The 52944-nt window shown below is 72.6% G+C and carries 48 protein-coding genes and 1 tRNA gene (1 of these 49 cut by a window edge); 20 read left to right on the forward strand and 29 right to left on the reverse strand.

From position 1 onward, the window contains the following. From IF55_RS28055 to IF55_RS28075, 6 genes are all read right to left on the reverse strand, one after another. Positions 1-477, reverse strand: partial view of a sensor histidine kinase gene (locus IF55_RS28055; protein WP_048832607.1) — the 5' portion only. 639 nt of this gene lie to the left of the window's left edge; only the first 477 of its 1116 coding nucleotides appear in the window; the start codon lies at positions 475-477; its stop codon lies off the left edge, out of view. Between the two features lie 22 nt (positions 478-499). Beyond that, positions 500-1246 (reverse strand): ABC transporter permease, encoded by a 747-nt coding sequence (locus tag IF55_RS28060; protein WP_030891334.1) that lies wholly within the window; start codon positions 1244-1246, stop codon positions 500-502. After that, positions 1243-2157, reverse strand: a complete 915-nt coding sequence (locus tag IF55_RS28065; protein WP_048832608.1) for an ABC transporter ATP-binding protein — start codon at positions 2155-2157, stop codon at positions 1243-1245. The genes IF55_RS28060 and IF55_RS28065 overlap by 4 nt, the downstream gene beginning before the upstream one ends. Before the next feature lie 117 nt (positions 2158-2274). Continuing rightward, positions 2275-2625 (reverse strand): deoxyxylulose-5-phosphate synthase, encoded by a 351-nt coding sequence (locus IF55_RS40875; protein ID WP_078645346.1) that lies wholly within the window; start codon positions 2623-2625, stop codon positions 2275-2277. A gap of 393 nt (positions 2626-3018) precedes the next feature. Then, positions 3019-3091: transfer RNA gene (locus IF55_RS28070), tRNA-Arg, on the reverse strand. A gap of 100 nt (positions 3092-3191) precedes the next feature. Beyond that, positions 3192-4109 (reverse strand): LysR family transcriptional regulator, encoded by a 918-nt coding sequence (locus tag IF55_RS28075; RefSeq protein ID WP_030891327.1) that lies wholly within the window; start codon positions 4107-4109, stop codon positions 3192-3194. A 167-nt stretch (positions 4110-4276) separates the two neighbouring features. On the opposite strand from IF55_RS28075, the gene IF55_RS28080 reads away from it, so the two are divergent. Continuing rightward, on the forward strand, positions 4277-5197 hold the full coding sequence (locus IF55_RS28080; protein WP_037967056.1) for a DMT family transporter: 921 nt from the start codon (positions 4277-4279) through the stop codon (positions 5195-5197). Here IF55_RS28080 and IF55_RS28085 read toward each other — a convergent pair. Both IF55_RS28085 and IF55_RS28090 read right to left on the reverse strand, forming a co-directional pair. Then, positions 5169-6695, reverse strand: a complete 1527-nt coding sequence (locus tag IF55_RS28085; RefSeq protein ID WP_078645349.1) for an aldehyde dehydrogenase family protein — start codon at positions 6693-6695, stop codon at positions 5169-5171. The two genes, IF55_RS28080 and IF55_RS28085, sit on opposite strands and share 29 nt — an antisense overlap. A gap of 159 nt (positions 6696-6854) precedes the next feature. Then, complete coding sequence (locus tag IF55_RS28090; protein ID WP_063764054.1) at positions 6855-7916, reverse strand: AraC-like ligand-binding domain-containing protein; 1062 nt, start codon at positions 7914-7916, stop codon at positions 6855-6857. 207 nt (positions 7917-8123) lie between these two features. Between IF55_RS28090 and IF55_RS28095 the strand changes: the two genes are divergently transcribed. From IF55_RS28095 to hpaD, 4 genes are all read left to right on the forward strand, one after another. Continuing rightward, complete coding sequence (locus tag IF55_RS28095; protein WP_037967054.1) at positions 8124-9713, forward strand: fumarylacetoacetate hydrolase family protein; 1590 nt, start codon at positions 8124-8126, stop codon at positions 9711-9713. Continuing rightward, positions 9710-10627, forward strand: coding sequence for a 4-hydroxy-tetrahydrodipicolinate synthase (gene dapA / locus IF55_RS28100; protein ID WP_030891312.1), 918 nt, complete (start codon positions 9710-9712; stop codon positions 10625-10627). The genes IF55_RS28095 and dapA overlap by 4 nt, the downstream gene beginning before the upstream one ends. Before the next feature lie 101 nt (positions 10628-10728). Then, entirely contained in the window at positions 10729-12240 is a 1512-nt protein-coding gene (gene hpaE, locus IF55_RS28105) for a 5-carboxymethyl-2-hydroxymuconate semialdehyde dehydrogenase (protein ID WP_030891309.1), read from the forward strand. Then, complete coding sequence (gene hpaD / locus IF55_RS28110) at positions 12233-13327, forward strand: 3,4-dihydroxyphenylacetate 2,3-dioxygenase (protein WP_078645354.1); 1095 nt, start codon at positions 12233-12235, stop codon at positions 13325-13327. Before hpaE ends, hpaD begins: the two co-directional genes overlap by 8 nt. 83 nt (positions 13328-13410) lie before the next feature. On the opposite strand, the gene IF55_RS28115 is transcribed toward hpaD, so the two are convergent. Further along, positions 13411-14040 carry a GntR family transcriptional regulator gene (locus tag IF55_RS28115; protein ID WP_048832610.1) on the reverse strand — a complete coding sequence of 210 codons (630 nt, stop codon included), beginning with the start codon at positions 14038-14040 and terminating at the stop codon, positions 13411-13413. A 271-nt stretch (positions 14041-14311) separates the two neighbouring features. On the opposite strand from IF55_RS28115, the gene IF55_RS28120 reads away from it, so the two are divergent. Together IF55_RS28120 and lhpI are read left to right on the forward strand one after the other, a co-directional pair. Then, complete coding sequence (locus tag IF55_RS28120; RefSeq protein ID WP_030891726.1) at positions 14312-17743, forward strand: molybdopterin-dependent oxidoreductase; 3432 nt, start codon at positions 14312-14314, stop codon at positions 17741-17743. Between the two features lie 66 nt (positions 17744-17809). Continuing rightward, a complete protein-coding gene (gene lhpI, locus IF55_RS28125) occupies positions 17810-18760 on the forward strand; it encodes a bifunctional Delta(1)-pyrroline-2-carboxylate/Delta(1)-piperideine-2-carboxylate reductase (protein ID WP_048832612.1) in 951 nt (316 codons plus the stop codon). An 84-nt stretch (positions 18761-18844) separates the two neighbouring features. Here lhpI and IF55_RS28130 read toward each other — a convergent pair whose 3' ends face one another. Together IF55_RS28130 and IF55_RS39845 are read right to left on the reverse strand one after the other, a co-directional pair. Beyond that, on the reverse strand, positions 18845-19186 hold the full coding sequence (locus tag IF55_RS28130; protein ID WP_030891732.1) for a DUF4190 domain-containing protein: 342 nt from the start codon (positions 19184-19186) through the stop codon (positions 18845-18847). Between the two features lie 3 nt (positions 19187-19189). Next, a complete protein-coding gene (locus tag IF55_RS39845; protein WP_030891735.1) occupies positions 19190-19339 on the reverse strand; it encodes a hypothetical protein in 150 nt (49 codons plus the stop codon). Between the two features lie 121 nt (positions 19340-19460). Between IF55_RS39845 and IF55_RS28140 the strand changes: the two genes are divergently transcribed. Next, on the forward strand, positions 19461-20081 hold the full coding sequence (locus tag IF55_RS28140) for a TetR family transcriptional regulator (protein ID WP_030891738.1): 621 nt from the start codon (positions 19461-19463) through the stop codon (positions 20079-20081). A 70-nt stretch (positions 20082-20151) separates the two neighbouring features. On the opposite strand, the gene IF55_RS28145 is transcribed toward IF55_RS28140, so the two are convergent. Together IF55_RS28145 and IF55_RS28150 are read right to left on the reverse strand one after the other, a co-directional pair. Continuing rightward, entirely contained in the window at positions 20152-21084 is a 933-nt protein-coding gene (locus tag IF55_RS28145) for a universal stress protein (RefSeq protein ID WP_030891741.1), read from the reverse strand. Positions 21085-21288: 204 nt separating this feature from the next. After that, positions 21289-22173: an alpha/beta fold hydrolase gene (locus IF55_RS28150; protein WP_030891743.1), complete on the reverse strand. Its 885-nt coding sequence runs from the start codon at positions 22171-22173 to the stop codon at positions 21289-21291. A gap of 99 nt (positions 22174-22272) precedes the next feature. Here IF55_RS28150 and IF55_RS28155 point away from each other — a divergent pair, with 99 nt between their 5' ends. Next, on the forward strand, positions 22273-22770 hold the full coding sequence (locus tag IF55_RS28155; RefSeq protein ID WP_030891746.1) for a CGNR zinc finger domain-containing protein: 498 nt from the start codon (positions 22273-22275) through the stop codon (positions 22768-22770). Positions 22771-22813: 43 nt separating this feature from the next. Here the strand turns inward: IF55_RS28155 and IF55_RS28160 are convergent, their stop codons facing one another. Then, the gene (locus tag IF55_RS28160; RefSeq protein ID WP_030891749.1) at positions 22814-24148 is read right to left on the reverse strand and encodes a M6 family metalloprotease domain-containing protein; all 1335 of its coding nucleotides are present in this window, start codon (positions 24146-24148) and stop codon (positions 22814-22816) included. A gap of 142 nt (positions 24149-24290) precedes the next feature. Continuing rightward, positions 24291-25850 carry a M6 family metalloprotease domain-containing protein gene (locus IF55_RS40880; protein WP_245661467.1) on the reverse strand — a complete coding sequence of 520 codons (1560 nt, stop codon included), beginning with the start codon at positions 25848-25850 and terminating at the stop codon, positions 24291-24293. Between the two features lie 411 nt (positions 25851-26261). Between IF55_RS40880 and IF55_RS28170 the strand changes: the two genes are divergently transcribed. Both IF55_RS28170 and IF55_RS28175 read left to right on the forward strand, forming a co-directional pair. Continuing rightward, positions 26262-26918, forward strand: coding sequence for a TetR/AcrR family transcriptional regulator (locus IF55_RS28170; RefSeq protein WP_030891755.1), 657 nt, complete (start codon positions 26262-26264; stop codon positions 26916-26918). Positions 26919-27156: 238 nt separating this feature from the next. Then, the gene (locus IF55_RS28175) at positions 27157-28674 is read left to right on the forward strand and encodes an MFS transporter (protein WP_030891758.1); all 1518 of its coding nucleotides are present in this window, start codon (positions 27157-27159) and stop codon (positions 28672-28674) included. Positions 28675-29087: 413 nt separating this feature from the next. Here IF55_RS28175 and IF55_RS28180 read toward each other — a convergent pair whose 3' ends face one another. After that, entirely contained in the window at positions 29088-29585 is a 498-nt protein-coding gene (locus tag IF55_RS28180) for a MarR family winged helix-turn-helix transcriptional regulator (protein WP_037967137.1), read from the reverse strand. A 171-nt stretch (positions 29586-29756) separates the two neighbouring features. Between IF55_RS28180 and IF55_RS28185 the strand changes: the two genes are divergently transcribed. Then, a complete protein-coding gene (locus IF55_RS28185) occupies positions 29757-30524 on the forward strand; it encodes a dioxygenase family protein (RefSeq protein WP_030891763.1) in 768 nt (255 codons plus the stop codon). A gap of 21 nt (positions 30525-30545) precedes the next feature. Here the strand turns inward: IF55_RS28185 and IF55_RS28190 are convergent, their stop codons facing one another. The 3 genes from IF55_RS28190 to IF55_RS28200 form a co-directional block, all read right to left on the reverse strand. Then, on the reverse strand, positions 30546-31604 hold the full coding sequence (locus IF55_RS28190; protein WP_030891765.1) for a questin oxidase family protein: 1059 nt from the start codon (positions 31602-31604) through the stop codon (positions 30546-30548). A gap of 214 nt (positions 31605-31818) precedes the next feature. Continuing rightward, positions 31819-32244 (reverse strand): hypothetical protein, encoded by a 426-nt coding sequence (locus tag IF55_RS28195; protein ID WP_030891767.1) that lies wholly within the window; start codon positions 32242-32244, stop codon positions 31819-31821. Positions 32245-32449: 205 nt separating this feature from the next. Next, a complete protein-coding gene (locus IF55_RS28200; protein ID WP_048832615.1) occupies positions 32450-33004 on the reverse strand; it encodes a GNAT family N-acetyltransferase in 555 nt (184 codons plus the stop codon). Between the two features lie 162 nt (positions 33005-33166). Between IF55_RS28200 and IF55_RS28205 the strand changes: the two genes are divergently transcribed. Beyond that, the gene (locus IF55_RS28205; protein WP_030891773.1) at positions 33167-34168 is read left to right on the forward strand and encodes a sigma-70 family RNA polymerase sigma factor; all 1002 of its coding nucleotides are present in this window, start codon (positions 33167-33169) and stop codon (positions 34166-34168) included. Between the two features lie 185 nt (positions 34169-34353). Here the strand turns inward: IF55_RS28205 and IF55_RS28210 are convergent, their stop codons facing one another. Beyond that, positions 34354-35349: a helix-turn-helix transcriptional regulator gene (locus IF55_RS28210; RefSeq protein WP_211270046.1), complete on the reverse strand. Its 996-nt coding sequence runs from the start codon at positions 35347-35349 to the stop codon at positions 34354-34356. A 187-nt stretch (positions 35350-35536) separates the two neighbouring features. Then, positions 35537-36385: a vWA domain-containing protein gene (locus IF55_RS28215; RefSeq protein WP_078645356.1), complete on the reverse strand. Its 849-nt coding sequence runs from the start codon at positions 36383-36385 to the stop codon at positions 35537-35539. A gap of 189 nt (positions 36386-36574) precedes the next feature. Between IF55_RS28215 and IF55_RS28220 the strand changes: the two genes are divergently transcribed. The 5 genes from IF55_RS28220 to IF55_RS28240 all read left to right on the forward strand — a co-directional run bounded on the left by IF55_RS28220 (position 36575) and on the right by IF55_RS28240 (position 40421). After that, positions 36575-36913, forward strand: coding sequence for a hypothetical protein (locus IF55_RS28220; protein WP_030891780.1), 339 nt, complete (start codon positions 36575-36577; stop codon positions 36911-36913). Positions 36914-37167: 254 nt separating this feature from the next. After that, the gene (locus IF55_RS28225) at positions 37168-37671 is read left to right on the forward strand and encodes a GntR family transcriptional regulator (RefSeq protein ID WP_078645359.1); all 504 of its coding nucleotides are present in this window, start codon (positions 37168-37170) and stop codon (positions 37669-37671) included. Beyond that, a complete protein-coding gene (locus IF55_RS28230; protein ID WP_030891787.1) occupies positions 37668-38594 on the forward strand; it encodes an ATP-binding cassette domain-containing protein in 927 nt (308 codons plus the stop codon). Before IF55_RS28225 ends, IF55_RS28230 begins: the two co-directional genes overlap by 4 nt. After that, positions 38591-39541, forward strand: coding sequence for an ABC transporter permease (locus IF55_RS28235; RefSeq protein ID WP_030891791.1), 951 nt, complete (start codon positions 38591-38593; stop codon positions 39539-39541). Before IF55_RS28230 ends, IF55_RS28235 begins: the two co-directional genes overlap by 4 nt. 118 nt (positions 39542-39659) lie before the next feature. Then, positions 39660-40421 carry a class I SAM-dependent DNA methyltransferase gene (locus tag IF55_RS28240; protein ID WP_030891794.1) on the forward strand — a complete coding sequence of 254 codons (762 nt, stop codon included), beginning with the start codon at positions 39660-39662 and terminating at the stop codon, positions 40419-40421. 86 nt (positions 40422-40507) lie between these two features. On the opposite strand, the gene IF55_RS28245 is transcribed toward IF55_RS28240, so the two are convergent. After that, positions 40508-41593, reverse strand: coding sequence for a P1 family peptidase (locus IF55_RS28245; protein ID WP_037967129.1), 1086 nt, complete (start codon positions 41591-41593; stop codon positions 40508-40510). A 369-nt stretch (positions 41594-41962) separates the two neighbouring features. Continuing rightward, positions 41963-43189 carry a low temperature requirement protein A gene (locus IF55_RS28250; protein WP_106980493.1) on the reverse strand — a complete coding sequence of 409 codons (1227 nt, stop codon included), beginning with the start codon at positions 43187-43189 and terminating at the stop codon, positions 41963-41965. A 280-nt stretch (positions 43190-43469) separates the two neighbouring features. Between IF55_RS28250 and IF55_RS28255 the strand changes: the two genes are divergently transcribed. Further along, on the forward strand, positions 43470-43655 hold the full coding sequence (locus tag IF55_RS28255; RefSeq protein ID WP_030891803.1) for a hypothetical protein: 186 nt from the start codon (positions 43470-43472) through the stop codon (positions 43653-43655). A gap of 191 nt (positions 43656-43846) precedes the next feature. Here IF55_RS28255 and mscL read toward each other — a convergent pair whose 3' ends face one another. The 6 genes from mscL to IF55_RS28285 all read right to left on the reverse strand — a co-directional run bounded on the left by mscL (position 43847) and on the right by IF55_RS28285 (position 49512). After that, positions 43847-44356, reverse strand: coding sequence for a large conductance mechanosensitive channel protein MscL (gene mscL, locus IF55_RS28260; protein WP_030891805.1), 510 nt, complete (start codon positions 44354-44356; stop codon positions 43847-43849). Positions 44357-44550: 194 nt separating this feature from the next. Next, positions 44551-44805: a hypothetical protein gene (locus tag IF55_RS28265; RefSeq protein WP_051776241.1), complete on the reverse strand. Its 255-nt coding sequence runs from the start codon at positions 44803-44805 to the stop codon at positions 44551-44553. Positions 44806-45029: 224 nt separating this feature from the next. Continuing rightward, positions 45030-45863: an S-methyl-5'-thioadenosine phosphorylase gene (locus tag IF55_RS28270; RefSeq protein WP_030891811.1), complete on the reverse strand. Its 834-nt coding sequence runs from the start codon at positions 45861-45863 to the stop codon at positions 45030-45032. Positions 45864-45948: 85 nt separating this feature from the next. Further along, positions 45949-46320, reverse strand: a complete 372-nt coding sequence (locus tag IF55_RS37715) for an FmdB family zinc ribbon protein (RefSeq protein WP_030891814.1) — start codon at positions 46318-46320, stop codon at positions 45949-45951. A gap of 66 nt (positions 46321-46386) precedes the next feature. Further along, complete coding sequence (locus tag IF55_RS28280; protein ID WP_030891816.1) at positions 46387-47700, reverse strand: MFS transporter; 1314 nt, start codon at positions 47698-47700, stop codon at positions 46387-46389. A 180-nt stretch (positions 47701-47880) separates the two neighbouring features. Next, positions 47881-49512 carry a potassium/proton antiporter gene (locus IF55_RS28285; protein WP_398245632.1) on the reverse strand — a complete coding sequence of 544 codons (1632 nt, stop codon included), beginning with the start codon at positions 49510-49512 and terminating at the stop codon, positions 47881-47883. A 388-nt stretch (positions 49513-49900) separates the two neighbouring features. Between IF55_RS28285 and IF55_RS28290 the strand changes: the two genes are divergently transcribed. Next, positions 49901-52699, forward strand: a complete 2799-nt coding sequence (locus IF55_RS28290; RefSeq protein ID WP_030891820.1) for a penicillin acylase family protein — start codon at positions 49901-49903, stop codon at positions 52697-52699. Positions 52700-52944 lie beyond the last annotated feature (245 nt).

The raw sequence follows: 52944 nt of genomic DNA on the forward strand, positions 1-52944 counted from the left end.
CTGCCGCATTTCGAGCAGCCCGACCAGCCAGAGGAATATGGACGCCGAGATGAGGCCCCAGAGCCGGTAGGGCATCGGCACCCGCGACACCACCGTCGTGACGGTGTTCAGCACGGTCAGCCCCGCGAACCACAGCGATGCCGTGCGCGACGGCAGCGTCTTGCCGGCGACGGCCGCCGCGTAGATGAACAGCACGCTCGCGTGGGTGTTGAACGGTGTGGCCACCGCGCCGATCACGGTGAACGGCACGAGCGATGTCCAGGTCTGCCGCACGTAGTGGCCGCGCAGCAGCGTCCCGGCGAAGAGCAGGACCGTGGCCAGGCACACCGCGATCGCCAGCGGCCACTCCCACCAGGCTTGTTGCGGGGAGAAGTAGGGCTGGGCGAAGACGAAGAGCACGTAGCAGAGGGAGATCCAATCCCAGGTGAGCAGCCGCGCGGCTACGGACTTGGTGGCGTGAGCGTCATCGGTGTTCATATCCGAGACCCATATCGGAGACTCATATTCGGGCGCGACGATAGGACATGACGGCGACGGTACCGGCGACCACGGTGGTGATCACGAGGGCGAGTACGTGGAGCAGGGCGGACCCGTCGCCCAGTTGGGCGAGGCCGAGCTCCGCGAGGTGATAGGTGGGCAGGAACTCGGCTATGTGCTTCACCGCGGAGGGCAGAAACCGAATGGGTATCCACAGACCGGACAGCACCGCCAGCGGGAACAGCACCGCGTTGAGCATCGCGATCGTCGCGCCCGTCCGGAACCGCAGCCCGACGGCCACGCTGAACAGCGTGAACGGGACGGTGCCCAGCAGCAGCACGACCGCCACCCGCAGCAGCGCCCAGGGCGAGGCGTCCAGCGTGCCGAACGCCGCGGCCGCCACGCCCATCAGCAGCAGCACGCCCACTCCGTAGAGCAGCGCGGCGGTCGCCTTCGCGGCGAGGCTGATCCCGACGGGCACCGCGGAGACCCGCTTCATACGCAGCCAGCCCAGGTCACGGTCCTGCGCGACCCCGATCCCCGGCTGCAGCGCCGCCACCGTGATCACACCGTACGTACCGAACGTGGCCACCATCGCCGTACCGGCCGAGAGCCCCTGCGTGCTGCCGTGCCCGTACAGCAGGTTGAAGAGAATGAAGAAGCCCACCGGCATGAGAATGCTGAAGAACAACGAGGTCGGCTCCCGCACGATCGCCCGCAGCTCGTCCCGCAACTCCACCCGGAAGATCCGCACACCCAGCACACTCACGCCGCCACCTCTTCCGCCGTGCCGCCGTCTGTCAACGCGAAGACGGCCTCCTCCAGGCCGGCGTCCCGCACGCGCAGCTCCGACAGGTCCGGGTCACGGTCGAGCAGGACGCGCAGCAATTCCTCGGGTGCGCGCGTCTGGATCTTCACCAGGTGGTCGTGCTCGGGCGTCACGGACAGCACGCCCGGAAGCCGCTCCAGCTCGCCGCGACCGAGGCGGGTCCGGGCGGTCACCGTACGGTCGGGAAGCCGGGCGACCAGCTCCTCCGGCGGCGCGTCCGCCAGGACTCGGCCGTGGTCGAGCACCACGACGCGGTCGGCGACCTCCGCGGACTCCTCTATGAGGTGCGTGGTGACGAGCACCGCGGTCCCCTGCTCCCGACGCCGGGCGAGTATCTGCCAGAAGTGCCGCCGGGCAGAGGTGTCCAGCCCGGCCGTGGGCTCGTCGAGCACGAGCAGCGCCGGCTCGGTGACCAGGGCCATCGCGAGCTGCACCCGTTGCTTCTGGCCCCCGGAGAGCTTCGCGACCCGCCGCCGAGCCAAGTCCGTCAGCCCGAGCTCCGCCAGCACGGGCCCGGCCGCCGAGCCCCGCAGCCCGCCACGGATCGCGGCCCCGGTGACCAGCTCCTGCACCGTGAGGGTGTTGGGAAACCCGAGGGTCTGCTGCGCCACCCCCAGCCGCCGCCGCGTCGCCGCCCGCCGCGGATCGCCGTCCAGCACCCGCACGGCCCCTTCCTGCGCCGCACGCAACCCGACCACGATCGTCACCAACGTCGACTTACCGGCCCCGTTGGGCCCCAGCAGCGCCACACACTCCCCGGCCCCCACCTCCAAGTCCACCCCATCGAGCGCCACCGTCTCCCCGTACCGGTACCGCAACCCCTCAGCCGCCACCACCCGCGTCGTTCCCATACCCCTAAGCTGCCGCCCCACCGCCCCCACCGGTAGTGACCCCCCGTCACGCCCCCCAAATGACAATTGTCATCCCGGCCGCCCCTCGGCGCGGGGCAACGCCGCACAGGCGACGCGTCAGTTGGACCGTCGCTGAGGCAATTCGGGCCGGACCAACGCCTGGGCGAACGGCTCTCCGGTGGCTCGCGCGTAGTTCATTCGCTCCCGCACCTCCCTAAGAGTGCGAGGGCGATACCCGGGACCGCCACAGCAACTCTTGTGGAACCGCACTCCGGCGTGAAGCAGCACGGAGAGCGCCCGCCAGGCGGAGTCATCCCGCTTCTTGGGCGCCGCGAAGGCCGAACCAACGTGAATCAACGGCCCCGCGCAGCGCGGACAGACCCGGTCTTGGGTGTAGCGATCGGGGTACGACTGCTTGTACGACCCCCGACAGGGCAGGCAAACGTACGAGGTCTTTCCATGAGGCATCCGGCAAGGGTAAATCGACCGAAGACCGACCTCGACGAAATTTCGCTGACCTAGCCCCCTCCTCGCTCTTCCTCGCGCCTCGGAAAAGAACCAGATGACATACCTACCCCCGCTGTGGCCCGTCTCCGTGAAGGGCGTCGCCCTCGACGCCCATGACCGAGTCCTGCTCCTACGCAACGAGCGCGACGAATGGGAACTCCCCGGCGGCCGCCTAGAGATCGGCAACCCACCCGGCACAGCCCCCGCAGACATCAGCCCAGCTCCCCGTGATACCTGGGACGGCCCCACGAAGACAGCCCCGAAGTGGACCAGCGGCCCCCCCGCAGCGTTGCCACAAGACCGAGACCCCACCGCCCTCTCGGGCGGCAGGGTCTCTGACCTGCCTTTTCTCTGTGCCCCCGGCAGGATTCGAACCTGCGACACCCGCTTTAGGAGAGCGGTGCTCTATCCCCTGAGCTACGGAGGCGGGGTGGGCGGACGGTCCGGTGCGGGTGGTGGGCGCGTGGGGCCGTTTCGACCACTGACAGGGTAGCGGATGGGTTGGGCGGGGTTCGATGCTGTGGGGGTCAGGGGGTGGCTGCGGCTTGGTGGAGGAGGGTGGTGACGTGGCGGATGGCTGGGCGGTGGGTGGTGCCGGGGCGAGTGGTGATGAAGAGGGTGCGGGTCACGGGATGGGCCAGGGGGTGGAGGCTGAGGGGGGCGGTGGTCTCGGGGAGGGTGAGGCGGGGGAGGAGGGCCACGCCGGCGCCTGCCGCCGCCAGGGCCGTCAGGACGGAGAAGTCGCTGCTGCGGGCGCTGATGCGCGGTACGAAGCCGGCGGCGCCGCAGGTTCGCTGGATCATCTCGTAGCACGACGTGTCCGGGCTCGGCGTCAGCCAGGAGGCGTCCGCGAGCCGTGACAGGTCGGCGGCCTCGCCCGCCGCCAGCCCCAGGCGCGTCGCGTGGTCCGGGTGGAGGGCCAGCAGGACCGGGTCGTCCATCAGGCGTGAGTGGTCGCAGCCCGGCGGGAAGTCCCGAGGCAGGACCGTATAACCATGGACCACCGCCAGGTCCGTCTCCCGTCTGCGCAGGGACTCCAGCGCTTCCTCCGGTTCCTGTTCCGTCAGGTGCAGCGTCGGGGCGCGGCCTTCCGCGCTGTCCGTCATGGATGGCCAGATCGGCGGGAACAGCCTGCGCGCCGCCGACGCGAACGCCGCCACCCGCACCACCCCGTGCCCGCCCCCGCGCAGCGCCGCCAAATCCGACTCCGCTGCGGCCAAGTCGCCCAGCACCACCTCCGCGTGCGCCACCAGCAGTTCCCCCGCCGCCGTCAGTCGCAGGGTCCGGCCCCGCTTCTCCACGACCGGGACCCCCGCCTCCCGTTCCAGCACCGCCAAGTGCTGCGACACCGCCGGCGCCGTCAGATGCAGCGCCTCCGCCGTCGCCGCCACCGTCCCGTACATCGCCAGATGCTGAATGATCCGCAGCCTTCGCACATCGAGCATTCGGTCAGCTTAGGGAGTCGGGCCTTGCTGGCCCGTCCCGCGAGCCCTGTGGGTCCTGCGGGGCCTCAGCGCCCTGCCTCTATTAAGTCGCCTATTAAGTTTCGCTTATTTGTTTTCCTATTAAAGCTAACTGGAACTTTTCCGTCTTCCGCCCCACCCTTTTACCCGTGACCTCACCCTCCCCCCGCCTCCTCGCCCTCGCCGGCACCGTGCTCCTCTGGGCCTCCGCCTTCCCTGCCATCCGCGTCGGGGTCGATGAGCTGGGCGTCGCCGCGCTCTCCTTTCTGCGGCTCGCCGTGGCGGCGGTGGCGCTTGTGGTCGTGGCGCCGTTCGCGGGGGTGCGGCTGCCGGGGCGGGGGGATCTGCCGCTCATCGGGCTCTGCGGGGCCACGGGCATGACCGCCTACCAGACGCTGCTCAACTGGGGCGAGGTCCATGTCGAAGCCGGTACCGCAAGCCTGCTGATCAGTGCCGCGCCCGTCTTCAGCGTGCTGCTCGGCGCCGTCTTCCTCCCGGAATCCGAACCCCTCACCCGCTCCGTACTCGTCGGCAGCGTCGTCGCGATCGGCGGGTGCGCCCTCGTTGCGCTCGCGGGCGGGGCGACCGGGTTCAGCGCCGGGGCGCTGGTGGTGGTCGCCGCGGCGGTCGTCCAGGGGGTCTACCACTTCGCGACCAAGCCGCTGCTGCGCCGCTACACCGGGCTCGAAGTGGCCACGTACGCCATGGTCGCCGGTACGGTCCTCGGGCTGCCGCTCGCGCCCGGCGCCGTACGCGCCGCCGCGCACGCGCCCGCCGGCGCCCTCGCCCCCGCGGTCTTCCTGGGGCTGCTGCCCTCCGCCCTCGGCTTCGTGATCTGGGGATACGCCGTCGCCCGGCTGCCCCTCGCCGTCTCCACCGCCGCCCTCTACCTCGTGCCGCCCGTCGCGCTCGCCGTCTCCTTCGTCTGGCTCTCCGAGGCGCCCCACCCGGTCGAACTCCTCGGCGGCGCCGTCACCGTACTCGGGGTCCTCCTCATCAACCGCGGTCGCCGGCCGGCGACGGGCGCCCCAGGCGCGGACCTCAGCCCAAGTGCATCCACACGCCCTTGACCTCCGTATACGCCTCCAGCGCGTACTTGCCCATCTCCCGCCCCCAGCCGCTCGCCTTGTAGCCGCCCCAAGGGGCCGCGCTGTCCGGGACCGGAGGCATGTTGACGAAGACCGCGCCGGCCCGGATGTCCGCGGCCAGGCGGTGGGCGGTCGTGAGATCCCTGGTCCACACCGCCGCGGCCAGGCCGTATTCGGTGTCGTTGGCGCGCGGACCCAGTTCCTCCGGGTCGTCGTAGGCCAGTACGGGCAGGACCGGGCCGAAGAGTTCGTCCCGTACGACCGACATGTCGTCGCGGACCCCCGCGAAGACCGTCGGGCGGTAGAAGTGGCCCTCCTCCAGCGCCCCGGCCGCGCGGGCGCCCCCGGTGACCACCTCCGCGCCCTCCGCGACGCCGCATCTGACGCCCGCGTCGACCTTGGCCAGGTGTTCCGCGCTGACCAGCGGGCCGATCTCGGTGGCCGGGTCCAGACCGGGGCCGAGCCGCAGGGCGGACGCGGCCGCGGCCAGCTTGGCCGTGAACTCGTCGACCCGTCGCCGGTCGACATAGAAGCGCGTGTACGCGGCGCAGACCTGGCCCGAGTTGAGCAGCGCGCCCCGCAGGTTGCCCTCGACCGCCGCGTCGATGTCGGCGTCCGCCGCGATGATGCTCGGGGCCTTGCCGCCCAGTTCCAGCGTGGGGCGCTTGAGGTTGTCGGCGCAGGCCCGCACGATCTCCCGGCCGACGGCCGTGGAACCCGTGAACGAGACCTTGTCCACGCCCGCGTGCGCCACCAGCGCCCGGCCCGGCCCCGGGCCGCCCGTCAGCAGGTTCACCACGCCGGCCGGTACGCCCGCCCGCTCGATCAGCTCCACCAGCCGCACCGTGGTCAGCGGGGTCTGCTCGGCCGGCTTGACGATCACCGTGTTGCCGCAGGCCAGCGCGGGCGCGATCTTCCAGGCGGCGATCATCAGCGGGAAGTTCCACGGCGTGATCAGCGCGCAGACCCCCACCGGCTCGCGCCGCGTGTAGTGCACCGTGTCCGGGAAGTTCACCGGCGCCACCGCGCCCTCGATCTTGGTGCACCACCCCGCGTAGTAGCGGAAGTGCTCCGCCGCCCCCGCGACGCTCACGCCCCGCGCCACGCCGATCGGCTGGCCCTGGTCGCGCGTCTCCAGCTCCGCCAGCTCCTGCGCGTGTTCCTCGATCAGCTCGGCCGTCCGCCACAGCAGCCGCGCCCGCTCCGCCGCCGAGATCCCCGCCCACGCCGGATCGGTCAGCGCCACCCGCGCCGCCGTCACCGCCGCGTCCACATCCGCCTCACCCGCCTCGGCCACCCACCCGGTCACCGCCCCGCTCGCCGGGTCATGGCTCGCGAACCCCGCCCCGTCCGCCGCCTCCGTCCACCTGCCCCCTATCAGCAGGCGGGGCCGTATCTCTGCCTCAGCCAGCTTGATTTCCTTTTTCGCCTTCGCCGCCGCACCCGTCTTGGCCGCCTTCGTCGCCTTCTCTGTCCGCATCTGGCTCCTTCCGTCTTCGGGTACGGGCCGCAGCGGTACGGGCCCGTCCCCAAGCCCCCGCCCCGGCCCCGGACCGTCGGCCCCGGCCCCCACCGCCAGCCTCCCGGCCAACGGCGCGCGGCACTTGACCGTGAGCGAACAGTCCTTGTCCACCGCCGCTCACACCCCGCGCGGCGGCCACCCCGCGCTGACCTCACCGACGACCGCGCCGACCTCACCGACGACCGCTCCGGTCTCGCCGGCCTCCCCCGCCCCGCCCGCCGCCAGCCGGAATTCGCGGGGGCTCGCCCCGTACGCCGCCCGGAACGACCGGCTGAAGTGCGCCGCGTCCGCGAAGCCCCAGCGGGACGCGATCGCGCCCACCGGCCGGTGCGCCTGCAGCGGGTCGCGCAGATCGCGGCGGCAGTGCTCCAGGCGGCGCGCGCGGACCCAGGAGGAGACGGTCGTCCCCTGTGCCCGGAACAGCTTGTGCAGATAGCGCGTGGAGACGAAGTGCGCTGCGGCGATCGCGTCGGGGCCCAGGTCCGGTTCGCCCAAGTGCTGTTCGATGAACGTGGTGATGCGCGCCAGCAGCGCCCGCCGCCCGGACGCGGGGTCGGAGCCGGCGCGGGCACCGCCCGGCTGGTGATCCCCCAACTGGTCCGCGACCAGCGTGGCCAGCAGGTCCACGATGTTGTCCGCGAGCCGTACGCCGCCGGTCCGCTCGTACTCCTCCAGATGCCCGGCCAGCCGCAGCAGCAGTGCGGAGACCAGTGCGCCCATGCCCTGCCGCCCGGAGACGCGTACGGCCGTGAGCCGGGCCACGTCCCGCGGCGGGATGCGCAGCAGCGGGCGGGGGAGCATCAGCACCAGTTGGCGGTAGCTGTCGTCGAAGGCGAGCGTGTACGGGCGGGTGGTGTCGTACACCGCGAAGTCGCCGGGCGCGAGCGGGGCTTCGCGGCCGTCCTGGGTGAGCACGCAGTCGCCGCGCAGTTGGAGGCCGAGCTTGAAGTAGTCCTCCGTGGAGGCGGCGATGGCGCGCGGTGTGCGGTGCACCGCGTGCGCGGTGGCGGCGATCTCGGTGACCTGGAGTTCGCCCAGCCGTACGCCGTGCAGCTCGCCCTGGAAGGGGCCCGCGCCCGGGTCCGCCCGCAGCGGCACGAACGCGTCGCAGATGACGCTGCGCCAGTAGTCGAAGCGCTCGGCCGCCGACAGGCCGGCCGTGCGCAGGGTCAGTGACACGGCGCCTCCCACCAGGAGCGTGCATGCCCCGGCCATGCTGCCGCCAGGTGTCGCCGTTGCCAAGAGCGAGTGGCCGGGCGGCGTTCGCTGCCGGGCAAAGGGTGTGCGTTCTCGGACAAGAAGCCTCCGGCCGCCTCCCGCAGACTCGGGACCGTACGCCCCCGTCTTCGGCCTTCCCACGGTGCCTCGACATACCGGAGCCGCCCCATGCCCCACCCGCTCGGGTCCGCCCCCGGCAAGATCGTCGCCGTTCACCTCAACTACCGCTCCCGCGCCGCCGAACGCGACCGCCACCCCCGCTTCCCCTCCTACTTCCTCAAGCCCCCCACCTCGCTCGCCGGCAGCGGCGACCCGCTGACCCGGCCCCAGGGGTGCGGCCTGATGGTCTTCGAGGGCGAGATCGCGCTGGTGCTCGGCGAGCGGGTACGGCAGGCGGCCCCGGAGTCGGCCTGGTCGTACGTCCGGTGGGTGACCGCCGCCAACGACGCGGGCGTGTACGACCTGCGCCACGCCGACGGCGGCTCCAACCTGCGCAGCAAGGGAGCCGACGGCTACACCCCCATCGGCCCCCGGCTGCTCGACGCCCGCGCCCTGGACCCGGCCGCGCTGCGCCTGCGCACCTGGGTCAACGGGGCGCCCGTACAGGACGACACCAGCGGCGATCTGCTCTTCCCCTTCGCCCAACTGATCGCCGACCTCTCCCGCACCATCACCCTGGAACCCGGCGACGTCCTCCTCACCGGCACCCCGAGCGGCGCGAGCGTCGTCACGCCGGGCGACCTGGTGGCGGTGGAAGTCACCAGCGCCGACGGGCAGTCCACCGGCCGTCTCGCCAACCGCGTCGTAGCGGCGGACGCCCCCCTGGCCGACTTCGGCGCGCTGCCGAACCCGCGGCCGGAGGACCGGACCGCTGCTTACGGGCGTACGAGCGCGTACGGACGTAAGGGTGGCGCGTACGGGCGTAAGGGCGGCGCGTACGGAGGCGGGAGCGGGGGCGCGTACGGAGGCGGGAGCGGGGACGCGTACGAGAGCGATGGCGCGGGCCCGTACGCCGCCCGCCCCTTCACCCTCCCCGCCCCCCAACGCGCCGCCCTGGAGTCCCTCTCCGTCGCCACGCTCGCCTCCCAACTGCGCAAACGCGGCTACGACGGCTTCTTCGTGGACGGGGTGCGGCCCACCCGCCCCGAGCTGAAGCTGGTCGGGGTGGCCCGTACGCTCCGGTTCCTGCCGCTGCGCGAGGATCTGGCGCCGGAGCGCGGCGGGGGCATGAACGCGCAGAAGCGTGCCGTGGAGTCCGTACGCCCCGGAGAGGTGCTGGTCGTGGACGCGCGGCGGGAGGCGGACGCGGGGACGCTCGGGGACATCCTGGCGCTGCGCGCGCTCCGGCGCGGGGCCGCGGGCATCGTCACGGACGGCGGGCTGCGGGACAGCGCCGCGGTGGCCGCGCTGGACATCCCGGTGTACCGCGGTTCCGTGCACCCGGCGGTGCTGGGCCGGCGCCACATCCCCTGGGACACGGACACGCCGATCGCCTGCGGCAACGCCCTCGTACGGCCGGGCGACGTGCTGGTCGGCGACGCCGACGGGGTGGTCGTGCTGCCGCCGCGCCTGCTGCCCGAACTGATCGCCGACGCGCGGGAGCAGGAGCTTCAGGAGGAGTTCATCACCGAACGCGTCGCCGCGGGCGCCGGCGTCGAAGGGCTCTATCCGCTGGGCCCCGACTGGCATGCTGAGTACGAGCGTTGGCGCGCCCGGCGGCGTCGGAGCGGCGAACGGTCGAAGGAGGCGGCACAGTGAGGTTCCGCAGCGATCCGCGGCGCGTGCGGGGGTCCATCGCCCCCGTCGTCACCCCCTTCGGGGAGGACGGCGCGCTCGACCTCGACGGGCTGCGCGCCCTCGTGAACTGGCAGCTCGACTCCGGCTCCCACGCCATCTCGGTGGGCGGCTCCACCGGCGAGCCCGGCGCCCTGCGCACCGCCGAACGCGTCGCGGTCATGGAGGCCGCGGCCGAGGCCGTCGCCGACCGGGCGCCGTTCGTGCCCGGCACGGGCTCGGCGCGCCTCGACGAGACCATGGAGCTGACCGCCGCCGCCCGCGACCTGGGGGCGGACGCGGCGCTGGTGATCACCCCGTACTACGCGCGGCCGACGCAGGAGGCCCTTTACCGCTGGTACGCGGCCATCGCGAAGGAGTTCCCCGACCTGCCGCTGATCGTCTACAACGTGCCCTCGCGCACCGCCGTCGACATCGCGCCGGAGACCGTGGCCCGGCTGTTCTTCGACTTCGAGAACGTCGTCGGCGTCAAGGAGACCACCAAGGACTTCGAGCACTTCTCCCGCACGTACCGCGCCTGCGGCCGCGAACTGCTGATGTGGTCCGGCATCGAACTGCTCTGCCTGCCGCTCCTCGCGCTCGGCGGCGCGGGCTTCGTCTCCGCCCTCGCCAACATCGCGCCCGCGCCCGTGGCCCGGATGTACGAGCTGTGGGAGGCGGGCGACCACGAGGGCGCGCGCGAACTGCACTACCGGTTGCACCCGCTGGTCGATCTGCTCTTCGTGGAGACCAATCCGGCTCCCGCCAAGTGGGTGCTGGCCGACGCCGGGCTGCTGGCGTCGGCCCATGTCCGTACGCCGCTGATCCAGCCGACCGAGGCCGGCGTGGCCCGCATCCGGGAACTGCGCGCGGCCGGCGCCGACCTGCTCTCTTTCTGATGCCGCTCGGTGCCGGTCGCCCCAGCCGTCCCCGCTGCCCCAGCCGCCCCGCCGTACCTCTCGTCCCCACCGTCCCCATCACGCCTACGGGAGTGACCGTCATGACCGCCGCCGCCCCTCGTACCCCGGCCGACCTGCCCAAGCTCATCCGCCACTACATCGCCGGCGTCCATGTCGAGTCCGCCGACGGGCGTACGTTCGCCAACGCCGACCCGGCGACCAACCGCCCGTACTGCGAGGTCGCCGCAGGCGGGCGCCGCGATGTCGAGGCGGCGGTGGCGGCGGCCGGGGAGGCGTTCGCGCGCGGGCCGTGGCCCCGGATGAGCGCGCGCGAGCGCGGCCGGGTGCTGTGCCGGATCGCGGAGGGCATCGAGGCGCGCGAGGAGCGGCTGGCCGAGCTGGAGTCCTTCGACACGGGGCTGCCCATCACGCAGGCGCGCGGGCAGGCGCGCCGGGCCGCCGAGAACTTCCGCTACTTCGCGGACGTGATCAACGCGCTGCACGAGGCCGCTTTCCGTACATCCGCGCAGGTCGGCTACGTCATCCGGAAGCCGGTGGGGGTGGCCGGGCTGATCACGCCGTGGAACACCCCGTTCATGCTGGAGAGCTGGAAACTCGCGCCCGCTCTGGCCGCGGGCTGCGCCGTCGTGCTCAAGCCCGCCGAGTTCACCCCGCTCTCCGCCTCCATGTGGCCGCGGATCATGGCGGAGGCCGGGCTGCCCGCCGGGGTCTTCAACATGGTGCACGGCCTGGGGGAGACGGCGGGCGCGGCCCTCGTCGAGCACCCGGACGTACCGCTGATCTCCTTCACCGGCGAGACCGCCACCGGGCGGGGGATCATGCGCGCGGCGGCCGAGGGGCTCAAGGGGCTGTCGATGGAGCTGGGCGGCAAGTCGCCGTGCGTGGTCTTCGCCGACGCCGATCTGGGGGCGGCCGTGGACGGCGCGCTGTTCGGGGTCTACTCCCTCAACGGCGAGCGCTGTACCGCGGGTTCGCGGATTCTGGTGGAGGAGTCGGTCTATCCGGAGTTCGTCGCCCGGTTCGCGGAGCGCGCCGACCGTACGCGCGTCGGGCGCCCCGACGACCCGGCCACCGAGATCGGCGCGCTCGTACACCCCGAGCACTACGAGCGGGTCCTCGGGTACGTGGCCGCGGGCCGCAAGCAGGGCGCGCGCCTGGTCGCGGGCGGCGAACGCCCCGCCCACCTGCCGGACGGCAACTACCTGGCCGCCACCGCCTTCGCCGACGTCACTCCGGACATGCGGATCTGGCGGGAGGAGATCTTCGGCCCGATCGCCGCGATCGCCCCCTTCCGGGACGAGGAGGACGCCGTGCGGCTGGCCAACGACACGCCGTACGGGCTGGCCGGCTACGTATGGACCACCGACCTGGCGCGCGGCCACCGGGTGGCCCAGGCCATCGACGCCGGGATGGTCTGGCTCAACTCCCACAACGTCCGCGACCTGCGCACACCGTTCGGCGGCGGCAAGGCGTCCGGGGTGGGCCGGGAGGGCGGCGAGAGCAGCATCGACTTCTATACGGAGCGGCAGCTCGTGTCGGTGGCGCTGGGCGATACGAAGGTGCCGCGCTTCGGGAGCGCGGACGATGACTGACGGTACGGGGGCGGGGGCGGGGGCGGGGAGCGACCGTTCGGGCGCGGGGGCGGGGCCTCGGGCGACCGAGGAGGCCGCCGGCCGTGAACTCCCGCCCCCACCCGACGTGGTGCGCTCCGGCTACGCCGAACTCGTCGTCACCGACCTCGACCGGGCCCGCTGGTTCTGGGCCGACGTGCTGGGCCTGTACGTCCAGTACGAGGACGACGACCGCCTCTGCCTGCGCGGTACGGACGAGCTGACGCACCACTGCCTGGTGCTGCGCGCGGGCGCGGCGGCGGCCCTGGACCACCTCGCGTACCGGGTGCGGACCGAGGCCGACGTGGAGCGGGCGGCCGCGTACTTCACGGCGCTCGGCAGGCCCGTGCGCCGGGTGCCGCAGGGGGAGGGGACGCGCGGGGTGGGTGACGCCGTGCGGGTCCTCGACCCGCTGGGGTTCCCCGTGGAGTTCTTCCACGGCATCGAGCGCGGCGAGCGGCTGATCCAGCGCTACGACCTGCGGCGCGGCGCGGAGATCGCCCGCCTCGACCACTTCAACATCTGCACCCCGGACGTCCCGGCGGCCTACGCGCACTACACCGCGCTCGGCTTCGGCTGCTCCGAGACCATCGAGGGCGACGCGCACGAGCTGTACGCGGCCTGGATGTACCGCAAGCAGACCGTCCACGACATCGCCTTCACCGGCGGTGCCGGCCCCCGCCTGCACCACCTGGGCCTCGCCACCCACGAATCCCACCAGGTGCTGCGCACCGCCGACCTGCTCGGCGCGCTGCGCCAGGAACACCACATCGAACGCGGCCCCGGCCGGCACGGCGTCTCCAACGCCTTCTACCTCTACCTCCGCGACCCCGACGGCCACCGCGTCGAGATCTACACCTCCGACTACTACACCGGCGACCCCGACCACGAGACCTACCGCTGGAGCGTCCACGACGACCGCCGCCGCGACTTCTGGGGCAACGCCGTCATCGAGTCCTGGTACAAGGAGGCCACCCCCGTCCTCGACCTCGACGGCCACACCCAGCCCATCGGCCAAACCCTGCTGGACGAGTCCGCGGCAAGAGTGGGAGCCGACGGCCTGGGCTGAGCGGCCCAGCCGTCGAAGCGTCTCCCCACGGCCGGGCCCTCCTTTCGAGCGGGCGGTCGTCGGCTGCCTGAACTGTGCGGCTGTTACGGCCCGCCCGGCTGGGGCCGTTCCGTTGTTTCCCGTTCGCCGCGTACGTGGCGCAGGTGGTGGCGGATGAGGGGTTCGATGGGGGATTCGTCGCTGGTGGAGGGGCCGGTGGAGAGGGTGGTGGAGATGGCGGCGAGGAGTTCGCGGTGTTCGTGGGCCCAGGCGGGAAGGAGGCCGCGTTCGGCGAGGGTTTCGAGGCCGTAGAGGCGGGTCTGGTCGCGGAGGTTGGCGATGGTTTCGGTGAGGCGTCGGTTGCCGTTGAGGGCGAGGAGGGTGAGGTGGAAGCGGCGGTCGGCGTCGAGGAAGGCGGGGACGTCGCCGTCGTGGGCGGCGGTCTCGATCTCGGTGGCGAGGGCGGAGAGTTCGGCGAGGTCTGCGGGGCGGGCGCGGCGGGCGGCTCGTACGGTGGCGGGGACCTCCAGGAGGAGGCGCATGTCGTAGATCTCGTCGAGGTCTTCGTCGCTCATCGCCACGACGCGGAAGCCGCGGTTGCGTACGGGCTCCAGCAGCCCCTGGTTGACCAGGGTCAGCATCGCCTCGCGGACCGGGCTGCTCGACACGCCGAGCTTGGCGGCGAGCGCCGACGCCGAGTAGATGTCGCCCGAGCGGATCTCGCCGGACACCATGGCCTGCCGGATAACGGCGAGGCACTGTTCGCGCAGGCTGACATGGCGCAGCCGCGCGGGCTCCGGGCGGGCCGGCGGCCGTGGCCGGGCGGGTTTCGACGGCTCCGACGGCTCCGACGGCGCCGGCGGCTCCGACGCCGGTTCTGATGCCCTCAACGGTTCCCCGCCCATGTCCATTTCCCTGCCTCCCCTTGACAAGCCCGTCGTAAGGGTCGCAGCCTACCTGCGAGCCATCATCGGTCACCGGTAACCGACTACCGAAGGGTAATTTATGGGCGCGCAGCCCGACAGCACCCACCAGGTACGGGGGTACTGCACGCTGTGCCGCTCCCGCTGCGGTGCCGTCTACACGGTCCGCGACGGCGCCCTCCTCGATGTCCAGCCCGACCCCGAGCACCCCACCGGCGCCGCCCTCTGCCCCAAGGGCCGCGCCGCGCCCGAGATCGTGCGCAGCCCCCGCAGGCTCACCCGGCCCCTGCGCCGTACGACGCCGAAGTCCGACCCCGACCCGCGCTGGCGCCCCGTCGGCTGGGAGGAAGCGCTGGCCGAGACGGCGGAGCGGCTTGGCCGCATCCGCGCCGTGAGCGGGCCCGAGGCCGTCGCGTTCGCGGTGGCCTCGCCCAGCGGCTCGCCGCTGTCCGACTCCATCGACTGGATCGAACGGTTCGTGCGGCTCTTCGGCAGCCCGAACATCTGCTACTCCACCGAGATCTGCAACTGGCACAAGGACTACGCCCACGCCTTCACCTTCGGCTGCGGCCTGCCCATGCCCGACTACGAGTCCGCCGAACTCTCCATCCTGTGGGGCCACAACCCCGCCAAGACCTGGCTCGCCCAGTCCACCGCCCTCGGCCGGGCGCGGGCGCGCGGCGCGGCGCTGGCCGTCATCGACCCCCGCCGCTCCACCAGCGCCCTCCAGGCCGACCACTGGCTGCGCGTGCTCCCCGGCACCGACGCCGCCCTCGCCCTCGGCCTCGCCAACCTCCTCATGGAGCGCGGCACGCACGACACCGGCTTCCTGCGCGCCTGGAGCAACGGCCCCCTGCTGGTACGCGTCGACACCGGCCGCTTCCTGCGCGCCGAGGACATCGACCCGGCCGCCACCGGCTACGTCGCCTGGGACGAGACCGAGCGGGCGCCGCGCGTCGTCGACACGGCGTACGCGACGCCGCACCCCGAGCGGCTCGCGCTGACCGGCCGGCGGCGCGTCCCCACGCGCGACGGGCCGGTGGAGTGCCTGCCCGCCTTCGAGCGGTACGCGCAGGCCGCCGCCGCCTGGCCCCTCGCCCGTACCAGCGAGGTGACGACGGTTCCGGAGCGGCAGCTCGACGAGTTCGCCGACGTGCTCGGGCGGGCCGAGTCGGTGACGTACCACGCCTGGACCGGCGTCGGGCAGCACACCAACGCCACCCAGACCGACCGGGCCATCGCCACCCTCTACGCGCTCACCGGCTGCTTCGACGCCCCCGGCGGCAACGTCATCCTGCCGGCCCAGCCCGCCAACGCCCCCACCGACTTCGCGCAGCTCGCCCCCGCCCAGCGGGCCAAGGCGCTCGGGCTGCGCGAGCACCCGCTGGGCCCGCCCGCGCACGGCTGGGTGAACGCCCGCGACCTGTGCACGGCCATCACCACCGGCGAGCCCTACCGCGTCGAGGCCATGGTCGCCTTCGGCGCCAACCTCCTGATGTCCCAGCCCGACCCGCGGCGCACCGCCGAAGCCCTGCGCGCCCTGGACTTCGCCGTCCACCTCGACCTGTTCCCCACCCCGACCGCCGACCTCGCCGACCTCGTACTCCCCGTCAACAGCCCCTGGGAGCACGAAGGGATCAGGATCGGGTTCGGTACCAGTCAACGCGCCCAGGAACACGTCCAGTTGCGGACCCGCATGGCCGAACCCGTCGGCGATACCCGGTCCGACAGCGAGATCGTCTTCGACCTCGCCGGGCGGCTCGGCATGGGCGAGGAGTTCTTCGGCGGCGACATCGAAGCGGCCTGGGACCACCAACTGGCCCCGCTCGGGCTCACCACCGCCGAACTGCGCAAACACCCCGGCGGCGTACGGCTGCCGCTGCGCACCCGGCACCGCAAGTACGCGGAGCGGGCGGCGGACTCCGAAAGCCCCGCCCACGTCACCGTCACCGGCTTCGACACCCCCACCCGCCGCGTCGAGCTGTACTCCCAACTCCTCGCCGACCACGGCTACTCGCCCGTCCCCGTCCACACCGAGCCCCCCGCCGCCCCCGACGGCCGCTACCCGCTGACGCTCACCTGCGCCAAGAACGGCTACTTCTGCCACAGCCAGCACCGCTCCCTCACCTCCCTGCGCCGCCGCGCCCCCGACCCCACCGTGGACCTGGCGCCGCGGGCCGCCGCCGAGCGCGGCATCCGGGACGGCCAGTGGGTGCGGCTCACCACCCGCAACGCCACCATCCGCATGCGCGCCCGTATCGACGACAGCCTGCACCCCTCGGTCGCGGTCGCCGAGTACGGCTGGTGGCAGTCGGCGCCCGACCTCGGGCTGCCCGGGTACGACGCGCTCGCGGGCGGCGGGGAAGAGGGCACGAGCGCCAACTACAACCTGCTCATCGACGACGAGTTCACCGACCCCGTCAGCGGCTCCGTCCCGATGCGCTCGGCCGCCTGCGAGATCCGGCCCGCCCACGACGCGGGGGACCCCGCCGGACGCCGGGAGTTCCGGGTCGCGGCGCTGGAACGCGAGTCGCCGGACGTCCTGACCGTACGGCTGGAGCCGCTGGACGGGCGGCCGCTGCCCGGCCACCGGGCCGGGGCGCACCTCACGCTGCACCACCCCGACGCGGCGGACCGCAGCTACTCCCTCACCGGACCCGCGCGCCGCACCGCGGGCGGGGACGCGCCGGACGGCTACCGCGTCGCCATCCGGCACGTGCCCGGCGGCAGCTTCTCCGGGCTCGTGCACGAGCGGCTGCGCGTCGGCGACCGGGTCGCCGCCACCGGACCCGACGGCAACTTCGCCATCCCCACCGACCTCGAACTCCCCGTCGTGCTGATGGCCACCGGAGTCGGCATCACGCCCTTCCTCGGCTACCTGGAGACGCTGGCCGCCGTCGGCGGTACGGTCCCCGAGGTCGTCCTGCACTACGGCAATCGCAACTCCGAGGGCCACGCCTTCGCCGGGCGCATCGCCGAACTGGCCGCCCGCCTGCCCGCCCTCCGCGTCGTCAACCACTACAGCCGCCCGCTGAGCGGCGACCGGCACGGCCGTACGTACGACCGGCCGGGCCGGATGAGCGCCGAGGACGTCTCCGCGGACCTCATCGAACGCCGCGCCCGCTTCTACCTCTGCGGGACCGAGGAGATGCTCGCGGACCTGACGGACGGGCTGCTGGCGCGGGGCGTGCCGCGCTTCGAGATCTTCTCCGAGAAGTTCCACGCCGCCGCGCGCGAGATCCCCGTCGCCGACGACGCCCGGCACACCGTGCGCTTCGCCCGCTCGGACCGGGAGATCGTCTGGCGCGGTACGGACGGCACCCTGCTGGACGTCGCGGAGCGCGAAGGGCTCGCCCTGCCCAGCGGCTGCCGTGTCGGACAGTGCGAGAGCTGCGCCGTGACCGTACTCTCCGGCGAGGTCGCCCACCGCGTCGAACCCAGCGACGGCCTGCCCGACCGTACGTGCCTGACCTGCCAAGCCATCCCCCGCACCGACCTCGAACTCGACGCCTGACCGGCCGCACGCCGGCGGGCCGACCCACCCCGACCCGGGCGCCGCACCGCGCCCCTGGGAGACCGCATGCTCAACATCTCCGCCGAACAGACCGCGCGGCACCTGGCGTTCGACGCCCTCATCCCCGCCCTGCGGGCCGGCTTCGCCCGCGGCGCGCACGCGCCCGACCGCCACCACCACGCCGTCGACGGCGCCCCGGGGGCCACGCTGCTGCTCATGCCCGCCTGGTCCGAGGGCGGCTACCTCGGGGTGAAGCTCGTCGACGTGTTCCCCGCCAACTCCGAGCTCGGCAGGCCGGCGCTGTCCTCCGCGTACGTCCTGGCCGACGCGGCGACCGGCGAACACCTGGCGCTCGTCGACGGGAACGAACTCACCCGGCGGCGCACGGTGGCCACCTCCGCGCTGGCCGCGAGCTACCTCGCGCGCCCCGACAGCGAGGTCCACCTGGTCGTCGGCACCGGACACATCGGCAGCCTCGCCGCCGCCGCGCACCGCAGCGCGGTCGGCACCTCGCAGGTCCTCGTCTACGACCGGCGGCCGGAGCGGGCGGAGGCCCTGGTGGCGGCGGTGCGGACGGACGGCATGGAGGCGCGGGCGGTCACCGACCTCGCGGCGGCGGCGGGCGAGGCCGACCTCATCACCTGCGCCACGCTCGCGGAGGAACCGCTGATCCGGGGGGAGTGGCTGCGGCCCGGCACCCACCTCGACCTCATCGGCAGCTTCCGGCCGTCCATGCGGGAGGCGGACGACGAGTGCGTACGCCGCGGGACCGTGTTCGTCGACACCCCGACCGCGCTGCGCGAGTCGGGCGATCTGCTCCAGCCGATGGCCTCCGGCGCGCTGCGGGCCGAGGACATCGCGGGCACGCTCCCCGAGCTGTGCCGGGGCGAGGTGAAGGGGCGCCGGAACGCCGCCGAGATCACGGTGTTCAAGTCCGTCGGCGGCGCGGTGGCCGACCTGGCCGCGGCGGCGCTCGTGTACGAGCGGGTGGCCGCGGAGAGCGCGCCGTCGGACTGAGGGGGCGTCAGGGGGCCGTGCCGTCAGCGGAGTCGGCAGGCGTCGAGCGGGGGTCACATAGGCGCTGAGCGCCTTCAGGCGGCATCAGCCGCCGACGCTCCACGAGACCGTGCCGTCGGCCGTGACCAGGGCCGCGAGGACGATCAGATCGGCGGCGCCGAGGGCGAGGCCCAGCCAGGCTCGGCCGCGCCGCCCGGTGGATCGGGCCAGCGCGAGGGTGCCGAGCACCAGGGCGCAGGGGCCGAGGACGAGGTTGAAGACCAGCAGGCCGACGAGGCCGAGGACGAAGGAGGCCACCGCCATGCTGTCGGCGTCGTTGCGGCGCGGGCGGCGGCGGTCGGCCGGCTCGGCGGGTGCGGCGGTCGCGGAGTCGGCGGGGGCCGTGGTGTCCGGGTGTGTGGTGCGTACCGGTGCGGAGACGGTCATGGGTCAGCGCTCCTTTGTACGTTCGCGGACGGTGAAGACGAGAAGCCAGACGGCGATGAGGGCCGCGGCGGGGATCAGGAAGTGGAGGGGGGTGTGCGCCGCGGCGCCCACGAGGACCCCCAGCAGGAGAAGCGCGGCGACGAGGAAGATCATGTCGGTCCTTTCCGAGTAGGGGCCGTGATCCGTTGTCAGTGAACAACTGGAATGACAACTGTTCACTGACTTCCACAGTCTAGCGTTGCCCAATCCGGAGAACGGTTGTTTACTGAATGATATGAGTCACACGCCCGGGGTCCGGCAGGCCCAGAAGCAGAAGACCCGCCAGGCGCTCCTCGACGCGGGCCTGCGCCTCCTGGAGGACCAGAGCCTCAGCAGCCTCGGGCTGCGCGAGGTCACCCGCGTCGTCGGCGTCGCCCCGGCCGCCTTCTACCGGCACTTCCGGGACATGGCCGACCTCGGCGTCGCGCTGGTCGAGGAGGCGCTCGGCAGCCTGCACGCGATGATCCGCACGGTCCTCGCCGAGCAGGACGGCGCCCAGGAGCGCATCGACCGCACGGTCGAGGTGGTCGCCGCGCACGTCCGCGCGCACCCCGCCCACGTCCGCTTCGTCGCGCGCGAGCGGCACGGCGGCGTACGGGCCGTGCGCGAGGCGATAGGCGAACAGCTCGCGCTGTTCGCCGACGAGGTCGCCGAGGTGCTGCCCGGCCAGTCGGAGCTGACGGGCTGGAGCGAGCGGGACGCGCACATGCTGGCCGCGCTCTACGTCGACCACCTGGTGATGACGGCCTCCGCGTTCCTGGAGGCGACGCCCGAGGAGGCCGAACGGATCGCCGGCCGGGCGCGGCAGCAGCTCAGGCTGATCAACCTCGGCTGCCGCCACTGGCTCGACGAGTAGGCGGCGCGGGGCTGGGGGAACGGGAACCACGGGGCCCTCGGGCTCGCGCTTGTACGCGCGCCCCTCGGCCTCAGTCCGAGTCCGGCACCACCGCCACCGGGCACGCCGAGTGCAGCAGCACCGCGTGCGCCACCGAGCCCAGATGGTGACCGATCGTCAGCCGCCGGCGGCGCCGGGCGACCACGACGAGATCGGCCGCCTGCGAGGCGTCCACGAGCTGCCCCGCCGCGTCGCCCGGCTCCGCGCGCACCTCCACCTCGACCTCGGGGTGGCGCTCGCGGTGCGGGGCGAGGTGCGCGCTCACCTCGTGCTTGAGCGACGCGGCGAACTCCGCCGTCTCGCGCTCGTACGGCAGCACGAACTCGTACGCGCTCGCCAGCGTCACCGGCTCCGGGTAGCCCGAGACGACCTGGAGCACCGCGCCCGACCGCGCGGCCGCCTCGAAGGCGTAGCCGGTCGCCGCGTTCGCCTCGGGGGAGGGCGCGAGGCCGAGCGCGATCCGCCCGTACGGGCGGCCGTCGCCCCCTGCCCCTTCCGCCCGTTCTTCCGCCGCCTCGTCCGTCTCGTCCGCCGGGCGCGGCACGACGACCACCGGGCTCGCGGCGCGCGCCGCGCAGGCCAGGCCGTTGGAGCCGAGCAGCAGGCTGGCGAACCCGCCGCGCCCGCGCGAGCCGAGGACCAGCAGCGCGGCCTGTGCTCCCAGCTCCGGCAGGTCGTGGCCGGGGTCGCCGCCGATGGTGCGCCGCCGCAGCTCGGGCGGGCCGTCGGGGAGCGATTCGAGGAGCTGCCGGGCCGCGTTCAGGACCGGGTCCTCGTCCTCCGTCGGCACGGAGACCGGCACGACGGCGTCCGGCGTCACGGGCTGCATCTTGGTGACGTACGGCCAGATGTGCACGACCTCCAGCGGTACGCCCCGCCGCCCGGCCTCACCCGCCGCCCAGCGCAGGGCCCGGTCGCTGTCGGGGGAGCCGTCCACGGCCGCGATCACCGGCAAGGTGCTCATCCGCGTCTCCAGTTCAGTCAGTTTCGGTTAGTTTCAGTCGGTGTCAGTCGGTTCAGTCTTGATCGATCACTCCGTCTTCGGCACCCCTGCCCACTGCCGAGAGGGGTAAAAGGGGCGAAAGTCCCCAGTAGGTCGGATATGACCGCCCGACCGCGCTACGACGCGCTCGGCCGTTATCGGGGGCAGCCGCCGACCGGCACCGCGTCAGTCGTCGGCCGGCGCCGCGCCGACGACGCGCGGGCGGAACGCGAGGATGGCGGCGGCGACCTCGTCGAGGTGGCTCTCCAGGAGGAAATGGCCGCCGTCGAGCAGGACGATCTCCGCGTCCGGGGCGTCGCGCCGGAACGCCTCCGCGCCGGCCGGCCCGAAGATCTCGTCGTTGCGGCCCCAGATCGCGAGGACGGGTACGCGGTGCGAGCGCAGCCATTCGTGCACCGCCGGGTACCGGTCGCGGTTGCTCGCGTAGTCGCCGAACAGGGCGAGCTGGGCCCGGTCGACGCCGGGGCGGGCGAGCAGCGCGAGGTCGTGCTCCCAGGCGTCGGGGTCGATCAGGCTGGGGTCGGGGACGCCGTGCGTGTACTGCCACTCGACCGCTTCCCGGCTCAGGGCGGGGCGCAGCAGCGCCTCGTTCTCCGGGCTCCGGTGCCCCCCGTAGGCCCAGATGGGCGCCCAGAAGTCCGGTACGAAGCCGGCCTCGTAGGCGTTGCCGTTCTGCGAGACGACGGCGAGGACCGCTGCCGGGTCGGCCAGGGCGAGCCGCCAGCCGATCGGTGCGCCGTAGTCCTGGACGTAGATCGCGTAGCGGCGTACGCCGACGGCGGCCAGGAAGCCGCGGGTCACCTCGGCGAGGGCGTCGAAGGTGTAGTCGAACTCCGACACGTCCGGCGCCGACGAGCGGCCGAAGCCGATGTGGTCGGGCGCGATCACCCGATAGGGCCCGGCCAGCGCGGGGATCAGGTGGCGGAACATGTGGGAGCTCGTCGGATAGCCGTGCAGCAGCAGGAGGACGGGGGCGTCCGCGGGGCCCGCCTCCCGGTAGAAGACGGTCAGGCCGTCGACGTCCGCGGTCCGGTGGTGAACAGCGACCACGTTAACCCCTTAAATCGATTTAACTGGTTAGGTTAGTCTGATCCTGCACGGGGCCGTATGGCGTGTCAAGACGAGTCGAGAGCCGAGAAGGGGCGAGCCGTGGTCGAGGACGAGGACTTGCTGTTGTCCGTCATCAACAGCGCACCGGTGCTCGACGGGCGCCCCACGGACGCCCTGGCCGGGGCCGGGGCGGCGGAGCGGGTACGGGCGCTGGGCGGGCGCGGCACGGACGCGGAGCGCGAGCGGCTGCGGCGGGTGCGGGACGCGCTGCACCAGCTCATCCGGGGGACGTCCACGGACGTCGGCGACCTGGCCGCCCTCCTCGAACGGGCGCGGCTCCGCCCCGCCGTCACCCCCGCGGGCGTCGCGTGGGAACTGGAGGCCGCGCCCGACGACGAGCTGGCCGTCCGCACCGTCCTCGCGTGGTCGCGCGTCATCACGGAGCTGCCGGGGCGGCTGCGGGCCTGCGCCAACGACGAATGCAACCTGTTCCTCGTCGATCACAGCCGCCCCGGCACCGCCCGGTGGTGCTCCATGGCGGTCTGCGGCAACCGGATGAAGGCGCGCACCCACGCCCGTAAGCGGCAGCTCGGGTAGGGACCGGCGCCCTGCGGCCCCAGCCCCTCAGCCCCCCGCCCCCTCAGCGGCGGACGACCCGCACCCGATAGCTCCCGCCCTTGTTCTTGCCCTCGCTTCCGCCCTCCGCCGGGACCTCGATCCGGATTCCGTGGCGCCGGTCGGTGAACGCCTGGCCGGGCGTGAAGGCCGCGTCCGACAGCTCCGCGTCGACATTGGGATGGCGGCTGCACCCGCCGCTGTGCGGCGTGGAGTCGACGACCGTGACGGGCCCGCCGCCCGTGTCGACCGAGGTGTCCACCCAGGAGAGAAGCACCCCCGGCCGGCACACCGACTCGTCGTTGCCCTCGCGGCGGCGCACCTCCACCGCGTACCCGCTGTGGCGGTTCACCGGCACGAACACCATCCGCACGCCGCCGCTGGGCGCGTGCGCGTTCAGCGGAGTGAGCCGCTCGGTGCGCGCGCCGGGCCCGGTGACGCAGCGGACCTGCCGCCGGGCGAGCCAGCCGAGCTTCCACTTGTGCCAGGCCATGACGTCGTTGCCCGGTCCCCAGTCCTCCGACATCAGGTCCCAGTGCCCGGCCAGGCTGCCGCCCCCGGCGTCCGTATAGAGGTCGGGGAGGCCGAAGACATGGCCGTTCTCGTGGCTCAGGACGCGGAAGGCGCTCGGGCCGGTCTGCCGCCCGTAGATGAAGGAGACATTGGCGAGCGGCACGCCGCCGGCGCTGGGCGCGTCCGGGTTGCCGCTGAAGGTGACGGACAGCACGGTGTCGGTCGCCGGCGGCCCGGCGTTCGGCGTGACCAGGACGTTCACCAGGTCGTACGGGCGGAAGTCCACGGCCGGGCGGGCCGCGGCGGCGGCGCGGGCGAGGTCGCGCAGCAGCCGCCGGTACCCCGGCTCGAAGGTGGAGCCGCGCTCGATGCCGTACGAGCGGAACGGGCGCGGCATCCGCAGCCAGCGCTTCAGGGGCAGCGCGGGGCGGTAGTCGAGCCGCCCGTACGAGGCGGCCTCGAACCACTGCCGCACCCGCGGGAAGAACTCCGCGTACCGCTGCCGCGCCGTGCCGCGCCCCGGGGCGTCCGGGAAGTCGATCGCGAGGGTGAGCGCCCGGACCGTGCCCGTGCCGCGCACATAGCCGGGGGCGGTGGGCAGCCCCTCGGACATCTGCGTCCCGGCGCCCGGGGCCGGCGCGCACGCCCCGCCCCCGGACGGCCCGTCGGCGCGGGGCCGGGGGTCGGTCCCCAGCCGCCGTCCCGCGGCGGGCCCGCCCGGCGCGGCGGTGGCCGGGTCCGTGGGGGAGGAGCCCGCGGCGGTCACGGCGACGGCGGCCAGGAGCGCGGTCGCGGCGAGGGCGCTGCCGCGGCGCGGCGTGCGTATCGGGGGGCGGCTGGGGTCCATGACGGTTCCCTTCCGGTCCGAGGGGAGGCGGGGGCCTGGGGGCGGGGAGCGCCCGGCGTACGGAGGCGCGTGGGGGAGTGGAGGCGCGCGGGCCCGGCGGACGGTGCGGGCGGCAGGGGCGCGGCCCGCACCCCCCGCCCGCTCAGCGCTTCGCGGTGACGCGTACGCGCCAGCGGCCTGCGTCGTCCTGGCCGAGGACCTCGACGGTGACGCCGTCGGCGGCGAACGTCTGGCCCGCCCGGTAGGTGGCGTCGCTCAGCGCCGGGTTCACGTTCCGTTCCCCGGCGGCGCACCCCGCGCTGCCGGGCGTGGCGTCCGAGACGCGGACCGGGCCGGTGCCGGTGGCCGCGGCGGCGTCGACCGTGGCGACGAGCACTCCGGGGCGGCAGACGGCCGGGTCGAGGGGGCCGCGGTCGCGAGCCTCGACGGTGATGGCGCGGGTGGCGGAGAGCGGGACGACGACGAGCTTGGTGCCGTCGGCGGACGTGGTGGGGGTCAGCGTGTGGGTGCTGGTACCGGTGCTGGTGCTCGTACGGGTGTCGGTGTGGGTGTTCGTACCGGCGTCGTCGCGGGTGCTCGTACGGGCGTCGGTGCCGGTGCCGGGGTTCGTACGGGCGCCGGCACCGGGTCCCGTGGCCGGCCCGGCGTCGGCGGCGACCGGCGGCACGCAGTGCACCTGTCCGGCGCGCAGCCACCCCAGCTTCCACTTGTGCCAGGCCAGGAAGTCGTTGGCCGGCCCCCAGTCCTCGTCCATGGGGTCCCAGTGGCCGACGGGCGAGGGCCGCCGGTTCCCGCCCGTGTAGTACAGGTCCGGGAGGCCGAAGGAGTGCGCGACCTCGTGGTCGAGGACCCGGAAGGCGCTGTCGCCGGTCTGCCGGCTCCAGATGAAGGAGGCGTTGGTGAAGGGGACGCCGTCGTCGGTGTCGAGCCCCAGCGGGCCGCCGCCGAAGGTGACGGACAGCACGGTCTCGGTGGCGGGCGGCCCGGCGTCCGGGGCGGCCAGCACGTTGATCACGTCGTACCGGCGGAAGTCGATGTCGCGGTCGACGGCGGCGAGTATCTCCTTGGACAGCGCGTGGTAGCCGCTGCCGGACGCGGGGTCGAAGGGCGTGCCGCGACCGATGCCGTACGCGGCGAACGGCTTGGACATCCGTATCCAGCGGGCGTACGCCGTGGGGCGGTAGTCCAGCCGCCCGTACGACGCCGCCCGGAAGTAGTCGGCGGCCCGCGGGAAGAACTCCCCGTAGCGCTCGCCCACGCTGCCGGCGGCGGGCGCGTCGGGGAAGTCGATGAAGAGGGTGATGGCGCGCACCGTCCCGCTGGACCTCGCGTACCCGGGCGGTGTGCGCGCGACCTCGGAGACGTGGTCCCGTATCCCGGTGAGCGCGCACGGGCCGTACGGGCGGCCGGGACCGTTCGGGCGGTCGGAGCCGTAGGGGCGGTCAGGACCGTACGGGCGGTCAGGGCCGTACGGGCGTCCGGGGCCGTGGCGGTGGCCGGGGCCGTACGGGCGGAGGGCGGCGTACGCGTGGCCGGGGGAGTACGGGCGGGCGGCCGAGGCCGTGGGGGCCGCCGCCGGCGGGGCCGGGCGGTCGGCGGCCCGGCGTGCGGCGGGCGCGGGCGCGGTGAGGGGCAGGGCGAGCGGGAGGGCGAGCGCGGTCGTCACCGTCGTGGCCACGAGCGCGGTGGCTATGTGGGACATGCCGATCACCTCGGTCCAGCGGAGCGGACGCCCGAGCGCGGACGCCCTCTGTGTTCACCCTGTTCCGGAGCGTGTCCGGGCGCTCTCTCGGTTACGGCGGACGGGTGACGGGTGGCCGGTGCGCGCACCAGGGGCGACACGCGGTATTCCGGGGCCGGACGCGGCGCGTGATGCCCGATTTGCCGGACGTGTCGCAGGTCACAGCCGCCCGGTGAAATATCCGGGGAGCCGTTCCCCGTTTACAGGTACGTCTCGCACAAGCGGGGAGTCAGTCCCCGGTTGCGAGGGGCAAAGTTACGGATACGTACGGAAATCCCCGTACCCACCGGCCCGGACCGGGTCCGCGGGCCAACCCGCGGATCGACGGCGGGGGCCCGCAGTGAGATCAACTGAAGTGAGAGGAGTGCACCGATGGCAGCCACCGCCGCCGTCCCCGCCGCGAAGCCCGCGCACCACCGGCTCCGCGCCGACGCCCTGCGCAATCGCGAGCGGATCGTCGCGGCGGCCCGCGAGATGCTCGTCGAATACGGGGTCGATGTCCCCCTCGATGAAATCGCTCGACGGGCCGGGGTCGGCAATGCCACTCTGTACCGGCACTTCGCGGACCGGTGCGAACTGGTCCACCACGTCAGCCTGTCGGTCATGTCCCGCATCGCGGAACAGGCCGAGCGCGCACGAGCTGAGGAGCCCGATGCTTTCCTGGCGCTGAGGCGCTTCGTCCACGCCGCGGCGGACGAGCGCATCGGAGCCCTGTGTCCCCTGCTCGCCGAGAGCGTCGCGCGCAGGCACCCCGATCTCGCCGAGGCGCGCGACCGCCTGGAGGCGACGACCGAGGAGCTGATGGCGGCGGCCCGCGACGAGGGTCTGCTCCGCTCCGACATCGCCGCGGGCGATCTGATGGTGGCCCTCACGCAGCTCACGCGTCCGCTGCCCGGCAGCGGCTGTGCGAACTTCGACCAATTCGTCCACCGGCACCTCCAACTGTTCCTGGACGGCCTGATGACTCCGGCCCGTTCCGAGCTCAGCGGTGCCGCCGTGACCCTGGAGGACCTGCGCCGCACGCCGTGATCCGGCTTCCGCCTCCTGTCCGACCGATCCGTCCCGACCCCGTTGTCAGACCCCTGCGCAACAATCGACATCCATAGCGTTCAGTCTTCAGGCTTCAGCCCTTCAAGGTCCCGACGTGCGTCGCACGTCCTGTCTCGTTTCCTGTCCGGCGTCCGACGTTGTAACGTCCGGCCCCCGGCGCGCGTCGTGTCCTGTGTCCCGTTTTTTCCACCCTCCGCACCGCTAGGCGGCTACACCCATGCCAGATTCCGTCCGTCAACTCGATCCCCGGCGCTGGAAAGCGCTCATATTCATCGCGCTGGCCCAGCTCATGGTGGTCCTCGACGCCACCATCGTGAACATCGCGCTGCCCTCCGCCCAGGCCGACCTCGGCATCTCGGACGGCAACCGGCAGTGGGTCATCACCGCCTACGCCCTCGCCTTCGGCGGTCTGCTGCTCTTCGGCGGCCGCGTCGCCGACCTGTGGGGCCGCAAGCGGGCCTTCCTGATCGGCCTCGTCGGCTTCGCCGTCGCCTCCGCCCTCGGCGGCATCGCCAACAACACCGGAATGCTGCTCGGCGCCCGCGCGCTCCAGGGCATCTTCGGCGCCCTGCTCGCGCCCGCCGCGCTCTCCCTGCTCGCGGTGCTGTTCACGGAGGCCAAGGAGCGCGCGAAGGCGTTCGGCATCTTCGGCGCCATCGCCGGTGGCGGCGCGGCCATCGGCCTCTTCCTCGGCGGCGTGCTCACCGAGTACCTGAACTGGCGCTGGACGTTCTTCGTGAACATCCCGTTCGCCGCCGTCGCCGCGGCCGGCGCGGTCTTCGTCGTCCGTGAGCCCGCGGGCAGCCGCAACCCGTCCAAGCTCGACATCCCCGGCGTCATCCTGGCCAGCCTCGGTCTGGTCTCGCTGGTCTACGGCTTCACCCGCGCCGAGTCCGACGGCTGGAGCGCCGGCATCACCATCGGCCTGTTCGTCGGCGCCGTCGTGCTGCTCGCCGCCTTCGCGGCCGTCGAGTCGCGCGTGAAGAGCCCGCTGCTGCCGCTGCGGGTCGTGCTCGACCGCAACCGCGGCGGTGTCTACCTCGCGCTCGGTCTCGCCGTCATCGGCATGTTCGGCCTGTTCCTCTTCCTGACCTACTACATGCAGGTCGTCAAGGGCTACACCCCGGTCACCACCGGCCTGGCCTTCCTCCCGATGGTCGCGGGCATGACCATTGGCTCGACGCAGATCGGCGCCCGGCTGATGACCCGCGTCCCGGCGCGGCTGCTGATGGGCCCGGGCTTCCTGGTCGCCGCCATCGGCCTGCTGATCCTGACCCAGCTCAGCGCGGGCAGCTCCTACTCGGGGCTGATCCTGCCCGGCCTGGCCCTGATGGGCCTCGGCATGGGCACGGCCTTCATGCCGGCCATGAGCCTGGCCACGCACGGCGTCCAGCCGCGCGACGCCGGTGTCGCCTCCGCGATGGTCAACACCTCGCAGCAGGTCGGCGGCGCGATCGGCACCGCGCTCCTGAACACCGTGGCGGCCAGCGCCACCACCGCGTACGCGACGTCGCACGTGGCCTCCGCCACGACGCCCGCGGCCCAGCAGGCGCTCAAGCTCAACGCCTTGATGCACGGCACCTCCACCGCCATCTGGTGGGCCTTCGGCATCCTCCTGGTCTCCTCGGCGATCGCCTTCCTGTTCGTCAACGCCGGTCGCCAGGGCGGCGCCCAGTCCGGCTCCGGCGAGGGCGAGGCCGCGCTGGAGGACGCCATCCCGGTGATGGTGCACTGACCGCACCGGTACGGGGGCGAAGCACGCTCGTACACACGTGAAAGGCCCCTGCTGCCCAGCAGGGGCCTTCCGCGTGAGCGGGCACGGCGCGCGGCTCCGGCGCGTACGACCCGGACCCGCCGTCACGTACGTACGCCCGGGGTACGGGCGCGTGGCGGTGCCGTTCCGCACGTACGCCCGGGGTGCGGCGCACGGCGGTGTTACGGACGTACGCCGGGGGTACGGGCGCGTGGCGGTGCCGTTACGGACGTACGCCGAGGGTGCGGCGTACAGCGGCGTTCCGGACGTACGCCGGGGTACGGGCGTACGGCGGCGTTACGGGCATGCGGGGGTGTCACGCCCGTACGGACCGCGCCGCGCGGCGGCGGTATGCGGCCCCGGTGCCGGGCCCGGGCTCCGGTCACGGCTGCGCGCTAGCGCAGCCACGGCAGGTCGGCGCCCTCCGGTTGGAGGCCCTCGGCCATCACCCGGCAGATCTCGCCGAGCGACCTGGCCTGCTCCGGTGTGAGCCGGTCGAAGATGGCCGCGCGTACCGTCTCCACATGGCCCGGCGCGGACTCCTTGAGGACCTCGAACCCCTCGTCGGTGAGGACGGCGAGCTGGCCGCGCCGGTCCTCGGGGGAGTTCTCGCGCCGTACCCAGCCCTTCTTCTCCAGCCGGGAGACGGCGTGCGAGAGACGGGACCGGGTGATCTTGGCGTTCTGGGCGAGATCGGTCATGCGCATCCGGCGCCGCGGCGCGTCGGAGAGCAGGACGAGGAGGCCGTAGTAGATGTGCGGCATCCCGGCGTCGCGCTGTAGCTGACGGTCGAGGTGGTCTTCGAGGAGGGTCCAGGCGTGGTGGTACGCGCGCCAGATGCTCTGCTCCTCGTCGTTGAGCCAGCGAGTCTCTGCCGCGGGTGGGTTCGTCATGGCGTCCACTGTTTCATTCGAAGCTGGATTCTTGAAGCTTAAACATTTTCGGGTTAGGGTGCGCTTACTAGCTTGAGAGTTCAAGTACCCGGAATCTTGGAGAGGCACGTGTCCGCCACCGTCCCCGCATCCGAGGCCGCCGCCGCGCTCGCGCCGGCGACCGACGGGCGCATGCCCGCCCTCTACCTCTCGCACGGTGCGCCGCCGCTCGCCGACGACGCGCTGTGGCCCGGCCAGCTCGCCGCTTGGTCCGCCGCGCTGCCCCGGCCCACCGCGATACTGATGATCTCAGCGCACTGGGAGGAAGCGCCGCTCGCCCTCGGCGCCACCGAGACCGTGCCGCTGGTCCACGACTTCTGGGGCTTCCCCGAGCACTACTACCGGGTGCGCTACGCCGCCCCGGGCGCGCCGGAACTCGCGGAGCGGGTGCGCGCCACGCTCCGCGCGCCGGGCACGCCCGTACAGGACATCCCCGACCGGGGCCTGGACCACGGCGCGTACGTCCCGCTCGTCGAGATGTACCCGGACGCCGACATCCCCGTGCTCCAGGTCTCCATGCCCTCCCTCGACCCGCGCCGGCTCATGGAGATCGGCCGGCGGCTCGCGCCGCTGCGCGACGAGGGCGTGCTGATCGTCGGCAGCGGCTTCTTCACCCACAACCTCGCCGCGCTGCGGCACGCGGGGCCGACGCCGCCCGGATGGTCGGCGGAGTTCGACGACTGGGGGCGCCGGGCCCTGGCGGCGGGGGACGTGGACGCCCTCCTGGACTTCGAGCACAAGGCGCCGGCGGGCCACCTGGCGCATCCGCGCACCGAGCACTTCGCCCCGCTGTTCGTCACCCTCGGCGCCGCCGACGCGGCCGGCGACCTCGACGGGGCGCGCAGCGTCATCGACGGATTCTGGATGGGGCTGGCGAAGCGGTCGCTCCAGTTCGGGTGAGAAGGGCTGCTGCCGAGACCGTCAGTCGTCGTCGGGGTCGATCAGCCGAATGGCGTTCAGGGCCGCCGACAGGGCGCGGGTGTCGCCGTCCTCCGACGCGGCCGCCACGTCCAGCGCGGTGTCCGCGAACTTGATCACGTGCTCGTCGCCGTGCGCGACCGCCCGTTCGAAGACCTCCTCGGGCGTGAGCGAGGACGCGTCGGGCGCGGGGCGCGGGGTGTCGGCGGCGTAGATGGCGGTGACCGCCGCCGTCGCGGCCCAGGCCGTCGCGAGCGAGGCGCCCCACAGCTCCTCGGGGAGCGCGGGCAGGGTGCGCAGCACGGCGTTCGGCGCGGTGGCGGAGTGCACCAGCATGATCTCTTCGCCGTGCCCGTAGTCGGCGTAGTTGAGGGTGGCGGCCCGTACGAGCGCGGTGAGCTGCTCGCGGACCGCCTCGGGGTCCTCGGGGACGCGCAGCGAATCGACGGCCGGCAGCCAGCCGGAGGTGGCGGGAAGCTGCGCGTAGCCGGCCAGGACGCCCACCTGCTGGTCGGCGACGCGGGGGAGCGCGGCCAGGGCCGCGGCGGGCGACGCGCCGCCCGAGGGGCGCACGGCGACGGGCAGCGTCAGATGCCGGGCGGCCCAGTAGCCGATGGCGTGCGCCAGCTCCGCGCGGCGCGGGGCGTCCTCGCCCTCCGTCAGCAGGGTGCGTACGGCGTGGCCCACCCGGATCACCGGATGGGTGGCGGCGCCCGCGATGCCGGGCAGCAGTCGCGGCCACCACTCGGCCAGCACCTCGCGCCAGGGGCGCTCGGCGAGCTGCTCGCCGATGTACGCGCTCCAGTCGGCGACCCGGCCGATGTCGCCCAGCGCCTCGCGCCAGTCGGCGTCGGTGATGCGGGCCCGCGGGCCGGGCACCTCGTCGAGCTTCGTCTCGTACGCGTCGAGCCAGCGGTGCACGGCGGCGGACCGGCCGTGCCGCGCCATCGCCTCGACGGCCATCGGGCCGTGGTTGCTCAGATACCCGTTGAACTCCGGGCCCGAGGCGTGCAGCCGCTCAAGCGCCTCGTCGAGTGTGCCGTTCCCGCGCGTGGTCTCCATGGGCGTCTCCATGCGCCGAGGCTAGGTCGGCGCCCATCGCGCCCGTAACGGTCCGCGGCCCTACCGCCGGGCCGTCCGCCGCCCTAGGCCCATGGTCGGACGGAGGCGGCCGCGAGGGATCTCCCGGGGGCCGGGGCCGGGGCCGGGCCGGGGCCGGGGCCGAGGCCGGTGCTGGGTGCGGGGGGAGAGGCCGGGGCGGGTCGTCGGCGTGGGCTCAGCGCGTCACGTGTGGTTCGTGGGCGCGGAAGACGTACAGGGCGACCAGGGCCATCGCGCCGCCGAGCACGAGCCCCATCACGACGGACCGCAGTACGGACGGGCCCGTCAGGCTGTAGAGGAACCCCATGGCGCAGCCGAAGAGCACGCCGAACGCGAGCCCTCGCGCCTCGGTGGGCAGGGCCGCGCGGTGGCGGACCAGCGCCAGCCCGAGTACGCCGCTGACCACGGCCGCCACCAGCGCCAGGAGCGCGGCGCGGCCCCAGGAACTGCCCGTGCTGTGGTCGAGGAAGAGGACGTACAGGCCGTAGACGACGGCAGCGGTGACCGGCAGGGCCACGCCGGGCGAGACGTGCGGCCGGTGCTGCGCCCCGTGGCGCGGGCGGGCCGCGGTGGCGCCGGGGTGGTGAGCGGGTGTCTGCATGGCGGGCTCCTTTCCCAGGCCCCTCCTCGCGTCCGTCCCTCCAGGACGAATGTCCTTCAGGTGCTCAGGTGCTCGGGTGCTCGGGTGCTCAGGTGCTCGGGTGTTCAGGTGCTCAAGCGCTCATCTCCAGGGCACACCCGCCCGGGGGACCCGTCAACTGGATCAGGGGCGCAGATCAGATCTGATCAGAGCCGGTCGGGCCCGGTCAGAGGGGGCCCTCGGACAGGCCCCGTCCGTCCGCGGAGAGGTCCTTCTCGTACCAGGCCACGTCCCAGTAGCGGCCGAATTTCCGGCCCACCTCGTGGTACGTGCCGAGCGGCTCGAAGCCGAAGCGCCGGTGCAGCCGGTGCGAGGCCTCGTTCGGCTGGGTGATCCCCGCGTAGGCGCGGTGCACGTCCTCCCCGGCCAGGGCCTCGAAGAGCGCCTTGTAGAGCAGCGTCCCGACCCCGCGCCCGTCCGCGTCGGCGGCGCAGTAGACGGTGGTCTCGACGGAGGTCGCGTACGCGGCCTTGGCGCGGAGGGGGCTGCTGGTGGCGTAGCCCAGGATTCGGCCGCCCGGCGACTCCTGCGCAACCAGAAGGCGGTATGGGCCGTCTTCAGGATGGGAGAGCAGCCAAGGACGGCGCCCCTCCGGTGTGAACGGGGCGGTGTCGAACGTGATCGGCGTCTCACGGACGTAGTGGTTGTAGAGGTCGGTGAGCGCGTCGAGGTCTGTGACGACGCCCGGTCTGACCTGCACTTCCTGTGGTTCCGACAGCATGGGAACCCTCCCTGTGGCGGCACAGGGTACTGCATGATCACAAAAATATGAGCGCGGCTTGGGAATTCTGTCCGGATTCCAGTCGTTCTTTCCATCGGACGGGGCACCCGGCAGGGAGTTCCGCACCCCATCCCGCGACCGACTCATCGCAAGGGAGCACGCATGGCAACCCGTGCCGTCGCCCGTCGTCAGACCGCTAGCAATGGTGCTGACGGGGTAAGCAGTGTTCGCGCTGTAGGCGGAGAGATCGCCGACCGCGACCTGGTCGGCATGTACCTCGACGAGATAGCGCGTACGCCCCTGCTCGACGCCGCAAAGGAAGTCGAGCTGTCCCAGACCATCGAGGCGGGCGTCTACGCCCAGCAGATCCTGGACGGCCAGATCGAAGAGGACAGCGCCGTCAAGGCGGAGCGCGCCGAGCTTGAGGCCATCGCCGCCGAGGGCGCCCGCGCCAAGGACGTCTTCATCAAGTCCAACCTGCGCCTCGTCGTCGCCGTCGCCCGCCGGTATCCGCGCAGCGGCCTGCCCCTGCTGGACCTGATCCAGGAGGGCAACGCCGGCCTGGTCCGCGCGGTCGAGAAGTTCGACTACGCGAAGGGCTTCAAGTTCTCCACGTACGCGACGTGGTGGATCCGCCAGGCCATCACGCGGTCCATCGCCGACCAGTCCCGTACGATCCGGCTGCCCGTGCACCTCGTCGAGGAGCTGGGCCGGATCCGGCGCGTACAGCGCGAGTTCAACCGGGAGAACGGCCGCGACCCCGAGCACGCGGAGATCGCCGCCGAGCTCGGCACGAAGCCGGAGCGCGTCTCGGACGTGCTCGACTGGGCCCGCGACCCGGTCAGCCTGAACATGTCGGTGGACGACGAGGGCGAGACCCAGTTCGGCGACCTGCTGGAGGACACCTCCGCGGTCTCGCCGGAGCAGTCCGTGCTGACGCTGCTGCGCAGCGAGGAGCTGGAAGACCTCATCGGCCGGCTCGACCACCGCACCGCCTCCATCATCAAGGCGCGGTACGGCATCGAGGACGGGCGCGAGCGCACGCTCACCGAGGTCGGCAAGCAGCACGGCCTGACGCGCGAGCGCATCCGGCAGATCGAGAAGCACGCGCTGCTGGAGCTGAAGAAGATGGCCCGCGACACCGGCTTCGACGCGGCGGCGTAACGGGCCGCTGCGCCGCGGTCGGCCCGCCGCGCGAGCCCACCACTGGCCGGCCCAGGCGCGGCCGGCCCCATGAACGAGCCCCGGTGCCCTCCCCCCCCTGCGCCGGGGCTCCCCTTTTTCTCCGGATTCGTACCGGTCTGTTCGGTCTGTTCGGTCTGTTCAGTCTGTTAGGTCTGTTCGGTCTGTTAGGTCGCACTCATATCGGCGCTGACGCCGACGCCTACGCCGATGCCCACGGCGCGGTTGATCCGTGCGCCCAGCTCGCGCAGCAGCTCGACCAGTTCCCGCGGCTCGTGCACCTCGAAGTCGCAGCCGAGCAGCGTCAGCCGCAGCGCGAGCCATTCCAGCTCGGCGTCATGGGTGCGCAGCAGAGCGCTGTGCTCGTCGATCGGGGTGAGGCGGAACGACTCCGGCAGCCGCCCCGCCAGCGCCTCGACGGGCTCGTACACCGTCACCGACGCCTCGATGCCCTGGCGTACCCCCGCCAGCGAACGGGCGACGAACGCGGCGGCGTCGGCGGCCGGCAGCTCGCGCGGCGCGAACCGGGCGCCCGTCGCCCGCGGGTCCCGCAGCCGGTCGACGCGGAAGGTGCGCCAGTCCGTACGGTCGGTGTCGTACGCGACGAGGTACCAGCGGCGCCCGGTGCACACCAGCCGGTACGGCTCGACGTGCCGCTTCGTCTCGGCCCCGTCGACCGCCCGGTAGCCGAACCGCAGCCGCTCCTGGTTCATCGCCGCCGCGGCCATGACGGCCAGGGACCGCGGGTCGACGGCCGAGCCGTGCTCGGGGGCGAGCGCCACGGTCGCCCCCTGGAGCGTGCCGACGCGATGGCGCAGCCGGGCGGGCAGCACCTGCTCCAGCTTGGCCAGGGCCCGTACGGACGCCTCCTCGATCCCCTCGACGGCATGGCTCGCGGCCGTACGCAGCCCCACCGCGATGGCCACCGCCTCCTCGTCGTCGAGGACGAGGGGCGGCATCGCGGCCCCGGCGACCAGCCGGTAGCCGCCGACCGAGCCCAGCGTGGCCTGGACCGGGTAGCCCAGTTCGCGCAGCCGGTCGACGTCGCGGCGGATGGTGCGCACGCTCACCCGGAGCCGTTCGGCGAGCTCGCTGCCCGGCCACTCCCGCGGCGTCTGGAGCAGCGAGAGCAGGTTCAGCAGGCGGCCAGGGGTGTCGGTCATGACGCCCAGCATGCCTGGCAATGCGGACAGCCGGTGACCTAGGCGGCGCCGGGAACGGAACGGCCGCACGGAGCACGGAGCACGGAGCGCGGAGCCGCACGGAGCACGGAGCCGCACGGAGCCGCACGGGCCGGCGCTCGGCGGCGGCCGGGTGGTCAGCGAACGATGCCGACGCCCGTGGCGGCGGTCAGCGAATGATGCCGGCGTCCGTGGCGGCGGTCAGCCAGGTGGAGAACTCCCGCGTGAGCTGGTGGTACAGCTCGCTGTCCGAGAGCGAGCGCGGGTTCCTGCCGGCGGCGAAGAAGCCCGCGTTGTCGATGACGCGCCTGGTCGGTACGGGCAGCTCGTCCAGGCGGCGCAGGAAGGCGAACTGCTTGTCCTCGGGGTCCCCGAACGCCACGAACTGCCAGAAGATCGGCAGCTTCGCCGCCGTGCACAGCACGTGTTCGGCGGCGGCGCGGGAGCTGGGGCCGCCGTCGGTCTGGAAGACGACGAAGGCGGGGTCCGTGGCCCCGGATTCGGCGTAGTGGTCGATGACGGCCTGCATGGCCAGGTGGTAGTTGGTGCGGCCCATGTGCCCGTAGCCGTCGTGCAGCGCGTTGACGCGTCCCTCGTAGTCGTCCAGGCCGAGTTCGGCTATGCCGTCGACCTCGGTGGAGAAGAACACCACCGGTACGGTGCCGTCGTCGTCGAGGTTCGCGGACAGGCCCAGCGCCCGCTCGGCGAGGTGCTGCACGCTGCCGTCCTTGTAGTAGCCGCGCATGCTGCCGGAGCGGTCGAGGACGAGATAGACCGCGGCCCGCCGGCCCGCCATCCCGGCCTTCTCCAGGGAGATGCGGGCGGACTTGTAGAGGTCGAGCAGCTTGGGCGCCGCGGCCTGCACCTTCGTCAGATCGATCGCGGGAGCGGGGGCGGGTGCGGAGGCAGAGGCAGAGGCAGAGGCGGGCGGGGACGTGGGCGTGGGGGCGGGTGTCGCGCGACGCTTGGTGTAGTCGATCCTGGGCGCGGCGGGGCGCTTGGTGTAGTCGATGGTCATGAGACTCCCCTTGGGCGTGCTGCGGACGAATCACCCGCTGCGGGCACGTTACGTCCAACTCGTACGGCCCGTGGGCGCGGTGGCACGTACGGTCGCGCGACGGCGGGCGACAGCGCGGCGCTCGTCCGGTGGCGATTCCGGTCCCCTGGGGCCCTCCCGAAAGTCCTGGGGCTGGTGTTAACTGGCGATATGTTCGCCGCTGACGCGCTTCCTCAGCAGATCGGCCTGGCCGTGCTGCTCGCCGCCATCGTCTTCCTGGTGGTGGGGCTGGTCCGTAACGCACGGCGGGGCACCATGTCGCCGCTGCCCTGGGCGAGTCCGAGCCAGGCCGGGGAGACACCACCGGCCGAGCGGTCGCCGACGTCCGCGACGCCTGCCGACCCCGCGGTGCCCGCCGATACCGCGCAGTCCACGCCCTCCGCGGCGTCCGCGGCTCCGCCTCCGAGGGAGAGCGTGGAGCTGACGCCCGCCGAACGCGAGGCGTTCGCCGGTCTCGTACGCCAGTGGAAGACCCCCTTCCAGCGCTGACCACGACGTCGGCGTTCGCCGAGCCCTGAGCCTGAGCCCCGGTCCCTGATCCCTGATCCCATAGTTCTGAGCCCCGAGCCCCGAGCCCCGGGCCGCCTGTCCGACAGGCGGCCCGGGGCTCGTCGCATTCCGCCGATGACGGGATTTGACGAGGTCGGCCCCTATCAGCATCATTCCACTAACAGGTTAGTGAAACGGTGTTGAAGTAGCGCGGCACGAGCGGCGTGATGGTCAGGAGAGGCGAGGCGGGACCCATGCAGACGATCGCGTTCCGCATCGACCGGCACAGCGGCGTCGCCGCCTACCAGCAACTCGTCCACCAGGTACGGCAAGCGCTGCGGCTCGGCACGCTGGAGCCCGGCGACCGGCTGCCGACCACCAAGGAGGTGGTCGCCGACCTCGCGATCAACCCCCACACCGTGCTCAAGGCCTACCGCGAACTGGAACGCGAGGGCCTGGTCGAACCCCGCCCCGGCCGGGGCACGTTCATCACGCGCTCCCTCGCCCGCCCCGAGGCCGCGGCCGGCGCCCCGCTCCGCACCGAACTCACCGGCTGGGTCTCCCGGGCCCACGCGACCGGCCTCGACCGCGACGACATCGCCGCGATGACCGAGGCCGCCCTGGACGAGAGCTACGGCCCGCGCCCGCTCCCACCCGTGCCTGTATCCCTGGCAGGCGCGAGAAGCACCCCCCACTCGCACCCCCACCGGCACTCGCACCCCCACCCGCACCCGGCGTCTTCGGAGGCAGACACGTGACCGATCCGACCGCCCCCATGGCGCTACGGGCGACCCGGCTCGGCCGGAGGTTCCGGAGCGGCTGGGCGCTGCGCGACTGCGAATTCGAGCTGCCCGCGGGCCGCGTCACCGCCCTGGTCGGCCCCAACGGCGCGGGCAAGAGCACACTGCTCCACCTCGCGACCGACCTGCTCCGCCCCACCACCGGCGAACTGCGGATCTTCGGCGCGGCCCCGGGCACCGCCGAGGCCCGCGACCGCACGGCCTTCCTCGCCCAGGACAAGCCGCTCTACCCGCGCTTCACCGTCGCCGACACGCTCCGCTTCGGCCGCGAGTTCAACCGCACCTGGGACCAGGCCACCGCCGAACGCATCGTCCGCGCGGGCGGCATCGACCTCCCCACCCAGGTCGGCACCCTCTCGCAGGGCCAGTGCACCCGCATCGCCCTGGCCCTCGCCCTCGGCAAACGCCCCGAACTGCTGCTGCTCGACGAACCCCTCGCCGACCTCGACCCGCTCGTCCGCCACGAGGTCATGGGCCTGCTGATGGCCGAGGCCGCCGAACGCGGCATCACCGTCGTCATGTCCTCGCACGTCCTCTCCGAACTGGAGAACGTCTGCGACTACGTGCTCCTCCTCAAGCACGGCGGCGTCCGGCTCGTGGGCGACACCCAGGAACTCCGCGAGACCCACGCCCTGATCACCGGCCGCGCCGACGACGGCGCGGACGACGGACTGCCGCCCGAAGTGGACCGGGCCACGGTCGTGGAGACCGCCCTCACCGGCCGCCAGGTGACGGCCCTGGTCCGGGAACCCGACCTCGTCGACCGGCGGTGGCTCACCGAAACCCCCTCCCTCGAAGACCTGCTGCTCGGCTACCTCCGCTCCGACGCCCGGCCCGCACCGCGCCCCGCCCACGGCGGCCCGGCCGAGGAGGCGGCATGAGGGGAGCCCACTGGCTCGCCTGGCGTCAGCAGCGGACCCTGATCCTCGTCGCGACCCTCTCCCTCCTCGCCTGCACGGCCTATGTCTGGTTCCGGCGGACGGAGATGCTCTCCTTCATCGCCGAGCACCACATCACCGTCTGCAAGGGCTGGAACGGCCCCTGCGGCAGCCTCTTCACCGAGCGGCTGCTGCGCGACAACGGCGACCCCATCCGCGCGCTCGCCACCCTGAGCATGGCCTTCCCGGCGCTCATCGGCGCCTTCTGGGGCGCCCCGCTGATCGGCCGCGAACTGGAGAGCGGCACCTTCAAACTCGCGCTCACCCAGGGCATCACCCCCCTCCGCTGGTTCGCCGCCCGCTTCGGCCTCGCCGTTCTGTACGCCCTCCTCGGCTCCACCCTCCTCGCCGCCCTTGTCGCCTGGTGGTGGGCGCCGATCTCCAACATGCTCGACGGCCCGTACTGGTACGACGGCTACATCTTCAACGCCACCGGCCCCGCCGCCCTCGCCTGCGCCCTCTTCGGTCTCGCGGCCGGTACCGCGGCCGGCCTGCTGACCCGCCGCCTGCTGCCCGCCATGGGGATCGCCATGGCCTCCGTCGCCGCGGTCCGCCTCGCCCTCACCTTCGTCCGCTCCGACTGGCTGCCGCCCACGGTCCGCGTCACCCCCGGCATCGTGCCGAAGATCCGGGTCGGCAGCGCCTGGTCCACCGGCAAGTTCGGCTACATCAAGCCGTCCGGCGCGGAGGAGGGGGTCATGAACTGCCCCTTCTCCGGAGCCGAACTGAAGCGCTGCATGGCCGAACACGGCTACGTGGCCCGCTTCCACAAGGTGCACCCCAGCAGCGACTTCTGGCCCCTCCAGTGGATCGAGACGGCCATCCTGCTGAGCCTCGCGATCACGCTGACCGCGCTCACCGTCCACTGGCTCCGCACCCGGCACGTGTGACAACCGCCCCTCTTCGCCGGAACTCAACAGCCCTTCCCTCTCGGCCCCTCCCGCCCTTCCCTCCCGACCACCCCCACCGTCCCCTTACGGAGGTCCGACTGTGGCGTCATCGAAAGCCATGCTCAAGAACCGCACGAGCCTCACGCACAAGGTGCGTTACGCGGTGAGCAACCCGGCCCGTATCGCCCCCTACCTCAAGCGCACCGCCCGCGATAGCTGGCTCCGCGTCAAGCACCCCAACCATGTCGACTACTACCGCGCGGTCATGGCCTCCGACACCAGCCGCAACCCCGAGGCCGCCGTGGGCAGCCAGACCCACGACCGGTGGCTGGCGCTCGGCAAGATGCAGTTCGACTACCTCAGCGAACACGGGCTGGCCCCGGGCCACCGCATGCTCGACATCGGCTGCGGCAACCTCCGCGCGGGCTGGCGCTTCATCGACTACCTCGACTCCGGCCACTACTACGGCATCGACATCTCCCCCGACATCCTCATATCCGCCAAGCAGACCCTCACCACCTACGGGCTCCAGGACAAGCTCCCGCACCTGACCATCGCCCAGAACCTGACGCTGGACTTCCTCCCCGACCACCACTTCGACGTCGTCCACGCGCACAGCGTCTTCTCCCACTCCCCCCTCTCCGTCATCGACGAGTGCTTCGCCCACGTCGGCCGCGTCCTCGCCCCCGGCGGCTTCTTCGACTTCACCTTCGACCGCACCGAAGGCACCGAGCACCAGGTCCTGCGCGAGGACTTCTACTACCGCACCGAAACGCTCATCGCCCTGGCCGAGAAGCACGGACTCCGCGGCCGCTTCATGGACGACTGGGAGACCCGCAAGCACGGCCAGTCGAAGATCCGCGTCGACCAGCCGACGTGACGGGCGCGGGGTGACGGGCGCGGGGTGACGGGCGGCGGCCACCCGGTCCCCGCCCGGCGCCGGCCGGCCTCCTTCCACCCCTGGGCTCAGCCCCCGTACAGCTCCCGGTAGGAGGGGAACACCCCGCCCGGCCCGTCCACGCTCTCCGCCGCGAGCGCGGCCTTCACCACCGAACGCGTCAGGACGTCCGCGCTCGCCCCGAGGATGTCGTTGACCGCGCCCGCCTCCAGGTGGACGCCGAACGCCGGGTCCGTGCCCTCCGGCAGCAGCGGCCGCTCGCCCGTCGCCAGGGCGAAGACCGTGTCCCCGTCCGACAGCAGATGTACGGGCCGCACCGAGCGCGCGAGCCCGTCATGGGCCGTGCCCGCGAGCTTCTGGGCCTGGGCACGGGTCAGGACGGCATCGGTGGCCACGACGGCGAGGGTGGTGTTGAGCGGCGGGTGCACCGACGCCGCCGAGCGCCGCGCCGACTCCTCCTTCGCCTCGGCCAGCGCCCGGTGCGCGGCGGCCAGCCGCTCCTCGGGCGGGTAGGCGGCATGCCCGTCGTAGAGCTGCGCGTACAACACCCCCGTCAGCGGATCGACCAGCGAACCGGCCGCGTTGACCACCGCCAGCGCCGCCACCGTCACCCCCGACGGCAGTATCGCGCTCGCCGACCCGACACCGCCCTTCAGCCCGCCGGCCACCGCGCCCGTGCCCGCGCCGACGCACCCCTGCGCGACCGGCGCGCCCAGCTCCGTACGGGCCGCCGCCTCGACCGCCGCCCGCCCGAACCCGGCATCCGGCCGGGCCCGCCAGTCGCCGCCGCGCCCCAGGTCGAAGAGGGCCGCGGCCGGCACGACCGGCACCACCTGCGCCGGGTCCGGGCCGACCCGGAAGCCGCGGCCCTGCTCCTCCAGCCAGGCCGCCACCCCGGACGCGGCGTCCAGCCCGAAGGCGCTGCCGCCGCTCAGCACCACCGCCTCCACCCGTTGGACGAGGTTGCGCGGATCGAGCGCGTCGGTCTCCCGCGTCCCCGGCCCGCCGCCGCGTACGTCCACGGCGGCCACCGCCCCGCCCTCGGGGGCGAGCACCACCGTGCTGCCGGTCAGCCAGCCGTCGCCGGTCCGCTGCGTGTGACCGACCCGCAGGCCGCGCACATCGGTGAGGGCATCCGTCAGAGCGTCAGTCATGACAGCCATCCGTATCACGCGACCCCATCCCGCCGTAGAGCACGAAGGGCCAGACTTCCCCACCCGGCCCGCCCCGGACCGCTCTCCATAGCCGTCCCCGGCTCGCACCACCCAACCCATCTTGGGCCGCACGACCCGGCCCATCTCGGACCGTGCCACCCGACCGGCCGCGGCTCGCACCACCCGGCCCGCCCCGGACCGCTCTCCGCAGTCGGCCCGGCTCGCGCCACCCAACCCATCTTGGGCCGCACGACCGGCCCATCTCGGACCGTGCCACCCGACCGGCCGCGGGCCGTGCTCCCCAGCCCGTCCCGGGCCGTGCTCCCCGGCCGACCCCGGGCCGTGCTCCCCGGCCCGCCCCGGACCGTGCTACTCGGCCCGCACCGGATCGCGCTCGTTGAGCAGCAGGCCGACTGCCACCGCCAGCGCGGACACCACACCGGCCAGCAGTACCGCCGCCGCGCCCGCGAAGGTGCACAGCAGGACCAGCAGCGCCGCCACGGGCAGGACGAGCTGCTGGGCGAGGGTGACCTTGTAGTGGCGGGAGTGCAGCAGCCAGACCGTGATCATGAAGATCGCGGCGGGCACCGTCACCGCGGCCGACGCGGCGGCCGTCGAGATGTGTGCCTTGCCCACCGCCTCCTCCACCGCGACCTCGATGCCGGCGCCGATCGCCGCCGCCGACCCGAAGACGAAGAAGTGGCCGTAGCCCCAGGGGAGCGCGTCCCGGTTGGTCCTCAGATGGCTGTGGATGGGGACGGCGAAGTAGATCCACCAGGCCGCGAAGACGATGAGCAGCCCACCGCCCGCGATCGGCAGCAGTTCGCCGAGCGCCTTGTGCTCGTCGACCGCCGACTGCACGGCGACCGTCCCGGCCGAGATCGTCTCGCCGAGGACGATGATGGTGAACAGGCCGTACCGCTCGGCGATGTGGTGCGGGTGCCAGGCCGTCCGATGCCGCCGCTCGGCGACGACCGGCACCGCCAGCTCCGCCACGACCAGCACCAGGAACAGCCACTTCTTCATGTCGCCGGGGGCGAACAGCAGCCCCACCCAGCCGAGCTGGCAGATGGTCAGCCCCGTCGCGTAGAGCCGCGCGGTGCGCTTCGCCTCCCCGGTCTCGGAGTGCGCCGCCCGCAGCCACTGTGAGGTGAGCGCCAGCCGCATCGCGATATAGCCGATGACGGCGACCATCCAGTTGTTGTCGTCGAAGGCGCGCGGCACCCCGGCGGCATACACCTGCACCCCCGCCATCTGCACCAGGGTCAGCAGCCGGTACGGGACGTCGTCGCAGTCGTATGCCGAGGCGAACCAGGAAAAATTCATCCAGGCCCACCAAATACCGAAGAAGACGAAGAGGTACCCCGCGATCCCCGCCCCCGTGTGCCCCTCGGCGAGGGCGTGCACCAGCCGGGTCCCCGCCTGGGCCACCGCGACCACGAAACAGAGGTCGAAGAGCAGTTCCAGGTTGGTGGCGGCGCGGTGTTCCTCGTCGCGGCTGCGCGCCGTCATGGTCCGGAGCAGACCGGAGACGCGGCCGACCGGCGACGTCGGCGGATCGCGCGGTGCGTCGGGCGCGGGGGAGTGTTCGCTCATCGGATACGGGCCTCGTGCGTTGTACGACAGGGACAGGCGGCTCGAACCGCGGAGCCAGCTTGTCATGCACACCCGCCGAATCCCGTGACCCGGGCCCGGCGCCCCGCGGTCCGGCGCCCCACGTTCCGGTGCCCCGGGGGCCGGCGTCCCGCGGCCCGGCGTCCCGCGTTCCGGTGCCCCGCGTCCCGGTGCCCCGCGGTCCGGCTGCGTCGCCCGCGGGGCACCCCTGTGCCGTCGGGCACTCGCCGTCGCACCCGGAGCCCGGCCGTACCCTGGAGCCATGAGCACCGCCCCCGACTCCGCACCGCGCGACCCCAACCCCGCGCTGGTCTTCGACGACCCGCTGGCGCAGCAGTCCGCGGACGACACGGACCAGGGATGGGGCGATCGGACGCCGACCGGCGGCGGCGACAGCGCCGCCGACCTGGCCCGCTTCCTCGACGAGAAGCCGCCCCACCACCTCTGACGCAGCCGCCGATGCGGCCGCGGACATCTGCGTGGCGGCCGCCGCCCCCTGCGACGCCTCAGCCCTCCGTACGGCTGCTGGTTCCTGCGCGACCGTGGCCGCCGGTGCGGTCGGAGCCCCCGGACCAGCGGTGAGCCCTGGTCCCGCCCCCGGGCCTCCGGCCGTCGCCGTCCCCTCGGGCGGCGGCTGTGTCAGTTCTGCGCTGTCTGTGAATTCTGCGATGACTGCGTCTTCTGCTGCGTGATGTGTTCCGCGGCGGAGCCATTGCGCTGCGCGATGAGCGCGTCCCGGATCTCCGCCAGCAGCTCGATCTCGGTGGGGTCCGGCGGCGTGTCGTCCACCGGCTTCTTGGCGTCCTGCCGCGCCTTCCACTTGTTCATCGGAAGGATCATGAGGAAGTAGACGACGGCCGCTGTGATCAGGAAAGTGATCGCGGCGCTGATCACCGAGCCCCACAGGATGTAGACGCCGTCCGTGTACTCGCCGCCCTTCTTCGTGCAGGTGGTGATGCAGGTCGAGTACTGATCCAGATTCTGCGTTCCGAAAGCGCCGATGATCGGGTTGATAACGCCCTTGACCACGGCATTGACGATATTGGTGAAGGCTGCCCCGACCACGACGGCGACCGCGAGTTCGATCACGTTGCCGCGCATCAGGAATTCCTTGAAGCCGCCAAGGACTCCTGTCTTGTTCTCGCTCACCGAGCAGCCTCTCTTTGCACACGTCATTACTGGAACAATTCGCTCCGCAACATAGGACAGGGTGAGGGAGGGCTGTCCAGTCGGGCAACTCGAAGTGGTTACCCGACTGCGCGTACGTACGGACGCGCGCGCCATGGCGGGAGGACGCGGTGCCGTGCGCGGCGGCGATCGCGGGGGCGGGGCTCGTCATGACGTCACCGCCCCGCCGTGCCGGACGGCACGCAGGAGGCCGCCGTCCCGGCGCCCGGGTCGAGCCCGGCGACCGCCAGCGCGGCGACGGAGACCGCCATCGCCAGCCCGAGCGTCACGGCCCGCCCCCGGCGCCGCACAGCCCGCCGCAGCCGGTGGCCGCCGGGCCCCATCCGTACGGGAGGGAAGGCGGGCACCGCGCACGGCGGGGGAGTGGAAGGGAACGTGAGCGAGGAGGTGAGGGACGAGGTGAACGACATGGCAACCACCGCCTGACCTGGGGAACTGGGCCCGAACACGCACCACGATGGCGTGTCCCGCCGCACTCCGCTCGGGGCTGTGGACTACTCACCGGTTGTGGAAAACCTCACCACCCGCGCGGGTGGTCCCATCGGTCCCACCCGGGCCCGCCAGCCCCACCGGCCCCACTCGGCTCCGCCTCGCCCTACCCACCCCCATCCCAAGCCGCCCACGCACGTTCACGTCACGGCAGTCGAATCCCGGGGTCCAGGCCGTCCAGCGCCGTCCCGCACGCGCACGCACGCTCCTCGGTCGCGGGCAGCGCGCTCACCGCGTCGAAGAGCACCTCGCGCAGCCGGCCCACGTTCTTCCCGAAGACCCGCAGCACCTCCTCGTGAGAGACGCCCTCGCCCTGCTCGGCCCCGGCGTCGAGGTCGGTGACCAGCGTCATCGAGGTGTAGCAGAGCTCCAGTTCGCGGGCGAGGACGGCCTCGGGGTGCCCGGTCATGCCGACCACCGACCAGCCCTGCCCCGCGTACCAGCGGGACTCGGCGCGGGTGGAGAAGCGGGGCCCCTCGATCACGCAGAGCGTGCCGCCGTCCACCGGCTCCCAGTCCCGGCCGCGCGCCGCCGCGGCGGCCGCCTGCCGTCCCGCGGGGCAGTACGGGTCGGCGAAGGCGAGGTGCACGACGTTCGGCGTGCTGCCGTCGGGCAGCGGCTCGCCGTCGTAGAAGGTCTGGACGCGCGACTGCGTACGGTCCACGAGCTGGTCCGGTATGAGCAGCGTGCCCGGCCCGTACTCCGGCCGCAGTCCGCCCACCGCGCAGGGGCCGAGCACCTGCCGTACGCCGACGGAGCGCAGGGCCCACAGGTTGGCGCGGTAGTTGATGCGGTGCGGCGGCAAATGGTGCGCGCGTCCGTGCCGCGGCAGGAACGCGACCGTGCGGCCCGCGATGTCGCCGAGGAAGAGCGAGTCGCTCGGCGGTCCGTAGGGGGTGTCGACCATGATCTCGGTCACGTCGTCCAGGAAGGAGTAGAAGCCCGATCCGCCGATGACCCCGATTTCTGCGTTCGCCATGGCGATCACAGTAGCCCGCACCGGGCACGCCGAGGGCCCCGTCGGGGGAAACCGACGGGGCCCTGGAGGCGTTCGAACGCGGGCGTCAGGCCGCGGAGCTGTTCGCCGAGCCGCTGGACGACTTCGCGGCGGGCGTGGAGGCCGCCGACGAGGACGAGGACGCCGACGAGGACGAGTCCGAGGAAGAGGAGGAAGCGGAAGAGCCGCTGTCGCTCTTGCCGGAGGAGTCCGCCGAGCCGGACGACGAACCCGCCTTGGCCGGGGTGCTGCTGGACGACGAGCCGCGGCTGTCGTTCCGGTAGAAGCCGGAACCCTTGAAGACGATGCCGACCGCCGAGAACACCTTCTTCAGGCGTCCCTCGCAGTTCGGGCACACGGTGAGGGCGTCATCGGTGAATTTCTGCACCGCCTCAAGGCCCTCGCCGCACTCGGTGCACTGGTACTGATAGGTCGGCACTTGCTCCTCCTGGCACTCTCACTCGATGAGTGCTAACGACGCTCCATAGTGCAGTATTCCGGCCGTTCAGTCCACTGGGACGGCCTCGCGGTGACCGACCCCACGTTCCGGCGCGGCGGCGGAACGGGCGTCGGCGTCCCGCGGCGCGAGGTGCCGGCGCAGGGCGAACAACACCAGAACCGCCAGTCCCGTGCCTCCCAGGGGCACCAGGAAACCTGCCTTGGAGCCGGCCGCGTCCACGAACTGGCCGCCGACCGTCGCCGCCAGCGCCTGCCCCAGCGCGACCGCGCCGGTGAGCCAGGTGAACGCCTCCGTACGGGCGGTCGACGGCACCAGGGACTCCACCAGGGTGTAGCCGGTGATCAGTGAGGGCGCGATGCACAGCCCGGCCAGCAGCCCGACCGCGCCGAGCAGCGGCGCCGAGTGCAGCGCCCACAGCGGGGAGGTCGCCAGCACCAGCAGCGGGTAGGCCGTCAGGAGCCGCCGCCGCGGGGTGACCTTCCAGGCGATGGCGCCGCAGGCCACGCCCGCGATCATGTTGCCGGCCGCGAACGTCCCGTACAGCAGGCCGTTGATGCCCGGCTGGCCGATCTCCTGCGTGAACGCGGTCAGCGAGACCTGCATGCCGCCGAAGACCGACCCGATGCCGAGGAAGGTGATCGCGAGCACCCGGACGCCCGGCACGGAGAGGGCCGAGGCGTGGCGCTCCGCCTCGCCGGGGCCGCGCCGGTTCGGTGCGGGCTGGGTGCGCCGCTGGAAGGCGAAGAGCAGCCCGCCGAGCAGCGTCAGGGACGCCTCCGCGACGAGCCCGGCCGCCGGGTGCAGCCCGGTGCACAGCGCCGTCGTCAGCACGGGGCCGATCACGAAGGTGAACTCATCGGTGACCGACTCGAAGGCCGCGGCCGTCGGCATCAGGGGCGAGCCGTCCAGCTTCGCCGCCCACCGGGCCCGCACCATGGGGCCGATCTGCGGTACGGACGCGCCGGCGGGCACGGCGGCGACGTACAGGGCCCACAGGGGCGCGTCGAGCAGCGCCAGGGCCGTCAGCAGGGCGATCGCCGCGGCGTGCACGACCACTCCGGGCAGCAGCACCGCCCGCTGCCCGAAGCGGTCCGCGAGCTTGCCGCTCTGCGGGGCGAACAGCGCCATGGAGACGCCCGCGGTGGCGGACACGGTGCCCGCGAGGAAGTACGAGCCGTTGGTGTGCTCGACCAGCAGCAGGATGCCGATGGTGAGCATCGCGAACGGCTGCCGGGCCAGGAACCCGGGCAGCAGGAACGTCCAGGCGCCGCGGGTGCGCAGCAATTGGCCGTATCCGGGACGGGACGGTGGACCTGCGTCGGGCCGCTGCTCGGAGCGGTCGGTGACCGTGGATGCCACGGTCCGGGCCTTTCTGCCGCCTGGTAGCGCGCCGCCACCGGAGGGGTGTCCTCCACGGAGCGCGCCGAGAGCTGTCCTCTCGTGCGGGACCGTGGTAGATGCCGATTCGGCCGCCTTGTGGTGCGCGGCCGCGGCCGCCGTGCGGTCGCGCCAGCCCTGCGTCAGGCAGAGTTGGGTTGGTTATTGCCGTTTCATGTTACCCATGGCCTTCCCCGGCGGTTTTCCGGACGCCTTGGCGTCCCGTTCCGCGGACGCCCCGCCGCTCCGTTCCGCGGCCGACCCGGGGGGCTTCCCGCCCGTACTGGCCGGCTTTCCGCCCATCGTGGGCGGCTTTCCGACCGCTCCCGGCGTCTTGCGGACCGCGGCCCCCGCGGCGCCCCGGCCCGGTCCGCCCGTGGTGCCGAGCCAGCCGGCCAGCTTGCCGCCCTCGCCGACGGCCCGCAGCCGCTGCTCGGCCTTGTCGCGCACCGGATCGGTGGCCACGACCAGCAGCTCGTCGCCGCGCCGCAGCACCGTCGAGGGCAGCGGCACGAAGCTGGTGCCGTCCCGTACGACCAGGGTGACCGCGGCCCCGGAGGGCAGCCGCAGCTCGCCGACCTCCACCCCGTGCATCCGCGAGCTCTCCGGGATGGTCATGGACAGCAGATGGCCGCGCAGCCGCTCCAGGGGCGCGGACTCGATGCCCAGGTCCTTGGCCTCGGCGTCGCGGAGCTTCAGGTGGCGGGCGAGCCAGGGCAGCGTCGGGCCCTGCACCAGGGTGTAGACGATCACCAGGATGAAGACGATGTTGAACATCCGGCGGCTGTCGGGTACGGAGGCCACCATGGGGATGGTGGCGAGCACAATGGGCACCGCACCGCGCAGCCCGGCCCAGGAGAGCAGTGCCTTCTCCGGCCAGGGTGTACGGAACGGCGCCGTGCTCAGGAACACCGAGACCGGCCGCGCGACCACCGTCAGGACCAGCCCGACCACGATGGCGGGCAGGATGTCGTCGCCCAGTTCGTGCGGCGTCACCAACAGGCCGAGCAGGACGAACATGCCGATCTGCGCTATCCAGCCGAGCCCCTCGGCGAAGCCGCGGGTGGCGGGGGAGTGCGGCAGTTTGGCGTTGCCGAGGACCAGGGACGCGAGGTAGACGGCGAGGAAGCCGGAGCCGTGCCCGATCGCGCCGCCCGCGTAGGCGGTGAACGCGATGGCCATGACGGCGATCGGGTAGAGGCCGGAGGCGGGCAGCGCCACGTGCCGCAGCCCGTACGCGCCGAGGAAGCCGACCGCGAGGCCGATGGCCGCGCCGATGGCGAGTTCGAGGGCGATATGGCCGATCAGTACGTACCAGTGCTCGACCGGTCCGGCGGTGGAGAACGCCACGACCAGGATCACCACGGGCGCGTCGTTGAAGCCGGACTCCGCCTCCAGCACGCCGGTGAGGCGGGAGGGGAGCGGGACGTTGCGCAGGACGGAGAAGACGGCCGCGGCGTCGGTGGAGGACACGACCGCGCCGATGATCAGCGCCTGCCGCCACTCCATGCCGGCCAGGTAGTGGGCGGCGGTCGCGGTGATGCCCACGCTGACCGCGACGCCGAAGGTGGAGAGCACGGCGGCGGCGGGCACCGCGGGCTTGATCTGTTTCCACTTCGTGCCGAGCCCGCCCTCGGCGAGGATCACTACGAGGGCCGCGTAGCCGATGACCTGGGTCAGCCCTACGTCATTGAAGATGACGCCGATGCCGTCCTGGCCTATCGCGACGCCGATGCCCAGATAGATGAGCAGGCTGGGGAGCCCGCTGCGGGATGAGACCCGGACCGCTGCCACGGCTGAGAGCAGCACGAGGGAGCAGATCAGCAGGAGTTCGTTGAGGTGGTTGACAGTCAGGGGCCGGACCTTTCTCGTGCTTTTTCACGCCATATCGGCCGGAACTGCTCGTCGGACGACCGGTAAGTTCATTGCCTTACCTAATATTTTACGGGTTCTTAACGCCTGTCTGTCGCTGCGGCGGCTCGAAGAGGGACGCCGCGCACGGTAATGGGGCGTCTCACGCGCGCGGATGAGGCGCCGAAGAAGAGGCGGACGAGGCGCCGAAGGGGAAGAGGGGAGCGGCGAAGAAGACGCCCCGCGGCGACTCCGCGTAGGGACGTGACAGGGGGTGCGCCTATGGTTGCTCCAGCACTCCAGGACCACCCTGCCCCCTCGAAGGACAGCGATGCCCGCCAACAAGACCGGCGCCTCCGCCCAGGAGACCGGCCCGAAGTCCGGCAAGAAGAAGGGCCGACGCGCCCGTCTGCTCGTGATCACCCTCGTGCTGCTGCTCGTGGCGGGCGTCGGCTATGGGGCGTACTGGGGTGTCGACACCGTGCGCGCCTCCTTCCCGAAGACCTCGGGCACCCTCCAGCTCAAGGGGCTCGCCGGGCAGGTACAGGTCAAGCGGGACGACAAGGGCATCCCGCAGATCTACGCCGACAACGCCGACGACCTCTTCCGGGCCCAGGGCTTCGTGCAGGCCCAGGACCGGTTCTGGGAGATGGACGTGCGCCGCCATATGACGGCCGGTCGGCTCTCGGAGATGTTCGGCGACAGCCAGGTGAAGACGGACGCCTTCCTGCGGACCATGGGCTGGCGGAACGTGGCGCAGAAGGAGTACGACACCAAGCTCTCGGCGAGCACCAAGAAGTACCTCCAGGCGTACTCCGACGGCGTCAACGCCTACCTCAAAGACCATCAGGGCAAGGCGCTGTCCGCCGAGTACGCCGCCCTGGGCTTCCAGAACGACTACAAGCCCCAGCGGTGGGACCCGGTCGACTCCGTGGCCTGGCTCAAGGCCATGGCCTGGGACCTGCGCGGCAACATGCAGGACGAGATCGACCGCTCGCTCGCCTCGACGCGGCTGTCCGCCAAGCAGATCGAGGAGCTCTACCCGCCGTACCCGTACAAGCGCAACAAGCCGATCGTCGAGGGCGGCGCGGTCAACCCGCTCACCAAGCAGTTCGACCCCAAGTCGACGGCGGGCTCCACCTCGACCACGACGAACAACGGCGCGCAGGGCGGCGGCAAGGGCGTGTCCCAGGGGCTGCACAACGGCCTCTCCACGCTCTCCGAGAAGATCAGCTCCGTCCCCGCGCTGCTCGGCCCCAGCGGCAACGGCATCGGCTCCAACTCCTGGGTCGTCTCCGGCCAGTACACGACCACCGGCAAGCCCCTGCTCGCCAACGACCCGCACCTCGCGCCGCAGATGCCGTCGCTCTGGTACCAGATGGGCCTGCACTGCAACAAGGTCGGCCCGTCCTGCCCGTACGACGTGGCCGGGTACACCTTCTCCGGCATGCCCGGCGTCATCATCGGCCACAACCAGGACATCGCCTGGGGCATGACCAACCTCGGCGCCGACGTCTCGGACCTCTACCTGGAGAAGGTCACCGCCGACACGTACCTCTTCGACGGCAAGCAGAAGCCCTTCACCACCCGCAAGGAGACCATCAAGGTCGCGGGCGGCAAGGACCGCGTCATCACGGTCCGTACGACCAACAACGGGCCGATCGTCTCCGACCGCGACTCCGAACTGGTCAAGGTCGGCCAGAACGCGCCCGTCAAGGACCCTGCGCCCGACCGCGCGGACGGCTACGCCGTGGCGCTGCGCTGGACCGCCCTGAACCCCGGCAAGTCCATGGACGCCGTCTTCGAGCTGAACCAGGCCACGGACTTCGCCTCCTTCCGCAAGGCCGCCCACGACTTCGAGGTGCCCTCGCAGAACCTCATCTACGCCGACACCAAGGGCAACATCGGCTACCAGGCCCCGGGCCAGATCCCGATCCGCGGCAAGAACCACGACGGCCGCTACCCGGCGCCCGGCTGGGACCCGGCCTACCAGTGGAAGAAGAACTACATCCCGCAGGCCGAGCTGCCCTGGGAGGAGAACCCCAAGTCCGGCTACATCGTCACCGCCAACCAGGCGGTCGTCGACAAGGACAAGTACCCGTATCTGCTGACCGACGACTGGGGCTACGGCGCGCGCAGCCAGCGCATCAACGACCTCATCCAGTCGAAGATCAAGGACGGCGGGAAGATCTCGACGGACGACATGCAGAAGATGCAGATGGACAGCAGCAGCGAGATCGCCAAGCTGCTGACGCCCTATCTGCTCAAGATCGACCTCGGCAGCCTGCACCTGAAGGCCAAGGAGACGCAGTACATCCGCGACGCCCAGAAGCTCCTGGAGGGCTGGGACTACACCCAGGAGCCCGACTCGGCCGCCGCCGCGTACTTCAACGCCGTCTGGCGCAACACCCTCAAGCTCGCCTTCGGCAACAAGCTCCCCAAGGAGCTGCGGGTCGAGGGCCAGTGCCTGCGCGTGAAGCCCACCAACGACTCCGGGCCGGCCGAGGACCTCAACGGCAACACCCGGCTCGTCACCGAGTGCGGCCAGCGCGAACCCGACCAGGCGCAGCCCGACGGCGGCGACCGCTGGTTCGAGGTGGTCCGCAACATCCTCAAGAAGCCCGACAGCGAGTGGTGGAAGACCAACGGCACCCGCACCAACCCGGGCGCCCGCAACCGCGACGAACTGCTGGCGCGCGCCATGAAGGACGCCCGCTGGGAGCTGACCTCCAAGCTCGGCAAGGACGTCAACTCCTGGAGCTGGGGCCGGCTGCACCAGCTCACGCTGAAGAACCAGACGCTCGGCAAGGAGGGCCCCGGCTTCGTCCAGTTCCTCCTCAACCGCGGCCCCTGGAACCTCGGCGGCGGCGAGGCCGCGGTCGACGCCAGCGGCTGGAACGCGGCGGGCGGCTACGACGTCGTATGGGTGCCCTCGATGCGGATGGTCGTCAACCTCGCGGACCTCGACAGGTCCCGCTGGATCAACCTCACCGGCGCCTCCGGGCACGCCTACAACGCGCACTACTACGACCAGACGGACATGTGGGCCAGGGGCGAACTGCTCCCCTGGGCCTACAGCCCCGACGCCGTCAAGAAGGCCACCAAGGACGAACTCGTCCTCAAGCCCTGAACGACGACTCCTTCAGCGGCCCCGGAGGTGCTAAACCTCCGGGGCCGCTCCGTTTTCCAGCGGTGCGCCTCAGTGGCACGCCGGGCCGCCTCAGCGGCACGCCGGGCCGCCCGGGCCGTAAACCTGCACGGCGCCCCGTACCGGCTCTAGGTCGTTTCTGATGGCTCTTGTCGGGCGGGGTGGATCAGGTCTCGGCCCGGGCAGGCGTCGGGCATGGTGCGACGACATGAACTGACCGATGCGCA

The sequence above is a fragment of the Streptomyces varsoviensis genome (assembly GCF_000718635.1).
Lineage (GTDB): Bacteria > Actinomycetota > Actinomycetes > Streptomycetales > Streptomycetaceae > Streptomyces > Streptomyces varsoviensis.

Bases quoted from the DNA above. Each gene is read 5' to 3' on its own strand.
- IF55_RS40880 (WP_245661467.1), bottom strand. From the start codon at position 25,850: ATGTCCCACATAGCCACCGCGCTCGTGGCCACGACGGTGACGACCGCG.
- IF55_RS28265 (WP_051776241.1), bottom strand. From the start codon at position 44,805: ATGTCGTTCACCTCGTCCCTCACCTCCTCGCTCACGTTCCCTTCCACT.
- IF55_RS28115 (WP_048832610.1), bottom strand. From the start codon at position 14,040: ATGGTGTCCGGCGAGATCCGCTCGGGCGACATCTACTCGGCGTCGGCG.
- IF55_RS28095 (WP_037967054.1), top strand. From the start codon at position 8,124: ATGCCCCACCCGCTCGGGTCCGCCCCCGGCAAGATCGTCGCCGTTCAC.
- IF55_RS28210 (WP_211270046.1), bottom strand. From the start codon at position 35,349: ATGACCGACACCCCTGGCCGCCTGCTGAACCTGCTCTCGCTGCTCCAG.
- IF55_RS28075 (WP_030891327.1), bottom strand. From the start codon at position 4,109: ATGCTCGATGTGCGAAGGCTGCGGATCATTCAGCATCTGGCGATGTAC.
- IF55_RS28245 (WP_037967129.1), bottom strand. From the start codon at position 41,593: ATGACTGACGCTCTGACGGATGCCCTCACCGATGTGCGCGGCCTGCGG.
- IF55_RS28215 (WP_078645356.1), bottom strand. From the start codon at position 36,385: ATGACCATCGACTACACCAAGCGCCCCGCCGCGCCCAGGATCGACTAC.
- IF55_RS40875 (WP_078645346.1), bottom strand. From the start codon at position 2,625: ATGCCTCATGGAAAGACCTCGTACGTTTGCCTGCCCTGTCGGGGGTCG.
- IF55_RS28240 (WP_030891794.1), top strand. From the start codon at position 39,660: ATGCTCAAGAACCGCACGAGCCTCACGCACAAGGTGCGTTACGCGGTG.
- IF55_RS28140 (WP_030891738.1), top strand. From the start codon at position 19,461: ATGAGTCACACGCCCGGGGTCCGGCAGGCCCAGAAGCAGAAGACCCGC.
- IF55_RS28160 (WP_030891749.1), bottom strand. From the start codon at position 24,148: ATGGACCCCAGCCGCCCCCCGATACGCACGCCGCGCCGCGGCAGCGCC.
- IF55_RS28120 (WP_030891726.1), top strand. From the start codon at position 14,312: ATGGGCGCGCAGCCCGACAGCACCCACCAGGTACGGGGGTACTGCACG.
- lhpI (WP_048832612.1), top strand. From the start codon at position 17,810: ATGCTCAACATCTCCGCCGAACAGACCGCGCGGCACCTGGCGTTCGAC.
- IF55_RS28170 (WP_030891755.1), top strand. From the start codon at position 26,262: ATGGCAGCCACCGCCGCCGTCCCCGCCGCGAAGCCCGCGCACCACCGG.
- IF55_RS28130 (WP_030891732.1), bottom strand. From the start codon at position 19,186: ATGACCGTCTCCGCACCGGTACGCACCACACACCCGGACACCACGGCC.
- hpaD (WP_078645354.1), top strand. From the start codon at position 12,233: ATGACTGACGGTACGGGGGCGGGGGCGGGGGCGGGGAGCGACCGTTCG.
- IF55_RS28065 (WP_048832608.1), bottom strand. From the start codon at position 2,157: ATGGGAACGACGCGGGTGGTGGCGGCTGAGGGGTTGCGGTACCGGTAC.
- IF55_RS28250 (WP_106980493.1), bottom strand. From the start codon at position 43,189: ATGAGCGAACACTCCCCCGCGCCCGACGCACCGCGCGATCCGCCGACG.
- IF55_RS28195 (WP_030891767.1), bottom strand. From the start codon at position 32,244: ATGCAGACACCCGCTCACCACCCCGGCGCCACCGCGGCCCGCCCGCGC.
- IF55_RS28175 (WP_030891758.1), top strand. From the start codon at position 27,157: ATGCCAGATTCCGTCCGTCAACTCGATCCCCGGCGCTGGAAAGCGCTC.
- IF55_RS28290 (WP_030891820.1), top strand. From the start codon at position 49,901: ATGCCCGCCAACAAGACCGGCGCCTCCGCCCAGGAGACCGGCCCGAAG.
- IF55_RS28205 (WP_030891773.1), top strand. From the start codon at position 33,167: ATGGCAACCCGTGCCGTCGCCCGTCGTCAGACCGCTAGCAATGGTGCT.
- IF55_RS28180 (WP_037967137.1), bottom strand. From the start codon at position 29,585: ATGACGAACCCACCCGCGGCAGAGACTCGCTGGCTCAACGACGAGGAG.
- IF55_RS28190 (WP_030891765.1), bottom strand. From the start codon at position 31,604: ATGGAGACCACGCGCGGGAACGGCACACTCGACGAGGCGCTTGAGCGG.
- IF55_RS28255 (WP_030891803.1), top strand. From the start codon at position 43,470: ATGAGCACCGCCCCCGACTCCGCACCGCGCGACCCCAACCCCGCGCTG.
- hpaE (WP_030891309.1), top strand. From the start codon at position 10,729: ATGACCGCCGCCGCCCCTCGTACCCCGGCCGACCTGCCCAAGCTCATC.
- IF55_RS28185 (WP_030891763.1), top strand. From the start codon at position 29,757: ATGCCCGCCCTCTACCTCTCGCACGGTGCGCCGCCGCTCGCCGACGAC.
- IF55_RS28225 (WP_078645359.1), top strand. From the start codon at position 37,168: ATGCAGACGATCGCGTTCCGCATCGACCGGCACAGCGGCGTCGCCGCC.
- IF55_RS39845 (WP_030891735.1), bottom strand. From the start codon at position 19,339: ATGATCTTCCTCGTCGCCGCGCTTCTCCTGCTGGGGGTCCTCGTGGGC.
- IF55_RS28085 (WP_078645349.1), bottom strand. From the start codon at position 6,695: ATGCGGACAGAGAAGGCGACGAAGGCGGCCAAGACGGGTGCGGCGGCG.
- IF55_RS28220 (WP_030891780.1), top strand. From the start codon at position 36,575: ATGTTCGCCGCTGACGCGCTTCCTCAGCAGATCGGCCTGGCCGTGCTG.
- IF55_RS28270 (WP_030891811.1), bottom strand. From the start codon at position 45,863: ATGGCGAACGCAGAAATCGGGGTCATCGGCGGATCGGGCTTCTACTCC.
- IF55_RS28235 (WP_030891791.1), top strand. From the start codon at position 38,591: ATGAGGGGAGCCCACTGGCTCGCCTGGCGTCAGCAGCGGACCCTGATC.
- IF55_RS28200 (WP_048832615.1), bottom strand. From the start codon at position 33,004: ATGCTGTCGGAACCACAGGAAGTGCAGGTCAGACCGGGCGTCGTCACA.
- IF55_RS28145 (WP_030891741.1), bottom strand. From the start codon at position 21,084: ATGAGCACCTTGCCGGTGATCGCGGCCGTGGACGGCTCCCCCGACAGC.